The 57671-nt window shown below is 55.9% G+C and carries 54 protein-coding genes (2 of these 54 running past the window's edge); 33 read left to right on the top strand and 21 right to left on the bottom strand.

Translation table 11 applies throughout. The features are described from left to right. From cmk to PspR84_RS20635, 13 genes are all read left to right on the top strand, one after another. Positions 1-205: the 3' end of a (d)CMP kinase gene (gene cmk / locus PspR84_RS20695; protein ID WP_015093983.1), read on the top strand. The gene continues 485 nt to the left of window position 1, outside the view; the window shows 205 of its 690 coding nt (coding positions 486-690); the start codon falls outside the window, past its left edge; its stop codon occupies positions 203-205. 119 nt (positions 206-324) lie between these two features. After that, a complete protein-coding gene (gene rpsA, locus PspR84_RS20690; RefSeq protein ID WP_007908431.1) occupies positions 325-2007 on the top strand; it encodes a 30S ribosomal protein S1 in 1683 nt (560 codons plus the stop codon). Positions 2008-2221: 214 nt separating this feature from the next. Next, a complete protein-coding gene (locus PspR84_RS20685; protein ID WP_160058954.1) occupies positions 2222-2500 on the top strand; it encodes a hypothetical protein in 279 nt (92 codons plus the stop codon). Positions 2501-2652: 152 nt separating this feature from the next. After that, positions 2653-2949 (top strand): integration host factor subunit beta, encoded by a 297-nt coding sequence (gene ihfB / locus PspR84_RS20680; RefSeq protein ID WP_003189779.1) that lies wholly within the window; start codon positions 2653-2655, stop codon positions 2947-2949. Positions 2950-2976: 27 nt separating this feature from the next. After that, on the top strand, positions 2977-3216 hold the full coding sequence (locus PspR84_RS20675; RefSeq protein WP_160058953.1) for a lipopolysaccharide assembly protein LapA domain-containing protein: 240 nt from the start codon (positions 2977-2979) through the stop codon (positions 3214-3216). 221 nt (positions 3217-3437) lie between these two features. Continuing rightward, on the top strand, positions 3438-4514 hold the full coding sequence (gene rfbB / locus PspR84_RS20670; RefSeq protein WP_160058952.1) for a dTDP-glucose 4,6-dehydratase: 1077 nt from the start codon (positions 3438-3440) through the stop codon (positions 4512-4514). Beyond that, positions 4511-5404 (top strand): dTDP-4-dehydrorhamnose reductase, encoded by an 894-nt coding sequence (rfbD, locus tag PspR84_RS20665; protein WP_160058951.1) that lies wholly within the window; start codon positions 4511-4513, stop codon positions 5402-5404. The genes rfbB and rfbD overlap by 4 nt, the downstream gene beginning before the upstream one ends. Further along, a complete protein-coding gene (gene rfbA / locus PspR84_RS20660; RefSeq protein ID WP_160058950.1) occupies positions 5401-6291 on the top strand; it encodes a glucose-1-phosphate thymidylyltransferase RfbA in 891 nt (296 codons plus the stop codon). Before rfbD ends, rfbA begins: the two co-directional genes overlap by 4 nt. A gap of 55 nt (positions 6292-6346) precedes the next feature. Continuing rightward, complete coding sequence (locus PspR84_RS20655) at positions 6347-7270, top strand: glycosyltransferase (protein ID WP_160058949.1); 924 nt, start codon at positions 6347-6349, stop codon at positions 7268-7270. After that, entirely contained in the window at positions 7267-8226 is a 960-nt protein-coding gene (locus PspR84_RS20650) for an SDR family oxidoreductase (protein WP_160058948.1), read from the top strand. Before PspR84_RS20655 ends, PspR84_RS20650 begins: the two co-directional genes overlap by 4 nt. Continuing rightward, on the top strand, positions 8223-9227 hold the full coding sequence (locus PspR84_RS20645) for a glycosyltransferase family 4 protein (protein ID WP_160058947.1): 1005 nt from the start codon (positions 8223-8225) through the stop codon (positions 9225-9227). The genes PspR84_RS20650 and PspR84_RS20645 overlap by 4 nt, the downstream gene beginning before the upstream one ends. A 120-nt stretch (positions 9228-9347) precedes the next feature. Next, positions 9348-9941, top strand: coding sequence for an adenylyl-sulfate kinase (gene cysC / locus PspR84_RS20640; protein ID WP_160058946.1), 594 nt, complete (start codon positions 9348-9350; stop codon positions 9939-9941). Then, positions 9938-11320 (top strand): FAD/NAD(P)-binding protein, encoded by a 1383-nt coding sequence (locus PspR84_RS20635; RefSeq protein WP_160058945.1) that lies wholly within the window; start codon positions 9938-9940, stop codon positions 11318-11320. Before cysC ends, PspR84_RS20635 begins: the two co-directional genes overlap by 4 nt. Positions 11321-11563: 243 nt before the next feature. Here the strand turns inward: PspR84_RS20635 and PspR84_RS20630 are convergent, their stop codons facing one another. From PspR84_RS20630 to PspR84_RS20585, 10 genes are all read right to left on the bottom strand, one after another. Next, positions 11564-13090, bottom strand: coding sequence for a hypothetical protein (locus PspR84_RS20630; protein ID WP_160058944.1), 1527 nt, complete (start codon positions 13088-13090; stop codon positions 11564-11566). Between the two features lie 10 nt (positions 13091-13100). Continuing rightward, positions 13101-14600, bottom strand: a complete 1500-nt coding sequence (locus PspR84_RS20625) for an MBOAT family protein (protein ID WP_160058943.1) — start codon at positions 14598-14600, stop codon at positions 13101-13103. A 165-nt stretch (positions 14601-14765) separates the two neighbouring features. Continuing rightward, a complete protein-coding gene (locus tag PspR84_RS20620; RefSeq protein ID WP_160058942.1) occupies positions 14766-17681 on the bottom strand; it encodes a glycosyltransferase in 2916 nt (971 codons plus the stop codon). Positions 17682-17776: 95 nt separating this feature from the next. Further along, a complete protein-coding gene (locus PspR84_RS20615; protein ID WP_202982143.1) occupies positions 17777-18712 on the bottom strand; it encodes a sulfotransferase in 936 nt (311 codons plus the stop codon). Next, the gene (locus PspR84_RS20610) at positions 18705-19391 is read right to left on the bottom strand and encodes a WbqC family protein (RefSeq protein WP_174244472.1); all 687 of its coding nucleotides are present in this window, start codon (positions 19389-19391) and stop codon (positions 18705-18707) included. The genes PspR84_RS20615 and PspR84_RS20610 overlap by 8 nt, the downstream gene beginning before the upstream one ends. Before the next feature lie 10 nt (positions 19392-19401). Further along, complete coding sequence (locus PspR84_RS20605; protein ID WP_160058941.1) at positions 19402-20490, bottom strand: DegT/DnrJ/EryC1/StrS family aminotransferase; 1089 nt, start codon at positions 20488-20490, stop codon at positions 19402-19404. Further along, positions 20487-21263 carry a class I SAM-dependent methyltransferase gene (locus tag PspR84_RS20600; RefSeq protein WP_160058940.1) on the bottom strand — a complete coding sequence of 259 codons (777 nt, stop codon included), beginning with the start codon at positions 21261-21263 and terminating at the stop codon, positions 20487-20489. The genes PspR84_RS20605 and PspR84_RS20600 overlap by 4 nt, the downstream gene beginning before the upstream one ends. Continuing rightward, complete coding sequence (locus PspR84_RS20595; protein WP_160058939.1) at positions 21260-22603, bottom strand: ABC transporter ATP-binding protein; 1344 nt, start codon at positions 22601-22603, stop codon at positions 21260-21262. The genes PspR84_RS20600 and PspR84_RS20595 overlap by 4 nt, the downstream gene beginning before the upstream one ends. Then, entirely contained in the window at positions 22593-23414 is an 822-nt protein-coding gene (locus tag PspR84_RS20590; RefSeq protein ID WP_160058938.1) for an ABC transporter permease, read from the bottom strand. Before PspR84_RS20590 ends, PspR84_RS20595 begins: the two co-directional genes overlap by 11 nt. 673 nt (positions 23415-24087) lie before the next feature. Next, positions 24088-24999, bottom strand: coding sequence for a glycosyltransferase family 2 protein (locus PspR84_RS20585; protein WP_238785153.1), 912 nt, complete (start codon positions 24997-24999; stop codon positions 24088-24090). A gap of 476 nt (positions 25000-25475) precedes the next feature. Here PspR84_RS20585 and PspR84_RS20580 point away from each other — a divergent pair, with 476 nt between their 5' ends. From PspR84_RS20580 to fabF, 4 genes are all read left to right on the top strand, one after another. After that, positions 25476-27470, top strand: coding sequence for a nucleoside-diphosphate sugar epimerase/dehydratase (locus PspR84_RS20580; protein ID WP_160060120.1), 1995 nt, complete (start codon positions 25476-25478; stop codon positions 27468-27470). A 110-nt stretch (positions 27471-27580) separates the two neighbouring features. After that, positions 27581-27916 (top strand): helix-hairpin-helix domain-containing protein, encoded by a 336-nt coding sequence (locus PspR84_RS20575; protein ID WP_160058937.1) that lies wholly within the window; start codon positions 27581-27583, stop codon positions 27914-27916. Positions 27917-28132: 216 nt separating this feature from the next. Continuing rightward, the gene (locus PspR84_RS20570; RefSeq protein WP_160058936.1) at positions 28133-28936 is read left to right on the top strand and encodes an SDR family oxidoreductase; all 804 of its coding nucleotides are present in this window, start codon (positions 28133-28135) and stop codon (positions 28934-28936) included. A gap of 22 nt (positions 28937-28958) precedes the next feature. Beyond that, on the top strand, positions 28959-30233 hold the full coding sequence (gene fabF, locus PspR84_RS20565) for a beta-ketoacyl-ACP synthase II (RefSeq protein ID WP_160058935.1): 1275 nt from the start codon (positions 28959-28961) through the stop codon (positions 30231-30233). On the opposite strand, the gene PspR84_RS20560 is transcribed toward fabF, so the two are convergent. The 3 genes from PspR84_RS20560 to eat form a co-directional block, all read right to left on the bottom strand. Next, positions 30230-30784: a TetR/AcrR family transcriptional regulator gene (locus tag PspR84_RS20560; RefSeq protein WP_160058934.1), complete on the bottom strand. Its 555-nt coding sequence runs from the start codon at positions 30782-30784 to the stop codon at positions 30230-30232. The genes fabF and PspR84_RS20560 overlap by 4 nt on opposite strands. A 137-nt stretch (positions 30785-30921) precedes the next feature. Next, the gene (locus tag PspR84_RS20555) at positions 30922-31089 is read right to left on the bottom strand and encodes a DUF2897 family protein (protein ID WP_007908505.1); all 168 of its coding nucleotides are present in this window, start codon (positions 31087-31089) and stop codon (positions 30922-30924) included. A gap of 129 nt (positions 31090-31218) precedes the next feature. Further along, positions 31219-32583 carry an ethanolamine permease gene (eat, locus tag PspR84_RS20550; protein ID WP_160058933.1) on the bottom strand — a complete coding sequence of 455 codons (1365 nt, stop codon included), beginning with the start codon at positions 32581-32583 and terminating at the stop codon, positions 31219-31221. 399 nt (positions 32584-32982) lie between these two features. Between eat and kdpF the strand changes: the two genes are divergently transcribed. From kdpF to PspR84_RS20520, 6 genes are all read left to right on the top strand, one after another. Next, positions 32983-33072: a K(+)-transporting ATPase subunit F gene (kdpF, locus tag PspR84_RS20545; protein WP_007963673.1), complete on the top strand. Its 90-nt coding sequence runs from the start codon at positions 32983-32985 to the stop codon at positions 33070-33072. Positions 33073-33080: 8 nt separating this feature from the next. Beyond that, complete coding sequence (gene kdpA, locus PspR84_RS20540) at positions 33081-34775, top strand: potassium-transporting ATPase subunit KdpA (RefSeq protein ID WP_160058932.1); 1695 nt, start codon at positions 33081-33083, stop codon at positions 34773-34775. Positions 34776-34785: 10 nt separating this feature from the next. Then, the gene (kdpB, locus tag PspR84_RS20535; RefSeq protein WP_160058931.1) at positions 34786-36849 is read left to right on the top strand and encodes a potassium-transporting ATPase subunit KdpB; all 2064 of its coding nucleotides are present in this window, start codon (positions 34786-34788) and stop codon (positions 36847-36849) included. Positions 36850-37305: 456 nt separating this feature from the next. Then, positions 37306-37851, top strand: a complete 546-nt coding sequence (gene kdpC / locus PspR84_RS20530; RefSeq protein WP_160058930.1) for a potassium-transporting ATPase subunit KdpC — start codon at positions 37306-37308, stop codon at positions 37849-37851. Positions 37852-37981: 130 nt separating this feature from the next. Further along, positions 37982-40633 (top strand): sensor histidine kinase KdpD, encoded by a 2652-nt coding sequence (locus PspR84_RS20525; RefSeq protein ID WP_160058929.1) that lies wholly within the window; start codon positions 37982-37984, stop codon positions 40631-40633. Between the two features lie 48 nt (positions 40634-40681). Further along, positions 40682-41377 (top strand): response regulator, encoded by a 696-nt coding sequence (locus PspR84_RS20520; protein ID WP_122597145.1) that lies wholly within the window; start codon positions 40682-40684, stop codon positions 41375-41377. Between the two features lie 83 nt (positions 41378-41460). Here PspR84_RS20520 and PspR84_RS20515 read toward each other — a convergent pair whose 3' ends face one another. Beyond that, on the bottom strand, positions 41461-42501 hold the full coding sequence (locus PspR84_RS20515; RefSeq protein ID WP_122597144.1) for a patatin-like phospholipase family protein: 1041 nt from the start codon (positions 42499-42501) through the stop codon (positions 41461-41463). A gap of 216 nt (positions 42502-42717) precedes the next feature. Between PspR84_RS20515 and PspR84_RS20510 the strand changes: the two genes are divergently transcribed. The 3 genes from PspR84_RS20510 to PspR84_RS20500 all read left to right on the top strand — a co-directional run bounded on the left by PspR84_RS20510 (position 42718) and on the right by PspR84_RS20500 (position 44877). Further along, positions 42718-42996, top strand: coding sequence for a hypothetical protein (locus PspR84_RS20510; protein WP_016770894.1), 279 nt, complete (start codon positions 42718-42720; stop codon positions 42994-42996). A 79-nt stretch (positions 42997-43075) separates the two neighbouring features. Beyond that, on the top strand, positions 43076-43840 hold the full coding sequence (locus tag PspR84_RS20505) for a CHAD domain-containing protein (protein WP_007908544.1): 765 nt from the start codon (positions 43076-43078) through the stop codon (positions 43838-43840). A 242-nt stretch (positions 43841-44082) separates the two neighbouring features. Next, complete coding sequence (locus tag PspR84_RS20500) at positions 44083-44877, top strand: acyl-CoA thioesterase domain-containing protein (protein ID WP_160058928.1); 795 nt, start codon at positions 44083-44085, stop codon at positions 44875-44877. Position 44878: 1 nt separating this feature from the next. Here the strand turns inward: PspR84_RS20500 and PspR84_RS20495 are convergent, their stop codons facing one another. The 3 genes from PspR84_RS20495 to PspR84_RS20485 all read right to left on the bottom strand — a co-directional run bounded on the left by PspR84_RS20495 (position 44879) and on the right by PspR84_RS20485 (position 47822). Further along, on the bottom strand, positions 44879-45244 hold the full coding sequence (locus PspR84_RS20495) for an Mpo1-like protein (protein WP_160058927.1): 366 nt from the start codon (positions 45242-45244) through the stop codon (positions 44879-44881). 114 nt (positions 45245-45358) lie between these two features. Continuing rightward, positions 45359-46840 carry a methyl-accepting chemotaxis protein gene (locus tag PspR84_RS20490; protein ID WP_160058926.1) on the bottom strand — a complete coding sequence of 494 codons (1482 nt, stop codon included), beginning with the start codon at positions 46838-46840 and terminating at the stop codon, positions 45359-45361. Between the two features lie 175 nt (positions 46841-47015). Further along, the gene (locus PspR84_RS20485) at positions 47016-47822 is read right to left on the bottom strand and encodes a TatD family hydrolase (RefSeq protein WP_160058925.1); all 807 of its coding nucleotides are present in this window, start codon (positions 47820-47822) and stop codon (positions 47016-47018) included. 235 nt (positions 47823-48057) lie between these two features. On the opposite strand from PspR84_RS20485, the gene PspR84_RS20480 reads away from it, so the two are divergent. The 3 genes from PspR84_RS20480 to PspR84_RS20470 all read left to right on the top strand — a co-directional run bounded on the left by PspR84_RS20480 (position 48058) and on the right by PspR84_RS20470 (position 50584). Continuing rightward, on the top strand, positions 48058-49479 hold the full coding sequence (locus PspR84_RS20480) for a transglycosylase SLT domain-containing protein (protein ID WP_160058924.1): 1422 nt from the start codon (positions 48058-48060) through the stop codon (positions 49477-49479). Positions 49480-49591: 112 nt separating this feature from the next. Then, a complete protein-coding gene (locus PspR84_RS20475) occupies positions 49592-50026 on the top strand; it encodes a DoxX family protein (protein ID WP_007908568.1) in 435 nt (144 codons plus the stop codon). Between the two features lie 249 nt (positions 50027-50275). Next, on the top strand, positions 50276-50584 hold the full coding sequence (locus PspR84_RS20470) for a hypothetical protein (RefSeq protein ID WP_077573983.1): 309 nt from the start codon (positions 50276-50278) through the stop codon (positions 50582-50584). 6 nt (positions 50585-50590) lie between these two features. Here the strand turns inward: PspR84_RS20470 and greB are convergent, their stop codons facing one another. Genes greB through PspR84_RS20455 form a run of 3 tightly spaced genes read right to left on the bottom strand, consistent with a single transcriptional unit; the run spans position 50591 to position 54310 of the window. Next, on the bottom strand, positions 50591-51088 hold the full coding sequence (gene greB / locus PspR84_RS20465; RefSeq protein WP_003226818.1) for a transcription elongation factor GreB: 498 nt from the start codon (positions 51086-51088) through the stop codon (positions 50591-50593). 34 nt (positions 51089-51122) lie between these two features. Then, positions 51123-53627, bottom strand: a complete 2505-nt coding sequence (locus PspR84_RS20460) for an ABC transporter permease (RefSeq protein ID WP_160058923.1) — start codon at positions 53625-53627, stop codon at positions 51123-51125. Then, on the bottom strand, positions 53627-54310 hold the full coding sequence (locus PspR84_RS20455) for an ABC transporter ATP-binding protein (RefSeq protein WP_160058922.1): 684 nt from the start codon (positions 54308-54310) through the stop codon (positions 53627-53629). Before PspR84_RS20455 ends, PspR84_RS20460 begins: the two co-directional genes overlap by 1 nt. 10 nt (positions 54311-54320) lie before the next feature. Here PspR84_RS20455 and PspR84_RS20450 point away from each other — a divergent pair, with 10 nt between their 5' ends. The 3 genes from PspR84_RS20450 to PspR84_RS20440 all read left to right on the top strand — a co-directional run bounded on the left by PspR84_RS20450 (position 54321) and on the right by PspR84_RS20440 (position 56429). After that, entirely contained in the window at positions 54321-54926 is a 606-nt protein-coding gene (locus PspR84_RS20450) for an arylesterase (protein WP_160058921.1), read from the top strand. A 57-nt stretch (positions 54927-54983) separates the two neighbouring features. Then, on the top strand, positions 54984-55277 hold the full coding sequence (locus PspR84_RS20445) for a hypothetical protein (protein WP_007908575.1): 294 nt from the start codon (positions 54984-54986) through the stop codon (positions 55275-55277). Between the two features lie 180 nt (positions 55278-55457). Next, positions 55458-56429, top strand: coding sequence for a L,D-transpeptidase family protein (locus tag PspR84_RS20440; protein ID WP_127929247.1), 972 nt, complete (start codon positions 55458-55460; stop codon positions 56427-56429). Between the two features lie 126 nt (positions 56430-56555). Here the strand turns inward: PspR84_RS20440 and oprI are convergent, their stop codons facing one another. Then, entirely contained in the window at positions 56556-56807 is a 252-nt protein-coding gene (gene oprI / locus PspR84_RS20435; protein WP_003199355.1) for an outer membrane lipoprotei OprI, read from the bottom strand. 639 nt (positions 56808-57446) lie between these two features. On the opposite strand from oprI, the gene PspR84_RS20430 reads away from it, so the two are divergent. Further along, positions 57447-57671: the 5' portion of a GNAT family N-acetyltransferase gene (locus PspR84_RS20430; protein WP_003226804.1), read on the top strand. The gene runs 57 nt beyond the window's last position; the window shows 225 of its 282 coding nt (coding positions 1-225); its start codon is at positions 57447-57449; the stop codon falls past the right edge of the window.

Below are 57671 nucleotides of genomic sequence, written 5' to 3'. Positions count from 1 at the left end.
GCAGTTGAAGGGCAAAGTCGAGGGTGTTAGTCTGTCGAGTCTGCTAGATGAGATCCGTGCACGCGACGAGCGTGATACCCAGCGAGCGGTAGCCCCGCTTAAGCCGGCGGCTGACGCCATACAACTGGATTCCACGGAGTTGTCCATCGATCAGGTGCTTGAACGCATCATGAGCGAGATCGCCATTCGCGATATCGCCGGGTGACCAAGAAGGCCGCAGGGGACCAGTCATAGTCCTGCGACGCTTCTTCTATATGAAACTAACCCACACCGTCTGGGGTGTGGAGATGGGCGTATCCTTCGCCCTCATTTACAGGAATTAAAATGAGCGAAAGCTTTGCGGAACTCTTTGAAGAAAGCCTAAAAACCCTGAACCTTCAGGCAGGCTCCATCATCACCGGTGTTATCGTTGATATCGATTACCAAGCTCGCTGGGTAACCGTTCACGCTGGCCTGAAGTCTGAAGCACTCATCCCGCTTGAGCAGTTCTACAACGACGCTGGCGATCTGACTATCAATGTCGGTGACGAAGTTCACGTTGCTCTGGATTCGGTTGAAGACGGCTTCGGTGAAACCAAGCTGTCCCGTGAAAAAGCCAAGCGCGCTGAGTGCTGGATCGTTCTGGAAGCAGCCTTCGCAGCTGAGGAAGTGGTCAAGGGCGTTATCAACGGTAAGGTTAAAGGCGGCTTCACTGTCGACGTTAACGGCATCCGTGCGTTCCTGCCAGGTTCCCTGGTTGACGTCCGTCCAGTGCGCGACACCACGCACCTGGAAGGCAAAGAGCTGGAATTCAAGGTCATCAAGCTGGACCAGAAGCGCAACAACGTTGTCGTTTCCCGTCGCAGCGTCCTGGAAGCCGAGAACTCCGCCGAGCGTGAAGCTCTGCTGGAATCCCTGCAGGAAGGCCAGCAAGTCAAAGGTATCGTCAAAAACCTCACCGATTACGGCGCATTCGTCGATCTGGGTGGCGTGGACGGCCTGCTGCACATCACCGACATGGCTTGGAAGCGCATCAAGCATCCTTCCGAGATCGTCAACGTTGGTGACGAAATCGACGTTAAGGTTCTGAAATACGATCGCGAACGCAACCGTGTTTCCCTGGGCCTGAAGCAACTGGGCGAAGATCCATGGGTTGCTATCAAAGCTCGTTACCCAGAAAGCACTCGCGTTACCGCTCGTGTAACCAACCTGACCGACTACGGCTGCTTCGCTGAGCTGGAAGAAGGCGTTGAAGGTCTGGTACACGTTTCGGAAATGGACTGGACCAACAAGAACATCCACCCTTCGAAAGTCGTACAAGTCGGCGACGAAGTGGAAGTTATGGTTCTGGACATCGACGAAGAGCGTCGTCGTATCTCCCTGGGCATCAAGCAGTGCAAATCTAACCCATGGGAAGATTTCTCTGGCCAGTTCAACAAGGGCGATAAAATCTCCGGCACCATCAAGTCGATCACCGATTTCGGTATCTTCATTGGTTTGGACGGCGGCATCGACGGTCTGGTTCACCTGTCCGACATCTCCTGGAACGAAGTGGGCGAAGAAGCCGTACGTCGTTTCAAGAAGGGCGACGAGCTGGACACCGTTATCCTGTCGGTTGACCCAGAGCGTGAGCGTATCTCCCTGGGTATCAAGCAACTGGAAAGCGATCCGTTCTCCGAGTACGTTCAAGAGAACGACAAAGGCGCAATCGTTAAAGGTACTGTGAAAGAAGTTGACGCCAAAGGCGCCATCATCGTTCTGGCCGACGATATCGAAGCGACTTTGAAAGCCTCCGAAATCAGCCGTGACCGCGTTGAAGACGCGCGCAACGTTCTGAAAGAAGGCCAGGAAGTAGAAGCCAAGATCATCAGCGTTGATCGCAAGAGCCGCGTAATCCAGCTCTCCATCAAGTCGAAAGACGATGCTGAAGAGAAAGAAGCTATCCAAAGCCTGAAGGCTGAAGAAGCTCCTGCTGGCGACACCACCATGGCGGCACTGCTGCGCCAGGCAATGGCCAAACAGAACTAAGTTCTGCTTGATCATTAAAAAGGGCGACTTCGGTCGCCCTTTTTTGTGCCTGTGATTTATAGAAATGCGGGTTCGCTTCTGTGAATCGGTTGCTGCGTGAAACCAAACCATTTCCGGGGTGGTCTGTTTCTTTAATCGGATCAATCGCCTATTCACGACTAAGCTTGGTCTTAAGCGTGTAGTCGTCGGGCAGCTGCCTGGCATAAGGAAGTGGATGAACAAGTTTATTGTCCTCATCGCTGTATTGCTTTTGGCGGGTTGTACCACCAGTGCCAAGACTCATGCCGTGCGCGGCGTCAGTGGTATAGAGGTCGACTGCTCTGGGTTGGGCTCTGGTTGGGAGAAGTGTCAAAAGCGCGCAGCTAAAGAGTGCAAGGGGGCAGGGTACAAAGTGATCACGCGATCAGATGATGCCAAGGATGAAGATGAGTTTCCTTTTGGCTTCAACCCGGCAGGCTATGTGACGCGAACCATGTTGGTGATATGTCGTTGAGCACGCGATGATCTGTCTGTTGGTTTTATGCCCTGAAAATGGGCGTTTCGATGCGGCGGAAGATATGTCAATCCCTGGGCTGTTCAAAATCTTCCGGGCGTGCTAAAACCTTTCAAGCGCTGATCTAGCTGCTTGAAAAAGAAGGGAAAAATATGACGAAGTCGGAGTTGATCGAACGAATTGTCACCCATCAAGGGCTGCTCTCATCCAAGGATGTGGAGCTGGCCATCAAGACCATGCTTGAGCAAATGTCCCAATGCCTTGCCACCGGTGATCGCATTGAGATCCGTGGGTTTGGCAGCTTCTCCCTGCATTACCGCGCGCCGCGCGTTGGTCGTAACCCGAAGACCGGTCAATCCGTCAGTCTTGACGGTAAATTCGTTCCGCATTTCAAGCCGGGCAAAGAGCTGCGTGATCGGGTGAATGAGGAAGAGGAGGAAGGGGTTTGACAGCTGCTATTTCTCAAGGGGTTACTCATGCGTAACCTTAAGCGCATATTTCTTGGTGTATTTATTTTTCTCCTGGTGTTGGCGATTCTGGCGTTTGTGCTAGAGAACCAGCAATCGGTGTCGTTATTGTTTTTAGGTTTGTCTGGGCCGCAGTTGCCGGTTTCGCTGGTCGTTGTATTGGCGTTGCTCATTGGCATGTTAATTGGTCCAGTGTTGGGCTGGTTCCTGGGACGCTCGTCCAGAGCCGCTCGCAAGCGACTGGTCTGAAGCAGCAGGGGCAGGGCGTCTGTCGAAATTGCGCCTCTGCCTGTCTTTATCCATTAGTAAAACCATCATTAAGCTGTAAAATGCGTCCCTTGTTTGATCGTGCCTTATTGCATGTCAATTCAGACTGACTCTGACGGATGCCAACTGCGAGTGGCTTCTGCATTCATGGATTAGACAGCGCTCATGGCAGCGCTGTCCGCAGCTCAAGGGTATCGTTTCGCGTGAAAATTCTAGTTACCGGCGGCGCCGGCTTTATTGGTTCGGCAGTCATCCGTCACATCATCTCCAACACGTCCGATGCTGTCGTTAACGTCGATAAGCTGACTTACGCCGGCAATCTGGAGTCCCTGGCAGAAGTCAGCCAGAATTCGCGCTACGTATTTGAACGAGTCGATATCTGTGATCGTGATCAGATCGACCGTGTCCTGCGTGAGCACCAGCCTGATGCAATCATGCATCTGGCCGCAGAATCCCACGTTGATCGCTCGATCTCCGGTCCTTCCGAGTTCATCCAGACCAATATCATCGGTACGTACACGCTGCTTGAAGCTGCCCGCCACTACTGGGCCGCTCTGGATGATGCGCGTAAAGCCAGTTTCCGCTTTCACCATATTTCGACTGACGAAGTTTACGGAGACCTCGAAGGTCCGGAAGACCTCTTCACCGAAACCACGCCTTACCAGCCAAGTTCGCCTTACTCGGCCAGCAAGGCCAGCTCCGATCACCTGGTTCGTGCCTGGGCCCGCACTTACGGCCTGCCTACCTTGGTGACTAACTGCTCGAACAACTACGGCCCATGCCATTTCCCTGAGAAACTGATCCCGCTGATCATTCTCAATGCGCTGGAAGGCAAGCCTCTGCCGGTTTATGGCAAAGGCAACCAGGTACGTGACTGGCTGTATGTCGAAGATCACGCGCGCGCGTTGTACAAAGTCGTCACCGAAGGCGTGATCGGTGAGACTTACAACATCGGCGGTCATAACGAAAAACAAAACATCGAAGTGGTGCACACCCTCTGTGCGTTGCTCGATGAGTTGCGTCCTGATTCAGCTCACCGCCCGCATGCCAGCCTGATTACTTATGTACAGGATCGTCCTGGTCACGACGTTCGCTATGCAATCGACGCTAGCAAGATTCAGCGAGAACTGGGCTGGACTCCGGAAGAGACTTTCGAGACTGGTATTCGCAAGACTGTTGAGTGGTATCTGAATAACACTGAATGGGTTGAGCACGTGAAGAGCGGTAGCTACCAGCAGTGGATTGATCAGAACTACGCGGATCGTTCGAGCAAAGCATGAAGATCCTCCTTTTAGGAAAGAACGGTCAGGTGGGCTGGGAGCTGCAACGCTCACTGGCGCCGCTTGGAGAACTGGTCGCTCTTGATCGGCATTCCGTTGATGGTCTGAGCGGTGATCTATCTAATCTTGAATCCTTGGGCGCAACGATTCGTCAGGTAAAGCCCGACGTGATCGTTAATGCTGCCGCCTATACGGCGGTTGACAAAGCTGAGTCGGATACTGAATTGGCAGATCGCGTAAACGGCCTCGCGAGTAGTGTTATGGCCAAAGAAGCCGCAGCATTGGGTGCCTGGCTGGTTCACTACTCAACGGATTACGTCTTCAGTGGCCAGGGCGTGACGCCATGGCAGGAGACGGATGCTGTTGCGCCGGTGAATCATTATGGCTCCAGCAAGTTAGCCGGCGAACAGGCAATTATCGCGTCGGGTTGCAAGTATCTGATCTTCCGCACTAGCTGGGTTTACGGTACGCGCGGCAACAACTTCGCAAAGACAATGCTACGGCTGGCGAAGGACCGCGAAACATTGAGCGTGATTGCGGATCAGATCGGTGCTCCTACAGGTGCGGATCTGATCGCTGACGTTACGGCGTTGGCTATTCAGCAAATCATCAAGCGTCCAGAACTGGCTGGCCTCTATCATTTGGCCTCAGCTGGTGAAGTGTCTTGGCATGGATATGCCACTCACGTAATTGACTTCGCAAAACTCCAAGGCGAGGAGTTGGCTGTGGCGACGGTTAACGCCATCGAAACAACCGCTTATCCGACACCTGCGCGCCGCCCTCTGAATTCTCGATTGAATACTCAGAAGCTGCGTGACAATTTTTCTCTACACTTGCCGGATTGGCAAAGTGGTGTAACCCGAATGCTTAGGGAAGTTCTGAACAAATGACCACGACAAATCGTAAAGGCATCATTCTCGCTGGCGGTTCGGGCACTCGTCTTCACCCGCTTACGCTTGGTGTTTCCAAGCAAATGCTGCCGATCTATGACAAACCGATGATCTTTTATCCACTGTCGGTATTGATGCTGGCGGGGATGCGCGAAATTCTGATCATTTCCACACCTGAGGACTTGCCGCTGTTTCGCAAGTTATTGGGCGATGGCAGTCTGTATGGCATCCAGTTGACCTATGCAGAACAACCTACTCCGGATGGACTGGCTCAGGCTTTTATTATTGGAGAAGAGTTCATTGGTCAGGATCCTTGCTGCCTGATCCTCGGCGACAATATTTTCTATGGCCAACATTTCTCGGACAATTTGCGTTCGGCTACAGAACAGAAGAGCGGCGCGACCGTGTTTGGTTATCACGTTTCTGATCCCGAGCGTTTTGGTGTAGTCGAGTTCGACGCTTCAGGCCGAGCGCTCAGCATTGAAGAGAAGCCGCTGAAACCCAAATCCAACTACGCAGTAACGGGTCTTTATTTCTATGACAACGACGTTGTGGAAATAGCCAAGAACATCAAGCCTTCCGAGCGTGGTGAGCTGGAAATTACTGACGTGAATCGTGTTTATCTTGAGCGCAAGTCTCTCAGTGTCGAGATGCTTGGCCGTGGTTTCGCTTGGCTCGACACGGGCACTCACGATTCTTTGCTCGAGGCCAGTCACTTTGTGCACACCATCGAACAGCGTCAAGGTCTGAAAGTAGCTTGCCTGGAAGAGATCGCTTTCCACAACGGTTGGATTTCTGCCGAGCAGTTGGGTGAGCAAGCCGATGCGCTGAAGAAGACTGGCTACGGTCAGTATCTTCAGAAACTGCTGGACTCACCTTCTCACTGATTCGAACGCCAGATCCCGTCGAACATCAGCGTTTTTCAGTGCGAGCAGGAATGGCATGCCAGTAAAACATCCCAAGGTTGCAGTTTTGCTGGCTGCTTATAATGGCATGCAGTGGATCGAGGAGCAGTTGGCCTCGATTCTTCGCCAGTCAGCTGTTGATGTAACCGTTTATATAAGTATCGACCCCTCCACCGACGGTACAGAAGCGTGGTGTGCGGTTTACGCTTCCAGGCACCCTCAAGTTCGGATCTTGCCGCCAGCGGGTAGTTTTGGTGGAGCATCTCGTAATTTTTTCCGACTCATCCGCGATGTCGAGTTTGAAACATTCGATTTCGTAGCCTTTGCCGATCAGGATGATATTTGGCACGTAGACAAGCTTCAGCGTGCGACTCATGCCATCCATAGTCGTCAAGTCGACGCCTATTCCAGTAATGTCACGGCTTTTTGGCCAGATGGAAGAACCCATTTGCTGAATAAAGCGCAGCTTCAGGTTGAGTGGGACTTTCTGTTTGAGGCGGCGGGGCCTGGTTGTACTTACGTAATGAGCAAAAAGCTCGCGGATTCATTGAAGGTGTCAATGATACGTAATTGGCGTCTATTACAAGATGTCAGTCTGCACGATTGGTATTGCTATTCCTTCGCCCGTAGCCATGGTTTTCTCTGGTACATAGACCCTGAGCCTACGATGGACTATCGCCAGCATGAACGTAATCAGGTAGGCGCGAATAAGGGGCTGGCACCATTGATTGCCCGTTACAAAACTATTCATGACGGCTGGTGGTTCAATCAGGTGCAATTAATTGTGCAACTGATTGAGCAGGATAAAAACCCGTTTGTAATGACGTGGCTCAAACTGCGGCGCAGGCAGTTAATTAAACTTTCATTCAGTGCCTGGCGGTGTCGGCGTCGGGTTAGGGACAAGTTTTTTTTCTTTTGTATTTGTTGGGTTACTGCGTTGATTGGGAATAAGGTGCGATGAGTGCCCTGAAGGTATTGGTGACAGGGGCCAGCGGTTTTGTCGGAGAAGCTGTGGTTTTCAGGCTGCTGGTGGACAAGAAATTTTGTCCGATCGCAGCATCGCGTGGAGCCACACGGTTAAATGGATTGTGCTCCGTCCAGCCCTTCGATATGAATGCGGATTTTTTGCCTGCACTGGATGATGTTCACGTGGTCATTCATGCTGCAGCTCGAGTGCATGTCATGAATGAAACCGCAGAAGATGCTTTGACGGAATTCCGTAAGGTTAACGTTGAAGGAACCTTGAGGCTCGCGCGGCGGGCTGCGGAATCGGGAGTCAAACGCTTTATTTTTGTCAGTTCAATCAAAGTCAACGGTGAAGGCTCATTTGCTCCCAGCGTCTATGAAGCAGACAACCAGCCGCATCCCGTGGATCCTTACGGTATCTCCAAGTACGAAGCTGAAAAAGCGTTGCAGAAACTGCACTCCGAAACCGGGATGGAGGTTGTCATTATTCGGCCTCCCCTGGTTTATGGCCCTGGCGTGAAGGCCAACTTTCAGAACATGATGATGTGGCTTGATAAGGGCATTCCTCTGCCACTTGGATTGATCCGAAATCGGCGAAGTTTTGTAGCAATTGGCAATCTCGTGAATTTGATCATCGTATGCATTGATCACCCCCTCGCGGCCAATCAGACATTTTTAGTCAGTGATGGCGAAGACTTGTCGACAACGCAATTGCTCCGACGCCTTTCCCGCGCAATGGGTAGATCCGCACGACTTGTGCCCGTGCCGGCGTGGCTGTTGAAGCTGGCGGCGATGACATTAGGTAAGCAAGCTTTCGCCCAACGACTTTGCGGATCGCTGCAAATTGACATTGGTAAAAATCGAGAATTGCTGGGTTGGACGCCGCCCGTCAGTGTTGACGACGCTATGCGTCAGACTGCTGACCATTATCGGGAAAACGTAAAGAGATGAATGTTTGGTGGCTGTTAATTGCCGTATTCGTATTGTCTTGGATTTTGACATTGGTGCTGCGCCGATATGCTTTGGCGAAAAGCTTGATGGATATACCCAATGAACGCAGCTCCCACTCTGCGCCAACACCAAGAGGCGGGGGCGTTGCCATTGTTGCCGCCTTTCTACTTGCTGTACCAATCCTTGCCCACTTGAATTTGCTCAGTCCAGACGCACTCTGGGGGTTATCGGGTTCAGGCTTGCTGATCGCCATTCTCGGATTCGTTGATGACCACGGGCACGTGGCTGCCAGATGGCGGTTGATTGGCCATTTCGTCGCCGCGGCCTGGGCTTTGTACTGGCTGAATGGACTGCCTGCGATCCCACTCTGGGGCATAAGCATTGAACCCGGATGGGTCGGGTGCTTTCTCGCGCTGATTTACATGGTCTGGATGCTCAACCTCTATAACTTCATGGACGGCATAGATGGTCTGGCAAGTGCCGAAGCGATCAGCGCTTGCTTGGGGATGTGTCTGGTTTATTACGTCCTTGGGAGCGTTGAACTGATCTGGGCGCCACTGATGCTGGCGGCAGCGGTTGCAGGTTTTTTATGGTGGAATTTCCCCCCGGCGAAAATTTTCATGGGCGATGCGGGGAGTGGCTTTCTCGGTATCGTCCTCGCTGTATTGTCTCTTCAAGCAGCGTGGAGCAAGCCTGAGCTACTGTTCAGCTGGATTATCCTGTTGGGTGTTTTTATTGTGGACGCGACATGGACACTGGTGCGGCGCCTGCTTAAAGGTGACAAGGTTTATCAGGCACACAGTTCGCACGCATATCAGCATGCTGCTCGACGGTTAGGTCACATGAAAGTTACGCTCACAATTGTGATGATAAACGTGCTGTTCCTGCTACCTGTATCGATGCTCGTCGCGTTGGGCATGTTGAGCGTAATAAGCGCTCTGCTTATTGCATTTGCTCCGCTGATCTATATTGCCTACCGCTTGGGTGCAGGCGAGACCTGAATCGCAAGGTATCTGCATCAAGCGGAGCGTTTTACAATCTCGAAGCAGGCGACCCGGGCATCCCTTAGCGGGTCAGGTGCTGCACTCGAAAATGGTCAGACTTCAATATGACGAGAAATTATGCAAAATAATCTCACTTGCCAGCCTATTTCGACGACCAGTCGGGTGCGTGGCGAGCAAAAAAATCAGCGCCCCGTGGTGATCTGGCTGACCGGTCTTAGTGGTTCGGGTAAGTCTTCGCTGGCCGATGCGCTTGAACAAAAACTCATAGCGAATGGCTTCCATACTTATTTGCTTGATGGCGATAACGTACGAATGGGTCTGTGCAAAGACCTTGGATTCGGTGATCAGGATCGAACGGAAAATATCAGGCGAGTGGCGGAAGTAGCCAACCTGTTCCTGGATGCCGGGCTCATTGTCATCACGTCCTTCATCTCTCCATTCCATCGTGATCGTGCACTTGCCCGCAGTGTGATTGGTGACGAGTCTTTCATCGAAGTCTATCTTGATACGCCGCTGAGCGAATGCGAGCGACGAGATCCCAAGGGCCTCTACAGTAAAGCCCGACAGGGGCTGATCAAGAACTTCACTGGCATCGACTCGCCCTACGAAGTGCCGGATTCCCCGCAGGTTAAAATCGATACCCTGACTCATTCAATAGATGAGGGGGTGGATACCATCATGGCTTACTTGAAACAATGGAATGCCAAGTGAAGCGATTAGTCATCATCGGTGCGGGTTTCAGCGGCGCAGTAACGGCTATTGAGTTTCTCAAGCATGCGCCCAAGGGATCCCAACTCACCATTATCAATCGTTCAGGCAAAATGGCGCGTGGGTTAGCCTATGGAACCAGCAGCCCTGATCACTTGCTGAATGTTCCCGCAGGCAATATGTCTGCACTGGTTGATGATCCCGATTCGTTCCTCGAGTTTTTTCGAAAGTTTGATCCAGAGGCGCATTCCGGAAGTTTTGTTTCGCGAAAAATGTACGGGGCATATCTGAGTGATTTACTCGCTCAAGCCGAAAAAGAGTCTGACGTCCAGTGTTCGCGTTTGACAGGTGAGGTGCTATCGATAGAACCCTCGGGCACCGGAGCCGTTTTAGAACTTCAGACGGGGGAGCGGATTGCTGCGGATCATGTCGTCTTGGCCTTTGGGAATTTTTCACCCGCCAAGCCTCAGGGTTTGCAAAAACTTGACGGCTGCGCAGCCTATGTCGGAGATCCCTGGTCTGCAGTCGCTGCTGATGTGAACCACGAGGCGCCCCGGGTTCTGCTGATCGGAAGTGGTTTGACCGCAGTCGATACGTTGATCTCTCTACGCAGGACGCATCCGGCAGCCAAAATCACCATGGTTTCGCGTCGTGGGTTACTGCCGACCGCACATAGAGAGCGGTTACCTGCGCAAGGATTCGCGACAACGATTTGTGATGATTTGCTTGGCGCTGCTCCCGCTGTTTCCGAATACACTCGGCTGATTCGGCGGGAAGTTGCCCGCTCCCCCGAACACTGGCGCGAAGTTGTCGCCGCGCTGAGGCCGATCACTTCCACTTTGTGGGAACGCCTGCCGACTAACGAGCGAAAACGCTTTTTACGCCACTTGCAACCGCATTGGGATGTCTACCGCCACCGAGTCGCCCCGCAGACTTTCGGCATCTTTCAGGAAGCGCTTGCGGCGTCCACTGCAAGCTTGATCGCCGGACGAATTGTCGCGATTGACCTCGAAGGAGAGAGCGTCTCGGTACATATCAAGCTAAGAGGCACTAATCAGATTGTCGAGCGTCGGTTCGATCAGGTCATTAACTGCACAGGGCCGTGCACGGACATCGGTAAAATTACCGATCCTTTCATTTCTTACTTGTTGAATGAGTCCGTGATCTGCGCTGACGATTTGCACCTCGGCATTAAGGTCGCTAGCAACTACGCGGTGATTGATCGGTCCGGGGAAAGTCTGGAGTGGTTAAGTTATGTCGGTCCCATGCTAAAGGCTCGTTTGTGGGAAGCCACGGCAGTTCCAGAGCTTCGTCAGCATGCCCGGGCTCTGGCAAGTAAAATCGCCAAAAGCTTTTTGACCAATGGAACCGAGGCTTCTTAATAAATTCCCTCTTTACACGTCTAAAGCCCCCAACCCTTGCACTGTTGGGGGCTTTTACATTGTGTAGGCTCCGTTTTCGAGTTTCCCAGGTTAAAAAAAAGCCAACAGCATTGTAGGCCATTGGCTTTTTTCAACATTGGCGGAGGCAGCTATGAGCGTGCGCCTTCAACTCAATGATTCAAGCAGGGGAGGGCCGGCAACCGCTTCACCGTGCTGCCATGCACCTCCTCTGTTCTCAGAGGGTCATTCCTGCACACCGAAACTTGGATTGCCGAGCGTGAAGCGAGTGCAATTTTTAAGCGCCTCAACATCCACACGAACACGCTTGATGTCATCTCCTTGCGGCCATTTTGGAATGGTTTTCAGATTAATCAACGACTGTCCGGTTCGTAGCAGAATACGAGTGCTATGCGCCTCATCGTAGTAGGCTTGCCCATTTTCCATCCAGAACAACTGCACCGGAACGGTCGGAGAGCCGTCAGTACACGTCAGATCGATGTTGAGGTACTGGGCGCTAATACGTGCATCCTTACTTGAAAATGAGAAGTCGACGTAGGCGTCGTCTCCTTTCATTTCAAATTCATTGGCTGAAGGGCCGGTTGTCAGCTGATTTATCTTGCTGGGCTTACCAATGCTGCCAATCTGGAAGTTTTCGTTTTTGGGGATAACGCTAATGACAGGCAGGTCGCTTTCCCAAAGCGTTTGCGCTTCACGCTCCACTACCGTGAAAAAAACATAATCCGGTTTCCATTCCTCGACCAGTTGGGCGAAATCTCCACCGGGCTCTGTAGCGACACTCCAGTGAAGTTGAAGAACGTCACTAAATGTGGCTGCCATCAACGGCGCCAAACTGGTTCCGAATGAGTCGCGGAGCCATAAAACCCTTTTGTTATTAAGTGCTCCTTCGGATTTTACAATAATCGGCTTTTTAGGCGCGTTAACTTCCGGGTTTCCGCCCTCGAACAGAATTTGATGAGTCGTGTAATCAATCCTTGTTGTTTTTATTGGAAGGTTGCCTGCATTGAGGAGCGGCTCTTTATCGGGAAGGCTAGTAGAGAGTCTTAGAAACTTCGCCAGATCTCCACCATTTATTTGTTTGATTCGAGCGATTCCGTAGGCTTCTTCCGATGGCCATTTCAATTCGGGGGCCGCTTTGCCAACCTCGTGGGCAAAAGCCTTAAATGCTATTCCAGCACCGAATGCGTTCCAGTGTGTATCTGTTTTAAAGTAAAGGTCTTCAGCGTGATTTTTCTTTCCAGCCAGCAAGGCTGGTCTTAGGTCAATGAAACGCTGCGGCTCGACTTCAGCGAGAAGGGCGTCTGTCGGGTTGAACGGTACTGGCTTGGCCCAGGAAGGTAATTGTTCTGGGTAAATGCTCCCCTTATCCGGCCCGATCATGATGCGGAATATCTTTACGCCTTTATCTTCAAGGAAGGTGTTCCAGTTCTTTGTGGAAGTTGCGATTTGCTTGCCAATAGCAACGTCCGCATCTGTTGCAGGGCGTCTGCCATTCGAAATGGTTTTGCGATATTGGTCACCAAGGAAAAGCCAATCATTTTTGCCAATAATAACCTGCTTTGAATCTATGCTGATGCCCAATGGGTAAAGTAACTTTGAAGTCCAGCTGGCCACAAAGTCCATATTGTAAAGGAAGGACTTTTGCGTGAGTTTTATTGCACTTTTGTCGGGTGCGGAAATGATGTTTATTGCTGGGATACAGAATAGTACCAGCAATATTGACAGCAAGAAGACGATTACACTACGTTTCATGTTGGCGCCATCAAAAATTAAAGTAAAGGAAGACGGAGCTGGTGGCTGCAAGCATGAAGCACATGGCGACCGAAAATAGGACTGCACCATAAGCCAGTCTCCATTTACCGATGATTCCGTTTGCCATTTCCAGCGAGTTTTTTTGCGCAACGATTATAAATGCAACAATAATTGCGAGGAAAATCGGCAGTTGACCAACAAGCGTTGCGGGCATGATGCTTAGTGCAACATCGGACAGCCGGCCTCCCCAAGCCAAATCGGATACCGGCACCGTAGCTGCGGTATTTCCAAATGCCGAACCCACATCTACCATTCCACTCAGTACGCGCATGGCGTCATCCATCGTCTTGGCGCGGAAAAATACCCACGTGACGTTTACGAACATAAAGGTCAGAAACCAGCCAAGTATCGGCGACATGGGGCGGCGTAATTGTGACCATAGACGATGAATGACCAAAGCAGCGCCATGCAGCGCTCCCCAGATTACAAACATCCATGTCGCACCGTGCCAGAGACCGCCGAGCAGGAATGTGGCAAAGAGATTGATGTAGGTACGAAACTCGCCAGAGCGATTACCTCCGAAGGGGATATAAAGATAATCACGCAGAAAGTGACTGAGCGTAATGTGCCAGCGCCGCCAGAAGTCCTGAATGCTCAGGGCCTTGTAAGGCGAGTTGAAGTTGATTGGCAACCAGATGTTGAAGAGTAGCGATGCCCCAATGGCCATGTCGCAATAGCCGCTGAAGTCAAAATATAGTTGGAACGTGTAGGCCAGGCTGGTTGCCCATGCTTCGAAGAATCCCAGGCTATGGTCGCCATCGAATCCAGCAGTGGCCCAGACGGCAAAACTGTCTGCGATAACGACCTTTTTGAATAGCCCGATCGCAAATATAAACAAACCCTTGAGGATGTTTGGGTACCTGCGCACCAAGGTCCAGCGTGAAGCAAACTGCGGCATGATCTGGCGGTGATGTACGATCGGGCCGGCAATCAGGTGTGGAAAGAATGTAACGAATAGCGAGTAATTGAGCAGGTCGTACTCTGCGGTTTCACCCCGATAGCTGTCCACCAGGTAAACGATCTGGGTAAAGGTAAAGAAGCTGATCGCCAACGGCAGCAGAATGTGCTGAATAGCGTAGTGAGTGCCGAAAACGGCATTGACGTTGTCGATAAGGAAATCGGTGTATTTGAAGTACCCCAAAAGCACGAGGTTAGCCACGATCCCTGTTGTAAGAACAACCTTTCGGTTAATCGCGTGATGGGATTTCTTGATGTCGTCAAGGGAGGCTTTATGTGCCTGGGCGAGGCCGGTACCTATCGCGAAGTTGAGGAAAATCGAACCCAATATGAGTGGGAGGTAATGAACATCCCAGTAAGCATAGAAAAACAGGCTGACGGCAACCAGCCAGACCTTTCCTGCCACGATTAAACGTCGGTCGTTTAACCAGAAATAGACGAAAAATGAAATGGGCAGAAAAAGCAGAATGAACTGCCACGAGCTGAAAATCATGTCGGTGTATGCCTAATGGAATGATAGGAAAGGTCCGGAAAAGGTTTTGTGGACCCCCGGACCTTTAAAAACAAGCCAATCGCGGTACCCGGATCATCTCTTTCATCGTAGTGAATAATGCCTCCACTGACGTCAGATGAAAGTCTGAACCAGGTACCGTGGTGCTCAAGCCCGCAAGATCTTGGAGATCTTCTCGATGACTTGCGGATTAAAAGAGTCTTCCCAGTCCCGAACCCAGTCGAACGATGTCCCTTTGATACGAGCTTCGCTATCACCAACACGTGCCACTGCGGTTTCCAAGGCCTCAGCAACGGAGAATGGATCCGCTTCACACGGTTCTATGTTGGAGGATATCGCTCGCAACACTTCAGCTGTACGAGATTCATAGGTGTTGGTCACAACCACCTGGCCAGCAGAGGCCATTTCGAACGGCAGAATACTCGGATGCGGTGCCAGCATCAGACTCAAGCCAATATCAAACTCACCCAGCGCTTTACCATAATCGCTTTGTGGCAGCGTGCCGCTCAGCTTCATCACGCGGCCGTGACCCAGATCAACTTCGTAGTCCGGACCCAGCGTACCAACACCGTGAAACTCCCAATCGCTATCAAACGCGCCATTAGCAATGGCAGCCTTGAGACCGAGGATGCCAATCTCGAAGATGTTGCGACGAGCGTGCCCTTCTGGGCGTCCGTAGAACAACAGGCGCTTGGTTTCGCGTTTGGCCAATTGCTCGATCGATGGTGGCGTGGTCGGTGTCAGCGCGTGCTGGAAAGCGACATAACGATTTTCCAGTTCTTCACCTTGGTGGCGAGAGAACACCCCTAGTTGTTTGCTTCGGAAGTAGTCGGCCAGCAGATCAGTGTTGAAGATGACCTTGTGCGGCAAGCGGTACACATAGCTGCCAATCGCATAAAGAGAGTCGTGCGAGTGGAAAATCGGTTCAAACTCCTGCAGAAAGAAAATGAATTCCTTGTCGATGGCTTTTGCCAGATGATGCGCTTTGATACAGGTCCAGAACGAATAGCCCACGAATGCGTCATTGGGCGAGATTACTGTCGGGTGTATCCCCTGAGTGATGTCTTCAACCTCTGCGTCAGCAACGGCCCGCTGCAATGCCGGGTTTGAGGCGAGCTTTGCGTTTACCCCCTCACGGTCGAAGCGATCGGATTCCGTAAGCAGAATTCTGACCTTGAAACCTTCAGCCTGGATTTTGCAGATGAACTGTAAGCAGGCAATGTAGCCGCCGAACATGATCAACGGATCCAGTTGAGGCAGCAACACGTTCACTCGTGCGGGGGCCAACGGATCGATTTGATAAGGGGGCGCGGAAATCTTCTCTTCCAGCAACGGGATGTTCCCCAGGCCAACAGGTGCCGTGATTCCCGGGTAGCATTTTTCCAGTGCTTGCGCTTTGAGCAGGCCAGGATGAGATGTTTCATCTGCATGCTGGACGCGAGACAGCACTTTGTCTTGCTCAATCTTTTCTTTCGCTACGTTGATAACGGTATCCACGTTATGTCGTGGTACCGCCGCCATGAGTCGACGGACATTTGCCCAACTAAGATTTTTGATTACAAATGCCGGATTTGTAATGCTTAGTTTGATTAGTCTATATAGCAGACTAAGTTTGGCATTTTGATTCATTTCAATATTCCCGCTTTCATGCTTTTTTCGTCTTATCAAAAGAGTGCTGAGCCCGCGTAACGGCTTGGTAACGGACCAGCTTGTAGAGGCATAGATAGCTGCTATCTGCACGTTTTGATAGTTTATGGTGGATTCGCGATCGGCTATTTGTGTGTCACGTTCGGTGATCTGCGTATCACGTTCTATTAGCTGTGTATTTAGCTCTGCGACTTTCTCGTCCCGCTCAACGATCTGCCTGTCGCGCTCAGCCATCTGAGCGTTAAGTTCGTTTGCCTGTGCGTTAAGCGTTGTTATCTCAACAGAGTGATCGTGGATTTGTGCATCACGTTCCGACAGTTGTGCATCACGTTCCGACAGTTGTGCATCACGCTCAGACAGTTGTGCATCGCGTTTGGCCAGTTGCGTGTTAGTTTCAACTGCTGCTTGATTGAGCTTGTCAAAATAAACAACTTTCAATGGGTCCAGTTCGCTGGTCAGCTTTACGAATTGACTGGCATCGAACGATATGTGGTTTTTCTTGATCGGATCGTTCAGCAGTTCGAATATCAGGTTCAGCGCGAAGGGCACTACAAAATCGAACTTCCTGGTCTCGAGCATTGCCCGCGCCAATGCATAACGCACTGAATCATCGTGCTCACTAAAAAATATCTCAGCCTCAGGAAATACTTTGATGAGATCGTCTTTATCGTTGATCTCAAGGTAGTTAGGCAGGAGCATGCTGAATTCAAATAGAACACGGGCACGTGTTTCCGGGCGACTTCCGCTGGAGTTGGCTTCATTGTCTCTAACACGGAATTTTACGAGCTTTTCCCGCAAAACGTGAATTTCATGTTTCAGGCACAATCTGATCCACATGTCGAAATCGGCAATTTGCGCCAAACCAAACCGGTACAGTCCGCAGTCGCTGTAGCACTGGCGGCGAATGAGCACGCTCGGATGGCAAAGTACATTGCCAATCTCAAAAAACAAGCGTAACCATTGATGACGAGAGCGATTTTCTTGATCAAATATAGAGTAGTAGTAATGCGAGGTGTCAGAGTGAGGGGTGCCGATTTCATCAACCGCCTGTGCATTGGTGAACACCGCGCCGATGCTTTGGTGGGCATCTAGGAAGTCCACCTGCTTTTGCAGCTTGTCCGACGTCCATAGATCATCGGAGTGATGGATCGCAATATACTCACCCTTGGCAACTTCCGAAATTGCCTTGTTGATGCCGTAGACACCTCGTTTGGACTCACTGTTCTGAAATGCCCGGATGCGCTCGTCGGTGTAGCTGTTGATGATCTCCCACGAGTCATCCTGCGAGGCATCATCCCAAATGATAAGCTCGAAGTCTTTGAATGTTTGATTCAGGACGCTATCAATCGCTTCACGCAAATACTTTGAGTGATTGAAGGAGGTTAATATGACTGAGACTTTCGGCGCTTGTAGCATAATTTTTACCATCGTTGTCAGTGCGTTTGAGCGGGTCTGGGCGCTATTCGCCAGTCCTTAAAAACACAACAGAATTTTTATTGTGAATCTCTCACTCACCGCTTTCTTGTTACTTCAAATTTCTTGTCGCCGGTGTACTGTGCGCCTGTTATATTCAGTTTCGAAGTCAATTCTTCAAAATACTTTTCAGGTGCGTTGCAGAAGTCTTCGTACTGGACAACCATTTTTCTTGCGTCTGCAACATTTGACAGCCCAGCCTCAACGGCTTGATTGATTGCGCGAACTTGGCCCACCGCTTGTTCGAAAGGGCTCAGTTGCATCAGTTGTTCTTTTTCCGGAATATCAAACGAGTACCATTGGCGCTCATCTCCCAGTTGCCGCTTGCGCGCTTCCAGCACCGATTCCGCATTGGAAACTTCATTTCTGACGATATGCACAAACAGTACGTTCTTCAGTACTGAATCGAGGAAAGGGATGTTGTAGTTGAAAAGCATTCCCTTTGCTGCAAAGGGTTTCTGGAAAACTTCCGTCATTCCCGACAATTCGCTTAGCATGGTCTGCACGTCCATGCTCTGCCGCAATTCTTCATCACTCCAAATGTCACGACCCGGATCTGCAAGGAAGCGTCGCCAGAAATACCAGAATTCATTGGGGGCGAGGGCGCCCTTGGTCTTGCCGTTCTCGGAACGGTATTCAGCTTGCTGAGCGAACTCGGAGAGCTCACCGCGGAAGTCGAAACGCGGGTCAGTCAGCAATAGCTGAACTTTGGCACCAATAATAGGCGCTTGATAGAAGCGCGACAGGATATTGGTTGGATAGGCAACCAGACCGGTATTGGCGAGCCATTGAGTGAAGAGAGTGGTGCCGCTACGCAGAGGCCCCATTACCAGTATCAAAGGGTAAGGATTGCGATCAGGCGTTTGCTGCCTTACCAGTACCTTCTCGGATGGCTGCAGGTCTGTGTTCAATTCGCTGAGCAGGTTTTCCAGTAACTCGTTACGGCGAAACTTGCTCGTTCTATTGTCAACCAAGGTCATACTCCTGGAGCAATTTTGCGCATTGCTCTTTGTCATTGAACATCATCACGTCAATGATGGACAAATTTGGCAAAAAGCCGTTGCCGAACTGCTGGTAACTGACCGCTCGCGGCTCGATGAAGGAAAGCTTCAAGCCGTGTGAGGCAAAAGCTTGGGGGCCATAGAGTACCTTGCCTCCCGGCAGGTTGATATATTCTGTAGCTCCAAGCTGTTCGCAAATGGCAAGAACCTTGTCTTGCCCTCGTAGCTCACAGTTTTTCCCAAGTGCCGAAGAGGTGTGCCACTTCGGGCGTAGATCCAGTTGCGCACAAATGCTGCGTAGCTGGAAATCCAGGAAGTCAGCGAGATTGCGCGATTCGTACCTGAGGATGCTCTCAAGCAAGGGGTAAATGCTCTCGAAATGTGGCGCCTTACGGTAGTTTTGCTGGATGCTCTGCAAAATCTTGTGCTGGCTGCTGATCTCAATTTGATTGATCAGCTTGTTCGGGCTGGCCGCGAGCAATGGCAAGGTAATCAGTTGCCTGTTGCCATTGCAAAGGATGTTGTTCCGGTTGATCCAGCCACCCTTGATGAAGTTGACGTCGTCGTAAACTACGAACGAATCTACCGCGTGCATGAGCTGGAAATAGCCCAGGTATGGGAATAGATAAGGCTGCATGATCGCAAGTTTCAAACGGTCCACCTCAAGGCTCGAGCGTATGCTTGATACAGGCGCAGATAGTGTCTATTTCCTGCTCGGTCAACGTTGTATACAAGGGCAACGACAATACGCGTTGTGCAAGTGATTCGGATACAGGACAAGGCCGTTGCATGGACTCTTGCAGGAAAGGTAGCGTGTTGAGAGAGGGATGGAAGTAGCGGCGTGGAAAAATTTCCTGCTTCTGCAGGGCATCTCGCACTGCCATTGCCTCTTCATGGGTATCGAAAACTACCGGATAGTAGGCGTAATTGTATTCAAGCCCATCAACTACCTTGGGTCGTTGATGTCTGACGCCTGCAAGGCGCTCGTCGTACCAGGCCGAGCATTGCCGGCGAGCCTCGATAATGGCATCGACGTGCCCTAGCATGCTCAGGCCCATAGCCGCGTGCAGCTCGGACATTTTCGTATTGATGCCCAGACCGATATAGTCATCTTCGCCTAAATGACCAAACTTGCTCATAAGAAACGCGCGATGCGCCACGTCTGTGTCGCGAAAAACCACAGCTCCACCTTCCCCAGTATGGAAAAGCTTGGTGGCGTGAAAGCTCAGAGTACTGCAGTCACCGTGGTTCAATAGTGAGTCGTTGTTCAGGCGTACGCCATAGGCGTGCGCAGCGTCATAGATAACCTTCAGGTTATGACGGTCGGCAATTTGTTGAATGCGTACGACATCGCAAGGGTAACCATAAACGTGGGTTGCCAATATCGCCGTTGTGTCTTCCGTTATCGCGCTTTCGATCAAATCGGGATCAATGCAGAACGACTCGGCGTCAACGTCAACGAATACAGGTGTGCAACCTTCCCAGAGAATCGCATTCGTCGTGGCAACATAGCTGTAAGGCGTGGTGATGATTTCGCCTTGTAACGCAAGAGCCTTGATAGCCAACTGCAGCGCTAGTGTGCCGTTGGTGACGAGTTGCAGATTGGCAGCGCCCAGCGTATTGGACAGCTCGTCGCGCAACTGCCTAACCAACGGGCCGTTATTCGTTAGTTGTGCGGATTCCCAAATGCCTTGAAGGTATCCGGTATAGACATCCAGATCTGGAAGAAAAGTTCGGGTAACCGGGATCATGATTTTGATACAACATAAAGTATGCTGGAAGGTTTGAGGCCAAGCTTTTTAAAGAGCGAGGCTCCAAAGTAAGATTGATCATACTGCTGCAATTTGAAGCCGCTTTCTTTTATTCGTGAGACAAAGTCATTGTGCGAATAGAGGCGTACATGGTCATCTTGTCCAAATAAACGCCAGCGCTCACCTTCATCGGTAATGGACGGATCTTCAACTGTTGCGGGTAGCCCGACGATGATGGGAGCCATCAATATGCCGCAGCCAGTTTTCGTTAAGACTCTGAGAAGTTCGCGCATTGCAGCACGATCATCGTAGACATGTTCCAGGACATGGCTACAAATAAAGAAATCATACGTTTCTTCTGCAAACGGCAGGTGCAGTAGGTCAACCTTGTGGTCGACATGTTCCATCATCAAGTCTGCAGTTTGGTAGTCTGAGAAGACTCTGGATTCCTTCAGTCTGGCTGAAAGCACGGCTTCGGGAGCGAAGTGAATGGCCTTGCTCGCTAGATTTTTGCGTTGCTTCGAATAGTACTTCGCTACCCAGAATGCATATAGGCGCTCTCGGTCGGAGGCGCCACATTGGGTGCACGAATAGGTATCCAGCGCAGTCATTTCTCCCTTGCCGAAATGCACGTAGCCATACTGCTCTGCATGGGTGCGGTAGAAATCGGAAAGAGGATTGAAGCCGGCGTCTTTGGAGTCACACACCGGGCAGTATGTTTTGGTATTGAAGAGCTTTAGAGTCTCCAGAAACCTAGTCGCAGAAAAGCTCATAATTGTTGCACCTCGATAGTGTTTTCTACGTAGGCCTTCGTCCATATGCGCCCCGTGGACCGTCTTTGGACATTGAAAACGATAGCGTCATCGATCACATCCAGGAATTCTGCGCTCTGATCCAGTACCAAAGGTTTTGAGATCTGTATCTGGATACTATAATTGCCTTCCTGCAACGGCAGTAGAGTGCTATACGAAATCGCGTATCTTTCACCTGGTTTGCAGTGAAGCAGGGGTTTGCCGATTGTTCTGAATGCAGCACCCAGAATCAATATTTTTTTGTCATCTTGTATGTAGTAATTAACCGAGCAGTCCGTCTGCTCCTGAGCTTCAATATAAATTTTTATTGTAACTTTTTGATTGAACTCTGCTGTCACTACCGGCTGATCCGATGAATCTACCAGTTCGGCGTATGCGATTTTTACACCTCCGACACCATAACGGAATTCAGCGGCGCGGCGATCGAATTCAAGCGACTCCTTAAAACCCAGTGCTGCTGGTGAAGAAGATGAGTTTTCTGGCGCATTGAGCGCGGGAGGCTTGATCTCCGGGAGGTACTTGAGTACCTCGCTATTAAGCTCCTCGCGTGTAACCCGGATGTAATCTTCTGTAAGTGTGCTGGCTTTACCAAATCCCTTCAGGATGCCTTTTTCAAGATACGCGGCCTGAGAGCAAAGGCTCCTGATGCTGCCAATGTCATGACTGACAAAAAGGACTGTCGCCCCGTTGTCCTGAATACGGCGCAATGCAGTCATGCACTTTGCCTGGAAACTCATATCACCAACGGCCAGTGCTTCATCTACGATCATGATGTCTGGTTGGGAGACAATATTCACGGCGAAAGCGAGTCGCACGAACATGCCGCTGGAGTACGTCTTGACGGGTTGCTCGATAAAACTGCCGATATCTGCAAAACTTGCAACATCGTCAAACCGGGCGTCGGTTTCTTCTTTAGTAAGTCCTAGCAGGGCACAGCTCAGATATACGTTCTCACGACCAGTGAACTCGGGATTGAAGCCTGAGCCAAGTTCAAGTAGCGCGGCGATACGCCCATTGGTCTGAATTGTTCCACTGGTGGGGTTGAGCGTCCCACAGATAAGTTGCAGCAGTGTTGACTTGCCGCCCCCGTTCCGACCGATTACACCTACCGTTTCCCCTTTTTTGACTTCGAAAGATATATCTCTCAATGCCCAAAACTCTCGGTAGTACTGTTGGGGCTGCAATCCTGTGGCTCGCTGCAAGCTGGGCAGGATAAATTGCTTGAGGCGATCTCGCGGAGTGTTATAAATTTGGTAACACTTGCTTAGATTCTCTATTTTGATTGCAATATCAGAGGACATCTGCGAACCCCTTTCTAGTCTTCTGAAACCAAGCAAATCCTAACCAGGCTATCGTGGCGGCCGCTATCCAGTAAGTTGCCAGACTCGCAAGATCGGGAGTCTTGCCCCAATAGAGTACATCTCGAATCATTTCGATAATCGGTACCAGAGGATTGAAGTACAGCACATGCTGATATTCCTCGGGTAGAGCACTGGCCGGATAAAAAATCGGACTCAGAAACATCAGTACCGATGTCAGTACGGAGATCAACTGAGAGACATCGCGCAGGAATACACCCAACGAAGCGAGTGTCCAGCAGAGTCCCATGATAAATAACGCAAACGGTATCAGAATCAAGGGTACGTAAAGAGTTGTCAGTTGAGGTGTGCCGATGAGCAGGGTGTAGGCAACCAGCCACACTACCAGGCTGATAGCCGCATGGTAGAAAGCAGCAAGCAGACCTACGAAAGGTAATATTTCCAGTGGGAATATTACTTTTTTAACATAGTTTGCATTGGACAGGATCAGTCCTGGAGCCCGATTGACGCACTCGGCAAACAAGTTGAATACAATCAAACCGGCAAATAACACTAGAGCGAATTCTATTTTGGAGTCGCCACCTCCGCTGCCCCAGCGAGCTTTGAATACCACGCTAAAGACGAAGGTATAAACCACAAGCATGAACAGTGGGTTGAAGAATGACCACAGCAAGCCGAGCATGGAGCCGCGATAGCGACCCAATACCTCACGTTTTGCTGACGCGTGAATAAGTGCGCGATGGCGCCACAGACTTGCAACCATCTCAAGTGGCGTTGCGGGAAAAGTACGCATTAAGCGAAGACCTCGACATCAGGATATGCTCTGCCCGAAGCGTCGGTGCCAGAGTGGATGCAAAGTTTCTTTTTCAGACCGGGGTTGCGCGTTGACGAAAGAAGCAGGGACGCGGGATCAGATCTGGAGTCAAGGCTGGCAGCGAATGTGGCCGCTCGGTGGGTGACAGAAATGCGATTTTTGAATGGGTTCATCAATATACCTAATGCTTGGGAGCGCTACCCTGACGAGTAAGAACCGGCCGCCACCTACTGATCTTGGTTGAATCTGATTTTATTGGGAAAAATCCCTAGGGTATAGCTTAATAAGGGTAACAGGACATGGTGATTTAGAGCTATCAATCAATCAATCTGCAAGTGAGTTTTCACTGATTCCGGATGTAAAAACGCTTATTGCTGGTGATGGCTGAGTCGGCGCTCAAATGTTGCTTTTTTCGGGTCTGCCGCCGTCGCGCGGGGTAGCCCTCGGCCCACCTCGATTTCGGGATTGCGAAGACCTCGTTGTCAGGCGGATGGGCAGCTTCAGTGCTATCAGTGGCGTCCCCTTGATGGACGTAATGCGCAGCACTCAACGACATGACGGGGCCGTAAATCTGGCGGCTGCACAATCGGTAATGATTAGAAACGGAATGACTGGATACTGTCGTCCTTAATTGCTCGCATCAGCGGCTTACTCAGATTCGTCTAAGAAGCACAGCCAATGCCAGGCCCAAATTACCCATTAAAGTCTGTCGATAAAAACGCCCGGAGATCATCAATCCGACTCTCTTGCCAAGCGAGACTCTACGAGCACTTTCGAAGCGCTCCAGTTTTTTCAGGTTGCGCGGGGTCAAATGCGCGGCGAGAAGTGTAAGTGCCGCTATGTTTTTCGTGTTCCATTCCTTCAAAGACCCCTGAAACATACGCTTCAGACGGTACAGGCGGTTTTTCATTGAAGTGTTGGCGCCTATCACATTGTGTGCGTGTTGACGGTAATCCAGGCTGGGGGTTGGATCGTAATAAACATGTCCGCCGCAACCGGTAATCAGCAGATACGCCCACCAGTCATGACATACCAACGGTGTATTGGCTGGAGTCACGTCAATTAAGGAACAGGCGCTCTGGTTAATGACCATGGTGTTACCACCGGCCAGACTCTGCATCAATGCGTTTTCGAAGCTTGGACGTTTGCTGAACAAGGGTGAAAGGCCAACGCAATTCCCGTTTTCATCAACAATTCGAGTGCGTGTGCAATACAGCGCAGGCACGGCGGCAGGCTGGTGATCCAGCCAGTCCAATGCTCGTTGCAGCTTTGTCGGATGCCAGTAGTCGTCTTGATCACAGAAGGCGTAATATCCGAAATGCCCAGACGCTTGGCCCAAAACAGACAGGAAATTGTTCGTAAAACCGCGCTGCGGCCCTTGGCTGATCAGCAGTCGATCGTGACCCCAAACTTCACGATAGTGTCGCAGGATTTCAAGCGTTTCATCCGTTGAGCCATCGTCCGATGCGCAGACAACCCATCGCTGGTGGCTCTGAGCGGCTATCGAGTCCAGTTGCTGTTTGAGAAAGCTCCCGCCATTGTAAGTGCAAAGCAAAATTGCCACGCACTTGGAGTCAGCCGCTGATTCGCTCATGGGCACGGAGTGGGAGGGGAGAGGATTGGGCACAGGTTTTTTACGCTCTTTCCATGGTGGCGAATTCGGCTATGAGATCACGGCTAAGCGAGTCAGTTTAACGGGTTTATCAGTGTTTTACACGGCGCAGTACACCGTAGCTGGCCTGGGTGTTGATCACTGTGACCGGAGGCCGACGGTGTGATTGTCGCTGTATCTCCCCCTGCTGGGATTTTTTCTACTAACGGAAGGTCGTTAATTACGTGCGCAGGAATGATCTCGCTTGGCACTCGCTCCCTATTCCACTCATTTTCCAGTGAATCGGCGATGTGGGCTGGAGTACGTTCTCCCGGCGAATGGAAAAGCAGGATTGGATCATTCAGTTTTTTCAGGTCAATGCGTTATGCTTTGCAGTTCACCACGGTGATTTGGGGTTTAAGGGAGAGCTTGAGGTGAGTGAAGTATTTATGGATAGAATCAGAACCTATCTGGTGGGGTTGCCTCGGCGGCGAAAGCGCTTGATTCAGGTCGCCACGGACATCGTTCTGGTATGGGTCGCGTTGTGGCTTGCATTCATCGTTCGTCTGGGCATAGACGACATGTACAACCCGTTGAAGATCCATTTCTGGCTTTTTGCTTGCGCGCCACTCATCGCAATTCCCCTGTTCATCCGCTTTGGCATGTACCGCGCTGTAATGCGTTATTTTGGCAATGACGCGCTCATTGCAATTATTAAAGCCGTTAGTCTGTCTTCACTGATTCTCGCTCTGGTTGTTTATTGGTATAGCAATCATGAAGCAGTAGTACCGCGGTCCATTATCTTCAATTACTGGTGGCTTAGCCTGGTCATAATTGGTGGCCTGCGTCTTTGCATGCGGCAATATTTTATGGGGGACTGGTTCACTGCAGCCCAGCATGTACCGTTTACCAACCGCGATGATGGAATGACCAGAGTTGCCATCTACGGCGCAGGCGTCGCGGGTAACCAATTGGTCGCTGCGCTGCGGATGGGTCGGGTTATGCGGCCGGTGGCGTTTATCGATGACGATGCCAGTATCGCTGATCGATCCATTTCTGGTCTTCAGGTGTATAAACCCAAGCATATTCAACAGATGATTGATGTCACGGGCGCGCAGGAGATACTCCTGGCACTGCCCTCATCGACTCGAGCGCGACGCAGGGAAATCCTGAATTTTCTTGAAGGGTATCCGCTTCATATACGCAGTGTTCCCAATTTCGCTGATCTGGCGAGCGGCAGGGTAAAGGTCGAAGACATTCAAGAAGTTGATATCGCTGATTTGCTGGGACGCGATGCTGTCCCGGCTCAGCCGGACCTGCTGGAGCGCTGTATCAAGGGCAAGACAGTCATGGTTACTGGCGCTGGGGGTTCTATTGGATCAGAGTTGTGCCGGCAGATTTTTTCGCTGGGGCCGACTGCGCTGTTACTCTTCGAACACAGCGAATTCAATCTATACAGCATTCTCTCGGAGCTGGAACAGAGAGGGGCACGGGAGTCGGCTCCGGTTCGTCTTCTGCCGATTCTCGGTTCAATCCGGCATCAGGAAAAGTTGCTGGATGTAATGAACACCTGGAAGGTGGACACCGTTTACCATGCAGCCGCTTATAAGCATGTACCGATGGTCGAGCATAATATCGCCGAAGGTGTTCTGAATAACGCGATTGGAACGCTCAATACGGCTCAAGCTGCCTTGCAGTCTGGTGTATCGAACTTTGTTCTGATTTCAACTGACAAGGCGGTTCGTCCGACCAACGTGATGGGTAGCACCAAGCGTCTGGCAGAGATGACTCTCCAGGCGCTGAGTCGTGAAGTTGCCCCGGTGTTGTTTGGCGACAAAGCCAATGTTTCTCGGGTCAACAAGACTCGCTTCACTATGGTGCGCTTTGGCAACGTTTTGGGCTCGTCTGGCTCGGTTATCCCGCTATTCCACAGTCAGATCAAATCCGGCGGCCCATTGACGGTCACCCACCCGAAAATTACGCGCTATTTCATGACGATCCCGGAGGCCGCACAATTGGTCATCCAGGCTGGATCAATGGGGCAGGGTGGCGATGTGTTCGTATTGGACATGGGCGAGCCGGTCAAAATCGTTGAACTCGCAGAAAAAATGATTCATCTGTCTGGACTGAGCATTCGATCAGATCGTAATCCTCAGGGTGACATTTCCATTGAGTTCACCGGTCTGCGCCCCGGTGAAAAGCTGTACGAGGAGCTGCTGATTGGCGATAACGTGGCCGCCACGCCACACCCCATGATCATGACGGCCAATGAAGATCACTTGCCTTGGGATGTATTGAAGGGCAAGTTGAGCGAACTGCTGCACGCGGTAGAAAAAGATGACTATTCCCGAGTACGTCAGCTCCTGCGCGAAACCGTCTCGGGCTACACACCTGACGGCGAGATCGTCGACTGGATCTACCAGCAGCGTCGTCTCGAACCCTGATTGTTTCACATCCTGTAACGCACGCATTTTTGACATCGCTCCAGCATGACCTAAGTTTGGAGAGCAGCTTCGGAAAAGCTGCTTTCTCAAACGATGATGGAGCGTCACTAATGCGTACCGGTTACTTCTATTCTCTGATCTTTGCTTTCCTCACCAGCGCCTCGATCGCCGCTATTGCCGCGCCTGTTGCGCCAGCGGAGGCGCCAAAGGCGCCTTTGGTGATGGATACTGCGGCACCGTCCCAAAGTGCAAAAGTCGATCTCAATGATGCCGACGCGGCGACGCTGCAAAAGGAACTGGCTGGAGTCGGTGAGGCTAAGGCCAAAGCAATTGTTACGTATCGTGAAACAAACGGGCCTTTTGCATCGGTGGAAGAATTGCTGGAAGTGAAGGGGATTGGCAAGGCGATCCTGGATCGCAACCGCGACAAGCTGGAAGTCAACTAAGCTGAGTGTTCTATGCCAAGAGGCCGGTCATTGACCGGCCTTTTTATTTTGTCCAGTGCATGGCAAGCGGATAGCAGTGGAGAGGGCGCTCGTCGGACAATATAAAATTACGTCTATCATATTGCGTTTGAATTATGGCTATAATAATTTGCCGATCCGTCGAGCCAACACGTCTCATCGGCAACTACTTTCATCAAGCATTCCAGGAGCACTCTCATGAATTCCGCACAATCCCAAGGTACTGCTCTGGTTACTGGCGCATCGTCCGGTATTGGTGCGATTTACGCTCAGCGCCTCGCGGCGCGTGGCTTTGATCTGCTACTGGTTGCCCGTGACAAGGACCGTCTGGAAAGTGCTGCGACCCAGTTGCGTGATGCCCATGGCGTTCAGGTTGAAGTTCTCAAGGCAGATCTGACGCAGAAGGATGACGTGCTCAAACTCGAACAACGTCTGCGCAGCGATTCGAGCATTAGCCTGCTGGTCAATAACGCCGGTGTAGCGGCGGACGGATTACTGGCCAACGCCGATATGGACCAGTTGGAGCGGTTGATCCAGTTGAACATCACCGCCGTCACCCGCCTGGCATCGGCGGCTGCTGCCAGTTTCGCCAAGGCCGGTCGTGGCACGATCATCAATATCGCCTCGGTGGTGGCGCTGTTTCCGGAACGCTTCAACGCTACCTATAGCGCCAGCAAAGCTTATGTACTGAGCCTGACCCAGTCGTTGAACACTGAGCTCGAAGGCACCGGCGTGCAGATCCAGGCCGTGCTGCCGGGTGTGACCCGCACCGAAATCTGGGAGCGTTCCGGTATCGATGCCAGTGGCATTCCGGCAGAAATGGTCATGGAGGCGGGCGAGATGGTCGACGCGGCGCTGGCCGGCCTGGATCAGGGCGAGTTGATCACCATTCCTTCGCTGCCAGACGCAAGCGAATGGCACGCCTTTGTTGCTGCTCGCCATGTCATGGCGCCGAACCTTTCCCGCAGTGCTGCAGCGCAACGCTATAAGTCCGGTAATTGAATTGATCAGAGGTCACCACAGTATGGATTCGCGTCGAATAGTCGTCACGGGCATGGGCCTGGTTTCACCCTTGGGCAGCGATCTCGAAGTCGTATGGCAGCGTTTGCTGGCCGGGCGTTCTGGTTTGCGTAACTTGCCTGAAGCAGTGGTTGCTGATTTGCCCACGCGAGTCGGCGGCGCGGTGCCGACGCTGGAAGAGGACGCCGAAGCCGGTTTCGATCCGGATCGCGCCACGCCACCCAAAGAACAGAAGAAAATGGACCGTTTCATTCTGTTCGCCATGGAGGCTGCGCGGCAGGCCCTGGAGCAGGCTGGCTGGCATCCCTCAGAGAGCAAAAGCCAGGAGCGTACCGCAACGATCATCGGCTCCGGTGTCGGCGGTTTCGGTGCGATTGCCGACGCCGTGCGCACCACCGACAGTCGCGGTCCTCGACGTTTGTCACCGTTCACCATTCCCTCCTTTCTGGTCAATCTCGCGGCAGGGCACGTGTCCATTCAACACAGCCTCAAGGGACCTTTGGGCGCACCCGTGACGGCGTGCGCTGCGGGCGTTCAGGCGATCGGCGATGCGGCGCGCTTGATCCGCGCCGGCGAAGCGGATATTGCCGTCTGTGGCGGTGCGGAAGCTTGCATCGACCGCGTCAGTCTGGCCGGTTTCGCGGCAGCGCGGGCACTGTCGAGCGGTTACAACGACACCCCGCAGCGCGCCTCGCGGCCGTTCGACAGCGGGCGCGACGGCTTCGTGATGGGCGAGGGCGCGGGCCTGTTGGTGATTGAATCCCTCGAGCATGCCTTGGCTCGTGGCGCGACACCGCTGGCGGAACTGGTCGGATATGGCACGAGTGCCGACGCCTATCACCTGACCGCCGGGCCTGAAGATGGTAGTGGAGCGCGGCGGGCGATGACGCTGGCACTGGCGCAGGCAGGTATCGAGCCGGATCAGGTGCAGCACCTCAATGCCCACGCGACGTCGACCCCGGTGGGCGACCTCGGTGAACTGGCGGCGATCAAAGCGTTGTTCGGCACGCAAAATAAAATCGCCGTGACCTCGACCAAGTCCGCCACGGGGCATTTGCTCGGCGCTGCCGGTGGGCTTGAAGCGATCTTCACCCTGCTGGCAATTCGTGATCAGGTGGTGCCGCCGACGCTGAATTTCGACAACCCCGATCCAGCGAGCGCAGGGGTGGACATCGTCCATGGCCAAGCGCGACCAATGTCGATCGAATATGCGCTGTCCAATGGTTTCGGGTTTGGCGGGGTCAATGCCAGCGTGCTGTTCAAGCGCTGGCAGGTTTAGTCGCGATTCTTGAGGTGGTCGCGGGTGACATCGAGGATGCGTTGCGCAAACCCGGCATCCGCGACACTGCGTGACAGTAGCAGCGCGCCGACCAGTGTCGACATGATGACAATGGCGCGATCGGCGCTGTTCTCGCCTTCGAGGCTGCTCTCGATCTGCTCCAACCGAGCATTGAGGACCACGTCGCTGGTGGGGCTGGGTTGGCCACGCAGACCCAGCTCGGAAGAGATCGTCAGTAACGGGCAGCCTTCATGCGGCGACGTTTGATGCCATTCGGACAGGTACGTCTCGATAAAGGCATCAAGCGGATTATCCTGCGAAAAAATCTCTGCACATAACCCGTCAACCTGGTTGCCGGCCTCTTGCAAGGCTTTCTCGACCAACTCGTCCTTGGACTTGAAATGTGAGTAGAAACCGCCATGGGTCAGACCCAGCGCTTTCATCAGGGGTTGCAGACCCGTAGCGCCGATTCCGTCCTTGCGAAAGCGTGCCGAAGCCTCCTTGATAATGCGCTGATGGGTTTGGGCTTTATGGTCCTGCGAGTAACGCATCTGGAACTCTCCGCAACAATGTCCCCATCTTAACCAAGGAAAATTAAATGGTGACTGTACTTCTACTTCTTAAAAGCGTGCAGATAGGTCCAAAAGCTATAGAAAGCACAAACCCCGCCGATCAGGCGGGGTTGTGTTCAGCGATCTTGTGCGTCCTTGGCGTCGGCTTCAGCATTGCGCTGAGCAACGCGTCGGCGTTCTTCATCGGTCAGATCGACCTTGTTGGCGGTGTCGCGCAACATCATTAATCCGCCGACGATCGAGCCGATTGCAACCACCAGAATCAACCAGGCATACCAGGGCATAACGGCTCTCCTTAAGGGCAGGTCGACGGGCGAGGATTTCGCCGTGCGACGCTGCATACCACATTTGAGCGAAGTGACTTCGCAGTGGTTCCATTCTAGGCCGCTTGCACCCGGTTCACCCGAAATCCCTCAATTGCCCGTCAGCATCGCATCGGCCGGTGCGTTGGCCCGCAGTTGCCCGGTGAGCAGGAAGTAGCCGAAACCGACTGCCATGAAACCGAGGAAGATCAACCCGATCAGCGCGTTGAACCACGCCATCGCCACCAGACACACCACCGCCAGCACCAATGCAATCATTGGAATCAATGGATAGCACGGCGCGCGGAAAGTGCGTTCCAGATTCGGTTCCGATTTACGCAGTTTGAACAGACTGAGCATGCTCATGATGTACATCACGATGGCGCCGAATACGGCCATGGTGATCATCGCGGCGGTGAGGGTCATGCCACCGAGGTTGATCAGGCCATCGCTGTAAATCGCCGCGATGCCGATGATGCCGCCGACAATGATTGCGCGATGCGGTGTCTGGAAACGCGAGAGTTTCGCCAGCGAAGCAGGCAGATAACCGGCGCGGGCCAGAGCGAAGAACTGACGCGAGTAGCCGAGGATGATCCCGTGGAAACTGGCGACCAGACCGAACAGGCCGATCCACACCAGCATGTGCAGCCAGCCCGAGTTATCACCGACCACGGTTTTCATCGCTTGCGGCAACGGGTCGTTGATGTTGGCCAGGGTGCGCCAGTCGCCGACACCGCCGGCAAAGAACATCACACCCATCGCCAGCAACACCAGGGTCAGAATACCGCTGATGTAGGCCTTGGGAATCGTGCGTTTCGGATCCTTGGCCTCTTCGGCAGCCATCGCCGCGCCCTCGATGGCGAGGAAGAACCAGATGGCAAACGGAATGGCCGCGAACATCCCGGCAATCGCTGGTGCACCAAACACATCCGACCCCGCCCAGCCATTGAGGGCGAAGTTGCTGAAACTGAAGGCGGGCGCGACCACCCCCATGAACACCAGCAACTCGGCGACGGCCAGCACGCAAACAATCAGCTCGAACGTGGCCGCCAGTTTCACGCCAAGAATGTTCAGGCCCATGAACACGATGTAGGCGCCGACCGCCGCGTGTTTCGGATCGAGTGCCGGAAACTGCACATTAAGGTAGGCGCCAATCGCCAGGGCAATGGCCGGTGGGGCGAAGACGAATTCGATCAGCGTCGCCAGGCCTGCAATCAATCCACCTTTTTCACCGAAGGCGCGACGGCTGTAGGCAAACGGCCCGCCGGCATGGGGAATCGCGGTGGTGAGTTCGGTGAAGCTGAAAATGAAGCAGGTGTACATGGTCGCGACCATAAACGAGGTCACCAGGAACCCCAGTGTTCCGGCCACGCCCCAGCCATAACTCCAGCCGAAATACTCCCCGGAAATCACCAGCCCTACGGCGATGCCCCACAGGTGCAAGGTGCCCAGTGTGGGTTTGAGTTGTGTGTTCATGCGTTTGCTCCCTGAACGGTTTGGAAAGCTCGGGGCAGGGCGTTTGCAGTGGGCGTGCCAGTACGCTGAAACAAGTCGTAATGAGTTGAAAGCTGTCGTATCGGGGATGTTCGCAGTGGGGTAGCTGCTTTTTGTGCGCCAGTTGGGTGCGATGTTGTCGGTGATGCTGTCTTCGCGAGCAGGCTCGCTCCCACAGGGGAATGCATTTCAAAATGTGGGAGCGAGCCTGCTCGCGAAGAGGCCCGCCCATACAGCGCAAAACCCACCTGTAACGCCAGCATAAACCCACTCTTTACGCTTTCTTTATGCCCCGCAGCACCCCTCGCTCTCGTTCCTTTACAGCCTCCTTTCCGACAATGCCTGCACACACGGCAATACGCCGTAACTCGGAGATCTTCCATGAGCGTTCTGGACGGGGTGTCACTGCTATTGGCAGCGGGGCTGTTCATTTATCTGTTGGTTGCGCTGTTGCGCGCGGATCGGAACTAGGAGCGGCTATGCACAGTTATGACTATTGGCTGATCCTCGCTTTTTTTGCGCTGGTCTTGCTGCCGGCGCCGCTGCTCGGGCGCTTTTACTACAAGGTGATGGAAGGTCAGCGCACTTGGCTGACGCCGGTTCTCGGCCCGGTCGAGCGCGGTTGCTATCGCATCGCCGGGGTCGATCCGCAAGCTGAACAGAGCTGGCAGAAATACACGCTGGCGCTGCTCGCGTTCAACCTCGCCGGTTTTCTGCTGCTGTTCGCGATCCTGTTGTTTCAGGATCACTTGCCGCTGAACCCGCAGAACCTGCCGGGCCAGGAATGGACGCAAGCGTTCAACACCGCGGTCAGTTTCATGACCAACACCAACTGGCAGTCCTACAGCGGTGAAGCGACCCTCAGCTACCTGAGCCAGATGGTCGGCCTCACCGTGCAGAATTTCGTCAGCGCCGCCACCGGCCTCGCCGTGCTGGTTGCGCTGTGCCGTGGCATCGGCCGCAAATCGACGAAAACCCTCGGCAACTTCTGGGTCGACATGACCCGCGCCACCCTCTACGGCTTGCTGCCACTGTGCCTGTTGCTGGCGCTGTATCTGGTCTGGCAGGGCGTGCCGCAAACCTTCGCGCAATATGTGAATGCGGTGACGATGCAAGGCGTCGATCAAGTGATCCCGCTCGGCCCGGCCGCCAGTCAGATTGCGATCAAGCAATTGGGCACCAATGGTGGCGGCTTCTTCGGCGTCAACTCGGCGCATCCGTTCGAGAACCCGACGGCGTGGAGCAACCTGTTCGAAGTCGCTTCGATCATTCTGATTCCGGTGGCGCTGGTGTTCACTTTCGGCCACTACGTCAAGGACCTGCGTCAGAGCCGCGCGATCATCGCCTGCATGCTGGCGCTGTTCCTGATCGGCGGGACGACTTCGCTGTGGGCTGAGTATCAGCCAAACCCGACGCTGAACAACGCTGCGGTTGAACAGACCGCGCCGCTGGAAGGTAAGGAAGCACGCTTCGGCACCACCGCCACCGTGCTCTGGTCGGTGACCACCACGGCCGCCTCGAACGGCTCGGTCAATGGCATGCACGACAGCCTCAACCCGCTTAGCGGCATGGTCGCGCTGGTCAACATGATGGTTGGCGAAGTGATCTTCGGCGGCGTCGGCGCGGGGCTCTACGGCATGTTGCTCAACGTGCTGATCGCGGTGTTCCTCGCCGGTCTGATGATCGGGCGTACGCCGGAATACCTCGGCAAGAAACTGCAGGCGCGTGAGGTGCAATTGCTGGTGGTGACTTTGCTGGTCATGCCGGTTGGTGTGTTGGTGCTCGGTGCGATTGCCGCCGCGGTTCCCAGTGCTGCGGCGACCATCAGCAACCCTGGCCCGCACGGTTTCAGCCAGTTGCTTTACGCCTACACCTCGGCCAGTGCCAACAACGGCTCGGCGTTCGGTGGCCTGAGCGCGAACACGCCGTTCCACAACCTGATGCTCGGTCTGGGCATGTTGATCGGCCGCTTTGGTTACATCCTCCCGGTACTGGCGCTGGCCGGCAGCCTGGCGATGAAGAAAACCGCACCGATCGGCCAGAACAGCTTCCCGACCCACGGCCCGCTGTTCGTGACCCTGTTGACCGTGACCATTTTGCTGGTGGGCGGCCTGACCTTTCTGCCGACTCTGGCGCTTGGCCCGATTGCCGAACATTTAAGTATGGGCTTCTAAGGAATCCATCATGAATATGCACGTTCCTGCAAAACCTGCAGAGCCGATCAAGTCGGCAGAAGCACCGAAAACCGCGATCTCGGCCCTGTGGCGGCCGGCGCTGCTGCAAGCTTTCGTCAAGCTCGACCCTCGGCAGCTGAAGCGTTCGCCGGTGATGCTGGTGGTCGAACTGACCGCGATTTTTACCACTGTGCTGTGCTTCATTCCCGACGCCGACGTGCCGACCTTCGTCGCTGCGCAAATCGCCCTGTGGCTATGGTTCACTGTGCTGTTCGCCAACTTCGCCGAAGCCTTGGCCGAAGGTCGTGGCAAGGCCCGCGCCGACAGCCTCAAGGCTGGCAGCGAAGGCCTCAGCGCCCGGCGCAAACTGGCCAACGGCAGCTTTCAAGTGGTGCCGGCAGCGAGTCTGCGCAAGGGCGATGTGGTGCGCGTCGAAGCCGGGGAGATGATCCCCGGTGACGGCGAAGTCATCGAAGGCATCGCGGCGGTCAACGAAGCGGCGATCACCGGTGAATCGGCGCCGGTGATTCGTGAGTCCGGCGGCGATCGTTCGGCCGTTACCGGCAACACACGACTGGTGTCTGACTGGTTGCTGGTGCAGATCACCGCCAACCCCGGTGAGTCCACTCTCGATCGCATGATCGCGCTGGTCGAAGGCGCCAAACGCCAGAAGACCCCGAACGAAGTGGCGCTGGATATCCTGCTGATCGGCCTGACCCTGATCTTCTTGCTCGTGGTCGTGACCCTGCAGCCGTTCGCCCATTTCGCCAACGGCAGCCTGCCGCTGGTGTTTCTGGTAGCGCTGCTGGTTACGCTGATCCCGACCACCATTGGCGGTCTGTTGTCGGCAATCGGTATCGCCGGGATGGATCGTCTGGTGCGCCTCAATGTGATCGCCAAATCCGGTCGTGCGGTGGAAGCAGCGGGCGACGTGCATGTGCTGCTGCTGGACAAGACCGGCACCATCACCTTCGGTAACCGTCGTTGCAGCGCGGTGTATGCCGCGCCTGGTGTGAATGGTCGTGAGCTGGCTGAAGGTGCGTTGTTTGCCTCGCTGGCCGATGAAACCGCTGAAGGCAAGTCCATCGTTGAATACCTGCGCGGTCTGCATCCGCAACCTGAGCCGGCGCTGGAAACCCTGACCGCTGTGCCGTTCAGCGCTGAAACCCGTTTGTCCGGTGTCGACTATCAGGGTCGCGTCTACCGCAAAGGCGCGGTGGACTCGCTGCTGAGTTTCCTCGGCCAAAAACGTTCGGACCTGGCCCCGGCGCTGTCGCGGGAAATCGACAAGATCGCGCAGAGCGGCGGCACGCCATTGCTGGTCTGCGCCGACGGCAAATTGCTCGGCGCGATCCACCTCAAGGACGTGGTCAAACCAGGCATCCGCGAGCGTTTCGCCGAACTGCGCAAACTGGGGATTCGTACCGTGATGGTCACCGGTGATAACCCACTGACCGCCGCTGCCATCGCCGCTGAAGCGGGCGTCGATGATGTTCTTGCCGAAGCCACACCGGAGAAAAAACTCGCACGCATTCGTCACGAACAAAACGACGGTCGCCTGGTCGCGATGTGCGGCGATGGCGCCAACGACGCGCCGGCGCTGGCTCAGGCTGACGTCGGCATGGCGATGAACGACGGCACGCAAGCAGCACGCGAAGCGGCGAACATGGTCGACCTCGACAGCGACCCGACCAAGCTGCTCGACGTGGTGCAGATCGGCAAGGAATTGCTGGTGACCCGTGGCGCGCTGACGACCTTTTCCATCGCCAACGACGTGGCCAAATACTTCGCGATTCTGCCGGCGCTGTTCGCCTCGATTTATCCGCAACTGGGCGTGCTCAACATCATGCAGTTGACCAGTCCGCAGAGTGCGATTCTCTCGGCCATCGTCTTCAACGCCTTGATTATCGTCGTGCTGATTCCGCTGGCACTGCGCGGGGTTCGCGTGCAGGCGGCGAGTGCGGCGGCGTTGTTGCGTCGCAACCTGTTGATCTATGGATTGGGCGGGATCCTGGTGCCGTTTGTGGGGATCAAGGCGATCGACATGCTGCTCACGGCGCTGCATCTGGTGTGAGTCTCAGAAGAGCCCCTCACCCTAACCCTCTCCCGGGGGGAGAGGGGACTGACCGAGGTGTTTACGAGAGCTACACCGACCTGAAATACCGAGCCGAACTCAGGTTTGAATTGCACAAAGATCGGCTCCCTTTCCTCTTGTCACCTTCGTGGGAGAGGGGACTGACCGAGGTGATTGGGAGAGGTACATCGACCTGAAATACCGAGCCGAACTCAGGTTTTGAACAGCACAAAAACCGGCTCCCTTACCCCTTGGCGACTTTGGGGGAGAGGGACTGACCGAGTGGTTAATCAAAGGTACATCGACCCGAAATACCGAGCCGAACGCAAGTTTTGAAAAGTACAGAGATCGGCTCCCTTTCCCCCTCGCCCCCTTGGGGGAGAGGGCTGGGGTGAGGGGGAAAAGATCTCCCTGACACTCCACCAAAGTTTGCCCAACGAATTCGAGGATTTTGAAATGTCCACAATGATACGTCCGGCCCTGAGCCTGCTGGTGCTGATGACCCTGGTCACCGGCGTCGCCTATCCACTGGTGGTAACCGGCATTGCGCAAGTCGCCTTCCCCGCGCAAGCCAACGGCAGCCTGGTGCACGACGCCGACGGCAAGGTCCGTGGTTCGTCACTGATCGCCCAGGATTTTGTCGGCGATGCCTGGTTCCATCCACGTCCCTCCGCCGGTGCGTTTGCGACGGTGTCCAGCAGCGCCAGCAACCTGGCACCGAGCAATCCGGCACTCGCCACGCGGGTGATCGATGAGGCCAACAAACTGCAGGTTCCGGGTCAAGGTCCGGTGCCATTGGCCTTGCTGACCACTTCCGGCAGCGGCCTCGATCCACACTTGCCACCGGCAGCAATTGCCTATCAACTGGCGCGTGTCGCAGCGGCGCGAAATCTGCCGGTATCGACTGTGCAGCAACTGCTCGATGCGCACATCGAACAGCCGCTGGTGGGGCCGCCGGTGGTGAATGTGCTGGCGCTGAACATGGCACTGGAAAAATTGTAGATCGGTGGCGCGGCCATTCGCGAGCAGGCTCGCTCCCACAGGGATACGCGTTCCAAATGTGGGAGCGAGCCTGCTCGCGAAGAGGGCCGAAAGAACACTGCATAACTATCATGAAGAGAGAGCATCAAGCATGAGCGACTCCGGCCGCGCCGACGCACTGTTAGCAGACTTGCCCCGTGACGGCCGTGGCCGGTTGAAAGTATTCCTCGGCGCCGCCCCCGGTGTCGGCAAGACCTACGCCATGCTCCAGGCCGCCCACACGCAACTTCGTCAGGGCGTGAAAGTCCTCGCCGGCGTGGTCGAAACCCACGGCCGGGCGGAAACCGAAGCGCTGCTCGGCGGCTTGCCGCAGCAGCCGCTGGTGCGCTCGGAATACCGTGGCGTGATGCTCGAAGAAATGGACCTCGACGGCATTCTCGCGGCCAGGCCCAAGCTTGTGCTGGTGGATGAGCTGGCCCACAGCAACGCGCCCGGTAGCCGTCACGCCAAGCGCTGGCAAGACATTCAGGAACTGCTCGCCGCCGGCATCGACGTGTTCACCACGGTCAACGTCCAGCACCTCGAAAGCCTCAACGATCAGGTGCGCGGCATCACCGGTGTGCAAGTGCGCGAAACCCTGCCGGACTGGGTGCTGCAAGAAGCCTACGAACTGCTGCTGATCGACCTGCCACCGCGTGAATTGCTTGAGCGCTTGCGCGAAGGCAAGGTCTACGTGCCGGAGCAGGCGCGCGCGGCGATCGATGCGTTTTTCACCCAGACCAACCTCACCGCATTGCGCGAACTGGCGATGCAAACCGCCGCCGCTCAAGTCGACAATGATCTCGCCCAAGGCTATCGCCAGCTCGGTCAGGCGGCCCCGGCGGTACGTGGGCGATTGCTGGTCGGCGTCGATGGCGACCAACAGGCCGAACGCCTTGTGCGCCATGCCAGTCGCGTTGCCCAGCGCCGGCATTTGCCGTGGAGTCTGGTGCACGTCGACAACGGCACGGTGCGCGACGAGCAATCGCGTCTACGCCTGCAAAGCGCTCAGCAACTGGCCGAGCGTCTTGGCGGCGAGGTGGTTTTACTGCGCGCCGGTGAGGTCGCCAAAACCCTGATCCAGCATGCCGCCGAACGCCGCGCGAGCTTGGTCCTGGTCGGGCAGTCCCGGCCACGTCTGCGCCGTCGTTTGTTCGGCGGCGGACTCGCGGCGCGTTTGTTACGTCAGGCCCACGGACTGGAAATCAACGTCCTCGACAGCGATCAGCAACAGCATCAACCGCGCCCGCGCAATGCGCTGACACTGGTGTGGTTCGACTATGCGCTGGCGCTGGTCGCCACGGTGTTGGCCAGTGCGCTGGCGTGGGCGGTGTCGAGCGTATTGCCGCTGCCGAACATCTCACTGGTGTTTCTCGCGGCGGTGTTGCTGGTGGCGGTGCGCAGCAGTCTCGGCCCGGCGCTGGCCTGTGCGGCGCTGTCGTTTCTGACCTACGATTTTCTGTTCATTCCGCCGAATTTTTCCTTCAGCATTCAGCGCGAAGAAGACGTGCTGACGTTGCTGTTTTTCCTGTTGATGGCGGCACTGACGGGCAATCTTGCGGCGCGTCAGCGTCGGCAGTTGCAGGCCTTGCGCGACACCCAGGAAGAGACCACCGAACTGCTCGACCTGTCGCGCAAACTCACTGCCGCGACCGACCGCCAGGCCGTCGTCAGCGCCGCCGCGCAACACCTCAATGGCTGGAGCGATCTGCAACTGTGCCTGCTTAATCGCGACGGTCAGGGCAGCTGGAAAGTCGAAACCGGCGGCCCGCTGCAATTCACCGAGGCCGAACGCGCCGCCGCCGATTGGGCCTGGCAACACGATCAACCGGCGGGCATGGGCACCGGCACGTTGCCGTTCGGGCGTTGGTGGTGGTGGCCGCTGTCGGTCGAGGACGGGCCGCTGGCGTTGCTCGGCGTGTGTGCCAAGGAAGGCCAGACTCTGAGCGGCCAGCGTCGGCGCTTGCTCACCGCGTTGAGCCAGCCGCTCGCCCAGGCGCTGGCGCGCGCGCAGTTGGCTGATGACCTGGAAGCCGCGCGCCTGCATGGTGAAACCGAACAACTGCGCAGTGCCTTGCTGGCCTCCGTGTCCCACGATTTGCGCACGCCGCTGACCGCCATGCGCGGCAGCATCGACAGCCTGTTGGCCCTCGGCGAAGCGATCCCGCTGGAGGATCGACATGAACTGCTCGAAGGCACTCGCGATGAAGCCGAGCGCCTTGATCGCTACATCCAGAATCTGCTCGACATGACCCGCCTCGGCCACGGTGCGCTTAAGCTGGCGCGGGACTGGGTGTCGCCGGCTGATATCATCGGCAGTTCGCTCAACCGCCTGCGCGCGGTACTCGCGCCGTTGCAGGTCAGCACCGATGTGCCGAGCGAGTTGCCGCTGTTGTTCGTGCATGCCGCGTTGATCGAACAGGCATTGGTCAATGTGATGGAAAACGCAGCGCGGTTCTCACCCGTTCACGGTCGTTTGCAACTCAGCGCGGGAGCGAATGACCAAGAGATTTTCTTCTCGGTCAGCGACGAGGGGCCGGGGATTCCCGAGGATGAACGGGCGAAGATTTTCGACATGTTCTACACCGCTGCCCGGGGTGATCGCGGGGGGCAAGGCACCGGCCTCGGGCTGGCGATCTGTCAGGGCATGGTCGGTGCGCACGGTGGGCGGATCAGTGTCGCCGACGGCATCGACGGGCGCGGCACCTGCATTACCTTGCACTTGCCGTTGCAGACGCAACCGGGGATGGACGATGAAGCCTGATTGCGACTGCGCTACTCTCTTGCCACTCTTTTGTGTTGATGTGAATTCATGAGCCAGACCGCGACCATTTTGGTCATCGACGACGAACCGCAGATTCGCAAGTTCCTGCGCATCAGCCTCGCTTCCCAAGGCTACAAAGTGCTCGAGGCTGGCACGGGGGCCGAGGGGCTGGCGCAGGCAGCCTTGAACAAGCCGGACTTGCTGGTGCTCGACCTCGGCTTGCCGGACATGGACGGCCAGCAAGTGCTGCGCGAGTTTCGCGAGTGGGCAACGACGCCGGTGCTGGTGCTGTCGGTACGCGCCAGCGAAGGGCAGAAAGTCCAGGCGCTGGACGGCGGCGCCAATGACTACGTGACCAAGCCGTTCGGCATTCAGGAGTTTCTCGCCCGGGTGCGTGCGTTGTTGCGTCAGGCACCGGCGGGGGAGGCCCAGCAAGCTGCGCTGAGCTTTGGCCCGTTGACGGTCGATCTGGCCTATCGGCGCGTGTTGCTCGATGGCGTCGAAGTGGCGCTGACTCGTAAGGAATACGCAGTGCTGGCGCAACTGGCGCGGCATCCGGGGCGAGTGATTACCCAGCAGCAATTGCTCAAGGATATCTGGGGGCCGACCCACACCGAGGACAGCCATTATCTGCGGATTGTGGTGGGGCATTTGCGCCAGAAGCTGGCGGATGATCCGACGCGGCCGCGGTTTATCGTGACAGAGGCAGGGGTAGGGTATCGGCTGTTGGAATCTGCGGGATAGCTAAAAGATCGCAGCCTTCGGCAGCTCCTACATAGGAATGCGTTCCCCTGTAGGAGCTGCCGAAGGCTGCGATCTTTTGATCTTTATTGCTGCTGCTCACTCTCATACCGATCCAGCGTATCCCGCGCAATCTCCCGCCCCAACGCGATCAGCTCTGGCGCCTTGTAAAACTCGAAAAACCGGCACACCCGCTTCGGCACGTTGATCAGGATATCCGGCGGATAACCGGCAATCTTGTACTGCGCCAGCGAGGTCTGCATCACCTCGAAACTCTGGTTGATCAAATCCAGCAACGACGCCGGCCCGACGTTATCGATGATGAACGAACCGGTCGCCGATTTTGGCGCGCCTTCACGCTCGGGCGCGGCTGCGGGTTGCTGGCTTTCCGGCTCGGCGCCTTCAAGCCAAGGATTGATGTCTGCCGCTTCGGCGCGCAGCGCTTCCTGTTCGAGCCGTAACAATTGCTCGGCCTGTGTTCGGCGGAACGGCATCTTCGACCCCAGCGATCTGATCAGGTTGTCGAAGCGTGAGCGGAACGCGGCGGGGCGCTGGATCACCGGCAGTTTGTAGTGACGCTGGTTGGTCGAGTTGAGATTGACCGCAATGATCAGATCACAGTGGCTCGACACCACCGGCACGATCGGCAACGGGTTGAGAATGCCGCCGTCGACCAGCATGCGATTGCCTTGCATCACTGGCGTGAACAGGCTGGGAATCGCCGCCGAGGCGCGCATCGCCTGATGCAGGCAGCCTTCCTGAAACCAGATCTCTTGCTGATTGGTGAGGTCGGCGGCAACGGCGGTGTAGGGGATGCGCAAGTCTTCGATGTTGATTTCGCCGACGATCTTGCGGATCTGCCCGAAGACCTTCTCGCCGCGAATCGCGCCGAGGCGGAAACTCACGTCCACCAGCCGCAGCACATCCAGATAGTCGAGACTTTCGATCCAGTTTTTGTAAACGTCGAGTTTGCCGGCGGCGTAGATCCCGCCGACTACCGCGCCCATCGAACACCCGGCAATGCAGGCGATGTCGTAACCGCGTCGTTCGATCTCTTCAATGACTCCGATATGGGCATAACCCCGGGCGCCACCGGAGCCCAGCACCAGTGCGACACGCTTTTTCATCAAACTTCCTCCCGACAAGGTTGCACAATGCACCCATCGCCGGGTCGGCTCAATCGCCGAAGTCGTTCAGTGCGCCAGTGACGTCGTTTTTTCGATACTGGATGACCCTTCGGCTATATCCTTCTCAGTTGCGCGGTTTCACCCGCCGGCGAGGCACTTTTTCGCAGCCAAGCCGTCTTACCTGCACGACTGTTGACCTATTTTGAGGTGTGAGTGATGAAAGCCTGGATCTGTGTGCCGTTGATGGCTTTGGTATTGGCCGGTTGCGCCGGTAAAACCGCTTACCGCGACAGCTGCGGCAGCCAGCTCGACGCGGCCTGGCATGAACTGGATCTGGCCAAGGCCGAAGGCTTTGCCGGCACCGTCAGCTATTCCAAAGCGTTGTCGCTGCTGACCGCCGCCAAGACCCAGCAACAATTCGAGGGCTTTGAAGGTTGCAGCAAGAAGGCCGAGAAGGCGCGTTTCTACATTCGCGAATCCCGCGCCGGCCGCTAAGCTGCTGACGTGAAGCAAGGAGGCTGCATTCGCTAGGCAGCAGAATGATCGTCAGAGCCATTTGAATCAGGAGCAAGTGATGTCTGCGTTGGTTGATCGGTTGGTGGCTCATGTCCTGAGTCTGGAGGTGCGGCTGCTGGCCTGTCAGGCGCGATTGACTGCACGTACCGACCCCGAGGCGCTGCATGATCTGCGCACCACGGTGCGGCGCTTGCGCAGCCTGTTGCGGCCATTGCGCGGTTTGCCCGGTGTCGAGCAACTGGAAGACGCCGCTTCGGCAGTCGGCCAATTGACCACGCCATGGCGTGATCGCGAGGTACTGGCGGCTTATCTGCTCGCGCATGATCAACCCGAAGCTGCGCAACGGCGCATGGCGCAGATGGCCGAGGCTTATCCGGCGCTGGCGGCGAGTGCCGAAGTGGCCTCGCTGCTGATGATTCTCGACGCGTTCCCGCGATTCCTGCGCGCCTCCCAGCGTCAGGGCTTGCTCAAAGGCTTGGACAAACGCATCGAAAAACGCCTCGGCAAGCAATGGCAGAAACTCGACGAGGCGCTGCACGATCCGGCCCACGACCGCCATCGCCTGCGCTTGCTGATCAAGCGCGTGCGCTACGGCATCGAAGCCTATCCCGAACTGGATCGCTTGCCCGAAGCGGCGCTGGCGCGATTGAAGTCAGCCCAAGGCGCTTTGGGTGACTGGCACGATTGCTGGCAGTGGCTGGCGAAAGCCGAGCTGGAGGCGGATCTGCAGCCCTGTGTCGCGACATGGCAGGCGACCATGATCAAAGCCGAAAGCAAGGCTGATCGCGTGCTGGAAAAACTCAGTTCAGCCTGCTTCAAATAATCCTGAATCACCACAACCCCCTGTAGGAGTGAGCCTGCTCGCGATAGCGGTCTGACATTCAACAACTGTGTTGGCTGTCAGACCGCTATCGCGAGCAGGCTCACTCCTACAAGGGATCTTCAATGTGGCTGATATGGGTGTAAGGCCTTTCTGTCAGCCCATTTGACCGGAATAGACGCTGCGGCGCTCGGCAGGTCTGGTTAAGATCCCTGCATTCCTTTCTCGTTTTCTGAGGTTGCCCCATGCGCTTTAGCGATTTGCTCGATGCGGTCCGCCGCCAACCGGAACTGACGATTCCTGCCGAATGGGGTCAGGGCCGTGCCAGTTTCGGTGGTCTGGTTGCCGCGCTGCAATACGAAGCCATGCGCGCGAAAGTCCCGGCGGATCGCCCGGTGCGTTCGCTGGCGATCACCTTTGTCGGACCGGTCGAGCCTGAAGTCCCGGTGAGCTTCGAAGTGGAGGTGCTGCGCGAAGGCAAAGCCGTCAGCCAGGTCATGGGCCGGGCGATGCAGAATGGTCAGGTGGTAACAATCGTTCAAGGCAGCTTCGGTGCTTCACGGCCCTCGGAAGTCGCCGTGGAAGCGTATCCGGCGCCGGCAATGAAACACTGGGACGAATGCCAGGAGCTGCCTTACATCAAAGGCGTGACCCCGGAATTCATGCGTCATCTGGCGATGCGCTGGAGCGTCGGCGGCATGCCGTTCACCGGTAATCAATCGCGTTTGATGGGAGGCTGGGTGCGGTTACGCGGCGATGTCAAAGAAGAGCCGGTCAAAGAGGCGCATCTGCTGGCCCTGGTGGATGCATGGCCGCCCGCACTGCTGCCGTATCTGAAGAAGCCGGCACCGGGCAGCACCTTGACCTGGACCATCGAATTCGTTCAGCCGTTACACGACTTGAGCACGCTGGACTGGTGCCAATACCTGGCCGACATCGAGTACGCCGCCGACGGCTACGGCCATGTCGCCGCCAAGCTGTGGAGCGCGGAAGGTGAGCTGATTGCGATGAGTCGTCAGACGGTTACGATCTTCGCCTGACTCAATGCCGACGGTGGCGCTCACGCCAGGCGCGCCACCAGCCGCCACTGAGAAAGAAGCGCGGAAAAGTCAGAAACTGCTCGACCAGTAACCGCGACATCGCATCTTTACGATCACTGAACGGCTCGGAGGCTTGCGTCTCCAGGCTGTGGCCGTGACGCTGCAAACCCAGCGCCGCGACGATTCCGATCACGCCGATGGCGACGCTGGCCAGGCTCAGGCTGAACACCCCGGAGACAATCAGCAGAAACGCGACGATGAACAACGGCACGGCAATCAGGTGTAACACCAGATTGGTCGGGTGCTGATGATTGCCCGGGTACGCGCGCCATTGCCACGCGGGAAGGTTGGGGTGACGTTTGCCCATGTTTTCTACTCCTCGATCCATGTTGACTCATGGTTGAAGAATAGGCCCGGGCGTGGAGGGCGGCGAATCAAGGTTGGCTATTGGCATCATAGGGATGATGGACAAAAAAGATCTTCAGAGTTTCAACTGACCTATGGCCTTGCTCAGTTCCCCGGCCAACGTCGCCAATTCATTACTGGTCGTCGCCGAATCCACCGTTTGCTGCACGGTATTCTCGGTCACATCACGAATACTCACCACCGCCCGGTTCATCTCTTCGGCGACCTGGCTTTGCTGCTCCGCCGCCACGGCAATCTGCGTGTTGCTCTCACGCATCTGCGCCACCGCGCCGGTGATTTCCGCCAGCGCCGCCCCGGCCTCTTGCGCTTGCTGCACGCAATCGTCGGCCTTGTACGAACTTTCCTGCATGAAATCCACCGCGTCGCGGGTGCCAGCCTGCAACGCCGAGACCATCGTAGTTATCTCGTCGGTCGAGGTCTGCACCCGCTTCGCCAGATTGCGCACCTCATCGGCGACCACGGCAAACCCTCGGCCCATTTCACCGGCGCGAGCGGCCTCGATGGCGGCGTTCAGGGCGAGCAGATTGGTCTGCTCGGCAATGCTGTGAATCACGCTGACCACGCCGTTGATCTTCTGGCTGTCCTCGGCCAGTCGTTGAATCATCTCGGCAGTCTGCTGCACGCCGCTGGACAGCCCGGCAATCGAGTGCTGCACCCGCGCGACCACTTGCTGACCGCTGCCGGCGAGGCCATCGGCGGTCTGCGACAGGTCGCGGGTGGCGCCGGCGTGTTGGGCGATGTGATAAACGGTGGCGGTCATTTCATTGATCGCCGTGGCCGCCTGATCGGTTTCGCTCTGCTGGCCGAGCATGCCGTGGCGCACTTCGTTCATGCTCGATGCCAGTCGCGCCGCGCCGACATCCAGTTGCCGCGCGGTGTTGGCGACGGTCGTCACAACGCGCTGGTAACCTGCCTGCATCGCGTTGAACGCGTTGGCCATCTGCCCGACTTCGTCTTTCCCGGCCAGCGGCACACGGGCCGAGAGATCGCCGCTTTTCTCAACGTGAAGCATTACGTCTTTCAACGTGTTGAGCTGGCTGAGCAGGAAGCGGATCAACAGTTGCGAGGCACAGAGCATGGCGAACATCAGGATGAACACCGCCACCGCGTAATTGGCGAAACGCTCGCTGAACACCTGACTCAGGCTCGGGCCATAGGCAATCACCGCGACCTGTTGACCGTCGGCGCGGCTGAACACTTCGGCGCCCATCAACGGATTGTCGCCGAACAGCGGCAGCTGATTGATCTCGTTCCAGCCGTTGCTTTCAGTGATTTCCAGCAAGGGTTGATCATTCAGGCGCGGCGCTTCGCCGCGTTTGAAGGTCAGCACCTGATCGGCTTTGGGCAATGGCTGCCCGGCCGGCCAGGCCTTAAGCAATTGCGCCTGGGCTTGCGCCGAGGCCTGAGACGCGTGACTGCGCGCCTGTTGTTCGAGCTGCACGGCGTACAGCACCAGCAACAGGGTGGTGACGAAGGCGACCGCATTGACCGCCCAGAATTTGTATTTCAGCGAGATATTGCTAAGCCAGGCACCCATGGAGGTCTTCTCTGATAGCGGAAACAGTTTTGGCAAGGTGCCAGCATTGTGCTGCTATGCAGAGGACTCGAATTGATGTGGGTCAAGAGATCAAAAGATCGCAGCCTTCGGCAGCTCCTACATTGGGATGGCGTATGCCCTGTAGGAGCTGCCGAAGGCTGCGATCTTTTGCGGCTTACGCCAATGCGGGAAGGTTGTAGAACGCGCGGGCACACGCGGTGGTGTGCGCCGCCAGATCTTCCTCGGTTTCACCGCGATGCAGCGCCACTTCGCGCAGCACTTCAGTCAGATACGCCGGCTCATTGCGGCCGTTCTTCGGTTTCGGACGTAGCGTGCGCGGCAGCAAATAAGGTGCATCGCTTTCCAGCATCAGGCGCCCGCGTTTGATCTCTTTGACCAGTGGATGCAAATGCGTGCCCCGGCGCTCATCGCAGATCCAGCCGGTGATGCCGATGTGCAAGTCCAGATCGAGGTAACTGAACAACGCCTTTTGCTCGCCGGTGAAGCAATGCACCACAGCGGCGGGCAGTTGATCGCGGAAGCCTTTGAGGATTTCCAGCAGGCGCTGGCTGGCATCGCGCTCGTGCAGGAACACCGGCAGTTGCAGCTCGACGGCCATGGCCAGGTGTTCTTCGAGGACTTTTTCCTGCTGTGGGCGCGGCGAGAAATCACGGTTGAAATCCAGTCCGCATTCACCCACGGCGACTACATTTTTTTCTTGAAATAGGCTACGCAAACGACGGGCGCTGTCAGCGTTCCAGTCACTGGCCGAATGCGGGTGAATACCGGCGGTGGCGAACAGCCGTTGACCGCTCTCATCCAGTTGCTGGCACAGCTCCAGAGCCTGTTCGCTGCCCTCGACGCTGGTGCCGGTCAGCACCAATTGGCAGACCCCGGCGGCATAGGCGCGATCAAGCACGGCCTGATGTTTGTCGGCGAAACTGGGGTTGGTCAGGTTGACGCCGATATCGATGAGTTGCATGGTTGCTACCTCGGGCCGAAGGCCGGAAAGCATACCAGAGCTGTAGATTCATAAGAAAAGCCAAGAACTACAACGAGTTATGGCTGTCTGTTGATGCCGCGACGCAGACCGGTTTGGTAGAAGTGCCATTACTGTGCCAGTCTCTCGCACGTTGCCAGCGCTCATGGCGCTCTGTTTTCGACGGTGATTTCGATCTTTAACGATGAAGTCGCCCCGTATTCTTTCCGGAGAGTGGATGGTTCGTCCCTCGGTTTTGCTCTTGTTGTGTGGATCGCTGCTGCTGCCGATGACGGCGGTTGCGCGCCTGCCCGGGCCACTGCAAGCTGTACCAGCCGCCAAGGTGCGGGACTTGTCGGAGATTCGCAGCAGTCGTGTGTTGCGCGTGCTGGTCAACCAGAGCCGCAACAGCTCCGGCGAAGTCCAGGGCCAAGCCATCGGCGTCGAATACCATCGCCTGCGCGCCTTCGAGCAATACCTCAATGGCCATGCTCGCGATGGCCAGGAAATCACCCTCAAGATCATTCCCAAAGCCAAGGATCAATTGCTCGGCGCCTTGCAGCGCGGCGAAGGTGATCTGGTCGCACCGGGTGAATTGCTTGATTTGCAATCTGGCTATGCCGTGGCCAGTAGCGAACCGGTCGCCAGCAACGTGCCGCTGGTGTTGGTCGGTATCAAGGGCGAGCGGCGCTACACCAAGGTCGAGCAGCTCTCCGGCAAAACACTGGCGCTGCCCACCGGCAGTGCGGCGGGGGAGGCGGTCAGTCAGCTCAATCAGAAACTGGCGTTGCACAAACTGGCGCCGATCAAGATCGAATGGGTCGATCCGACCCTGGCGGTCGAAGATGTGCTGGAAATGGTTCAGGGCGGGATTTTTCACCTGACCATCGTCGAGCAACCCATAGCCGAGCGTTGGGGCAAGATCCTGCCGAAGCTGCGTTTTGACCGGCAACTGATCATCAGCGAGCCGGGCGAGGAGTACTGGTTCGTGCGCCGCGACGCCGCAATGTTGCGTGCAAGCATTGACCGCTTCCTCGGCGGTTACAAGAAACCCTCGAACGAAGATGCTGCGTTTTTGCGCATCTATCGACGGCTGTACCAAGTCCACAATCCGTTGGCTAAGGCCGATCGCCAGCGTCTCGAAAAACTGCGCCCGACTCTGCAAAAGCACGCTGCCGCGCAGAACATGGACTGGCTGAATCTGGCCGCGCTGGCGTTCAAGGAATCACGCCTGCAACCCAACGCCCGCAGCGGCAGTGGCCCGACCGGGCTGATGCAGATCACTCCGTCCGCTGCACAGCGCGTCGGCGTGAACAATATTCAGAATCTCGATGCGAATGTGCAGGCCGGAGCCAAGTACCTGGCGATGATTCGCCGCAAGTTTTTCAACAGCCCCAAACTCAATGAGCGCGAGCGCATGGCCTTCACGCTGGCGGCCTACAACATTGGCCCCGAGCGCGTGCAGGGCATGCGCGCCGAGGCCCGGCGGCGCGGGCTGAACCCTAATCAGTGGTTCTTTCAGGTCGAGCGCATCGCCATGGAGCAGGTAGGAATGGGGCCGGTCAGCTATGTTAATAGCGTGAACAAGTATTACTTGGCGTTCGACCGGGAGCGGGAGTCGTTGGAGCCCGGGGCGCAAAAAGTCGTCTCACGGAAATGATCTAATAAGTTGATTGTTATGGCGGAATATTTGCGCTTTTAACATGAAATTTATTGATTAATATAGCGGCCAACCAACACACACAACTTCTCGCAAAAACAAGGAATGCCCCATGAGCTCTCTGATCAACAAAGTACTGTTCACTCGCGCCGGCTACGGTCTGACCATTCTGCGCATTGCGGTCGGCGTGATCTTCGCCGCTCACGGCTCGCAAAAACTCTTCGGTCTGTTCGGTGGGTATGGTCTGGCGGGCACGGCTCAGTACATGGACAGCATTGGCCTGCACCCGGGCTACCTGATGGCGACCCTGGCGGGCGGTACTGAGTTCTTCGCTGGCCTGGCTTTGATCATCGGCCTGCTGGTACGTCCGGCAGCATTGGGTCTGACCTTCCTGTCGCTGGTGGCGATCTTCACCGTACACATCAGCAACGGTCTGTTTATGGCTAACAACGGTTACGAGTTCGCTCTGGCCCTGCTCGGTGGCAGTCTCGCCGTGCTGATCGAAGGCGCCGGCAAGCTCTCGGTGGATCGCGCCATCGCCGGTTGAGCGCTCTGGCTCAAGGAAATAGGCCCGCATCGTGCGGGCCTTTTTTGTTGCGGCTGATTCTTGACACTGATCGGTCACGTTCTCTAGGATGTTGCCCATGCGCCGATTTAAACAGCTACTTGCGGGGCGCCAGGTGACTTCAACAGTTGCCGTCAGAAGCCGAAACAGGGCTTCGAAATACCGCTAAAGCGCTGGTTCGGTGTTGCCTCTCACCTGCCATGCAGACTTTTGAGGCAGAGACACGACACGATGAATGCACTACGCCCTCCAGCACGTCCCGCGCCGATCACGGCACATATCACCCAGCGCAACCCGAAAATTCTCCTTGGCGGCAAACATCAGCCGACGCTGTTGCGTTATCTCGATGGCTGGCCACGTCGCAGCGGCGGTCCTGCCGCGTTCCTCATCCAGTTTGTCGAAGACGGCGAGTCGCTGGCACGTTTTGCCACTGACAGTTTTGATCTTGCGGTGATTCAGGCCCCGACTGCCGAAGATGCGCCAGAGATGATCAAGCAACTGGTCCGCGTTGCGCGGCAGGGCCTGATCACTCGCCGCTAATACGCTTTACGGATAGTCGATAGCGACGATGTAAACGAACTGCTCACCGGTTGGCGTCTGCACCCTGACTTCCGCATCCAGCGCCTTGCCGATCAAGGCGCGGGCCAGTGGTGAGTCGATGCTGATCAGGCCCAGTTTCAGATCCAGTTCATCCGGACCGACGATGCGGTAGCGCGATTGCTTGCCGTCTTCGTCTTCGATGGTCACCCACGCGCCGAAGTAGACCTTGTTCGGATCACTGGGTTTTTCACTGACGACTTTCAACGCTTCCAGACGTTTGGTCAGAAAGCGCACGCGACTGTCGATCTCGCGCAGCATTTTCTTGCCGTAGGTGTATTCGGCGTTTTCCGAGCGATCACCCTGAGCCGCTGCCTCGCTGACCGATTGCGTCACCTGCGGGCGGCGCACATGCCACAGCTCATGAAATTCGGCACGCATCCGCGCTTCACCTTCAGGGGTGATCAGCGCGGTGCCGGCGGTGCGGGGAGGGCGATAACGGCTCATGGCAACTTCTTGTGATTAAGACCGCCTGAGTCTATCAACCCTCACGCAACACTGTCAGTGGACTTGCGTTGAGCGCCCGACGCGTACCGAACACGCCGGCACCACCAATCAGCGCCGCGCCAATCAACGGCAGCACCAGCAACCACGGATGAGGGTGCCACGGTAGATCGAACGCGTAGCGATACAACACCAGACTCACCACTTCCGAACCGATCGCTGCAAGCAGGCCGCTGACCGCACCGAGCAAACCGAACTCGATGCGCCGTGCCTTGATCAGCAACTGCCGCTCTGCACCCAAGGCACGCAACAGCGCGCCTTGGCGGATACGTTCATCGAGCGTCGACTGCAAACCGGAGAACAGTACGGCCATGCCCGCCGCCAACACAAACAACAACACATATTCGACCGCCAGGGTGACTTGGGCGAGGATGCTGCGCAGTTGTTCGAGCAGCGCTTCGACCTGAAGAATGGTCACTGCCGGGAACGTGCGTGACAGTTCGACGATCTGCTGGTCATGACCTGGCGCCAGATAGAAGCTGGTCAGGTAAGTCGCCGGCAGATCCTTCAACGTACCGGGCTGGAAGATCATGAAGAAGTTCGGCTGGAAGTTGTCCCAGTTGATTTCGCGCAGGCTGGTGACCTTCGCTTCACGATTGACCCCGCCGACGTTGAACACCATCTGATCGCCGAGTTTGAGCTTGAGGCTTTCGGCGACTTTGCCTTCCACCGAGACACCGGGAACACCGTCGGTTGGCTGTTCCTTCCACCATTCACCCGCCGTGAGCTTGTTGCCCGCCGGTAAGTCAGCAGCCCAGGTCAGACTCAAATCTCTTTGAACCGCACGGTCGCCGGCCGAATCCTTGCTGACGATTTGCTGCACCGCTTCTCCGTTGATGCTGATCAATCGCCCCGGCACCACCGGATACAGTGGCGCAGCTTGTGCGGAGACCTTGATCAGGTGATCGGTGAAGGCTTGTTTGTCTGCCGGCAAAATGTTCAACGCGAAGTAGTTAGGCGCGTTTTTCGGTAGCTGGTTTTGCCAGGTGTCGAGCAGTTCACCGCGCAGCAACGCGATCAGGGCCATCGACAGCAGAATCAGACCGAACGCCAACGACTGGCCGGCCGCTGCCAGCGGATGGCGCAGCAACTGGCCCAGGCCCAGGCGCCATGGCAGCGAAGCGCGGGCGAGCATCCGCCGCAGGCTTTGCAACAGCAACAACAGCAAGCCGCCCAGTACCAGTGCGGCGACTACGCCACCGCCGAGCAGGGCGAATGTCAGCAGCAGATCAAGGCTCAGGCGCCACATGATCAGGCCGAGCGCACCCAGTGCGGCGCCGTAAACCATCCACGTACTCGACGGAATCGGCAGCATGTCCCGGCGCAGCACACGCAGCGGCGGCACGCGACCCAATGCGGCCAGCGGCGGCAAGGCGAAACCGGCCAATGCGACCAGCCCGGTGCCGATCCCGGCGATGGCTGGAAACAGACCGCCCGGTGGCACATCACTTGGCAGCAAATCATGCAGCAGCGCGAACAGGCCCAGTTGCGCCAGCCAGCCGAGCAATGCACCACTCAGTGCGGCGAGCAGGCCGAGCACGGTCAATTGCAAACTGAACAGCACCATGGTTTCCCGGCGCGATAGGCCGAGGCAGCGTAGCAAGGCGCTGGCATCGAAGCGGCGACTGGCGAAACGGTTGGCCGACAAGGCCACCGCCACGCCGGCCAACAACACCGCTACCAGACTGGCCATGTTCAGGTAACGTTCGGCCTTGCCCAGCGCACCGCCAATCTGCCGGTTGCCATCGCGGGCATCCTGTATCCGCTGGTTGGCGGCGAGCCCGGGTTTGATCAGTTGCCGATAGGTTTCCAGCGCCTGCGGTTCACCGCGCCACAGTTCGCGGTAACTCACGCGGCTGCCGGGTTGCACGACACCGGTGGCGGCGAGGTCATCGAGGTTGATCAGCACCCGGGGCGTCAGGCTGTAGAAGTTGCCGGCGCGATCCGGTTCGTAGGTCAGCACACGGGTCATTTTCAATGTCTTCATGCCGACATCAATGCTGTCGCCGATCTTCAGATCCAGTGCGGTCAGCAGGCGTGCCTCGACCCAGGCTTCGCCCGGTTGCGGTTCGCCGCCGGTTTCTTCGGTGGCGAAAGGCGCTGGCGCACTCTTCAGTTCGCCGCGCAACGGATAGGCGCGGTCGACGGCTTTGATGCTCGACAGCTGAATGCCGTTGTCGGTGGCGATGACACTGGAGAACTCCACCACTTGTGCGTGATTCAGGCGCAGCTCGGTACCACTCCTGATCTGTTCTTCACGGGCCGGGGAACTGCCTTCGAGAACCAGATCGGCGCCGAGAAACTCAGTCGCGCGCAGCATCATCGCGCCGTTCAGGCGGGCGCCGAAATAGCCGATGGCGGTACTCGCCGCTACTGCAACGACCAACGCGAAGAACAACACGCGCAATTCGCCGGCGCGGGCATCGCGCAGGAGCTGGCGTATAGCGAGACTGAACAGACGCAACAGCGGCAAACGTGCCATCAAGGCTCCAGAGGGGCGATCAGCAGCCCGGCTTCAAGACGGATCAGGCGCCGGCAACGATGGGCCAGACGTTCGTCGTGGGTGACCAGCACCAGGGTGGTGCCGCGCTCCTTGTTCAATTCGAAGAGCAAATCGCTGATGCGCTCACCGGTATGGCTGTCGAGGTTGCCGGTGGGTTCATCGGCAAACAGCACGTCAGGCTCGGCAGCAAACGCTCGGGCAATCGCCACGCGCTGCTGTTCGCCACCCGAGAGCTGGCGCGGCGAATGGGTCAGGCGCTGGCCGAGGCCGACGCGCTGGAGCAGTTCGGTCGCACGCTCACGCGCATCTTTGCGGCCGTCGAGCTCCAGCGGCAGCATGACGTTTTCCAGCGCATTGAGACTGTCGAGCAGTTGGAAGGACTGGAAGACGAAACCGACATGTTCGGCACGAATGCGTGCGCGCTGGTCTTCGTCGAGATTGCTCAGGCCTTGGCCGGCGAGAATGACTTCGCCACTGCTCGGCAGGTCGAGACCGGCGAGCAGGCCGAGGAGGGTGGATTTGCCCGAACCGGACGCGCCGACGATGGCGAGGCTGTCGCCCTTGTTCAGTTCCAGGCTGAGTTCGTGCAGGATAGTCAGTTCACCTTCCGCGCTGGGAACCACTTTGCTGAGGTTCTTCGCGGTGAGAATGCTTGCGCCCATGGAGAATCCGATGCGTGTGTGGTTTTTGAGTGCTGGCCTGGCCTTGATGTGCATGGCCCAGAACGCAGCGGCGGGTACTGTCCTGATCGTTGGCGATAGTATCAGCGCTGGTTTCGGACTGGATACCCGCTTGGGGTGGGTCTCGTTGCTTGAGCAACGGCTCAAACAGGAGGGTTTCGACGATAAAGTGGTCAATGCCTCGATCAGCGGCGACACCAGTGCCGGAGGCCAGGCGCGGCTGCCCGCGCTGCTTGCAGAGCATAAGCCGGAACTGGTGATCCTCGAACTGGGCGGCAACGATGGCTTGCGCGGAATGCCGCCAACTCAATTGCAACAAAATCTTGCCTCGATGATCGACAGTTCGCGTCAGAGCGGGGCCAAGGTGCTGTTGCTCGGCATGCAACTGCCGCCCAATTATGGCAAGCGTTACACCGATGCTTTTGCCGAGGTCTACGGCAAACTCGCCGACGACAAAAAGATCCCGCTGGTACCGTTTTTCCTCGACGGCGTCGGCGGTCATCCGGACTTGATGCAGGCCGATGGTCTGCACCCGGCAGTCGGGGCTCAGAGCAAGTTGCTGGAAAATGTCTGGCCGACGCTAAAACCGCTGTTATGAGGCTTTTCTAAGGGCAGGCTTTCGGCTAATGTGGCGCCCCCTTATTTGGAGCCCCCGATGTCGCGTTCTGCCTGGTCCCTGTTTGCCTACCAACTGATCGAGCCTGACGAGCAGCTGGATCTGTTCGCCTGCCAGGAAGTGCGGGTGCATCTGGTGACGCGGCAACTCGAACTCGGTGGCTCGGCCGATCGCACCCTGTGCGGCAGTCTGCTGCCGGCGCAGCCGCGCTGGTCGAGTGTGGATCGTCGGGTTTTTCAGGATCAGCGCCTGTGTTCGCTGTGCCGGGCTATTCTGGAGTCGCAAAAACGCGGCACCTCGCCGATCTGGCCGGAGCTGCGTTTCGAGCTTTAAGAGCAAAAGATCGCAGCCTACGGCAGCTCCTACATGGGTTCGCGTAATCCTGTAGGAGCTGCCGAAGGCTGCGATCTTTTCGCATTCAGCACGGTCCATCGGCGTGGCTCCCCGAATATTCAAAGTGCGGTGTACAATCGCGCTCTTATACCCTTGTTGATCATGCGAAGGATTTTCCGGATGTTGCCGCGCTTTCCTGCCGTCACCCGCTGCCTGTCACTTGCCGCCCTGTGTGTGGCCGGTCCCGTTGCTGCATTGGAGTTTCCCCTGCCACCACCCGGTGAAGACATCATCGGTCAGGTGCAGGTGATCAAAGCCAAGTACGAAGACACCTTCGCCGATCTCGGCACGAAGTACGATCTGGGTTACTCGGAGATGGTCGCGGCCAACCCGGGCGTCGATGCCTGGTTGCCGGGCGCCGGCACCGAAATCGTCTTGCCGACCCGTTTCATTCTGCCGCCGGGCCCGCGTGAAGGCATCGTCATCAACCTTGCCGAGTACCGCCTCTACTATTTCCCGAAAGGCCGCAACGTGGTGTACACGTTCCCGCTGGGTATTGGTCGTGAGGGTTGGGGTTCGCCGATCGCGCACACTTCGATCACCGCCAAAACGCCAAACCCGACCTGGACGCCTCCCGCATCGATCAAGGCGGAACACGCCGCTGATGGCGACCCGCTACCGAACGTAGTGCCGGCCGGTCCGGACAATCCGCTGGGCCCGTTCAAGTTCACTCTGGGCACGCCGGGTTATCTGATCCACGGTTCGAACAAGAAATTCGGTATCGGCATGCGCACCAGCCACGGCTGCTTCCGCATGTTCAACAACAACGTGCTGGAAATGGCCGGCATGGTCCCGGTCGGCACGTCGGTGCGCATCCTCAATGATGCCTACAAGTTCGGCAGCAGTGGCGGCAAGGTCTATCTGGAAGCGCACACGCCGATCGACGACAAGGGCAACCCTTCGGTGGTCGACAAGCACACCGCAGTGATCAACGCGATGCTCAAGCGTGAAGATGTCACCAGTAACCTGCGCGTGAACTGGGATGTGGTGCGGGATGTGGTCGCAGCCGAAGATGGCCTGCCAACGGAAATCGGTACACCGAATACTTCGGCACCGATTGTTGCCAATACACCGATCGACCTGCAGCAGTAAGTCGTACTCCGGAACCCGTCGATGCGTGAAGCGTCGGCGGGTTTTTTATTGCCTGAACAAAACGATGGGCAATAAAAAAGCCGACCCGATAAATCGGGTCGGCTCGATAACAATCCCGAGGGATTATTACTTGCGGCTAGCTTTGTCCAGCATGCGCAGAGCACGCTCGTTAGCTTCGTCAGCAGTCTGTTGTGCTTTTTGAGCAGCAGCCAGAGCTTCATCAGCTTTACGGTAAGCTTCGTCTGCACGAGCCTGGGAGCGAGCAGCTGCGTCTTCAGTAGCGGTCAGACGTGCTTCGGTTTCTTTCGATGCGCTGCTGCAACCGGTAGCCAGAACTGCGGCCAGAGCCAGAGCAGAGAATTTCAGAACGTTGTTCATCGTGTTCCCCTTCAAGGACTTTCAAATTAAGTGACTGTCTCCTCACGATTGAGGAAATAGCCGGCGTACATACTACCCATTACTTGTAGTAAGTAAACTGACGTAAGGCAAGAAGCAAAAAAAATTGTAGGCGTTGATTCTTTTTCGAGCAACTTTTAACTGCGCTGTTTAAAAAATACCCAGCCGCAAGCCCCGAGCTGAGCGAGTTAATGAGAAAAAGTTCCCGTAGCCACGTGCTGTTTTTGCAGTCTTGGCTAAAGTCTGTCTATATGAATTCGTCCACACTTTTGTTCCGATTTTGCGTGCTGCTTCGCTTATCTTTGTCCATGTTGAGGTGACTTTAAAAAAGGCTGCACGTCTTAAGTCTCAACATCCGGCAATGTTCAGGTGAGTGGCCCGGGAAGATCTTCTCCCCAATCACCTCTGCGTCCCTTGGAGCAAACCCCGTCAACCCGCTTGATGACGAGCGCACCTTGAGCATTTTTGCCAATGGTGCCTACTATTTATCAGGTGCCAGGTTGCGCGAGATCGGTGTGGCTCTTCTCGGTGTCCATCAGGCACGGGGTGGCGTAGATGTTCCTTCGCCGGAAAAACATCGGTAAGGTAGGGGTCAGAATTCAAGACCCGCGAGGAGTAGTGATGAGCGAGGCGTTGTCCATCCACCATGACCAGGCTGGTCATCAGTTCGAGACCAATGTGGACGGTCATCGTGCCTACCTGACGTATATGGATCTGGGGAAACAGACCCTGGATATCTATCGCACGTTTGTGCCCAATGCCCTGCGTGGCCGTGGCATTGCTGCAGCGCTGACCGAAAGCGCGTTGCAGTACGCCGAAGAAATGGGCTACACGGTGATCCCGTCC

Origin of the sequence: Pseudomonas sp. R84, assembly GCF_009834515.1 — a bacterium.
Classification (GTDB): domain Bacteria; phylum Pseudomonadota; class Gammaproteobacteria; order Pseudomonadales; family Pseudomonadaceae; genus Aquipseudomonas.
The sequence above is the reverse complement of the archived record's forward strand: the minus strand, read 5'-3'. Positions and strand labels throughout refer to the sequence as shown.

Bases quoted from the DNA above. Each gene is read 5' to 3' on its own strand.
- PspR84_RS20650 (WP_160058948.1), top strand. From the start codon at position 7,267: ATGAGTGCCCTGAAGGTATTGGTGACAGGGGCCAGCGGTTTTGTCGGA.
- rfbA (WP_160058950.1), top strand. From the start codon at position 5,401: ATGACCACGACAAATCGTAAAGGCATCATTCTCGCTGGCGGTTCGGGC.
- PspR84_RS20605 (WP_160058941.1), bottom strand. From the start codon at position 20,490: ATGATCCCGGTTACCCGAACTTTTCTTCCAGATCTGGATGTCTATACC.
- PspR84_RS20490 (WP_160058926.1), bottom strand. From the start codon at position 46,840: ATGGGTGCCTGGCTTAGCAATATCTCGCTGAAATACAAATTCTGGGCG.
- PspR84_RS20455 (WP_160058922.1), bottom strand. From the start codon at position 54,310: ATGGGCGCAAGCATTCTCACCGCGAAGAACCTCAGCAAAGTGGTTCCC.
- PspR84_RS20460 (WP_160058923.1), bottom strand. From the start codon at position 53,627: ATGGCACGTTTGCCGCTGTTGCGTCTGTTCAGTCTCGCTATACGCCAG.
- PspR84_RS20560 (WP_160058934.1), bottom strand. From the start codon at position 30,784: ATGCGTTACTCGCAGGACCATAAAGCCCAAACCCATCAGCGCATTATC.
- fabF (WP_160058935.1), top strand. From the start codon at position 28,959: ATGGATTCGCGTCGAATAGTCGTCACGGGCATGGGCCTGGTTTCACCC.
- PspR84_RS20440 (WP_127929247.1), top strand. From the start codon at position 55,458: ATGTTGCCGCGCTTTCCTGCCGTCACCCGCTGCCTGTCACTTGCCGCC.
- PspR84_RS20590 (WP_160058938.1), bottom strand. From the start codon at position 23,414: ATGCGTACTTTTCCCGCAACGCCACTTGAGATGGTTGCAAGTCTGTGG.
- greB (WP_003226818.1), bottom strand. From the start codon at position 51,088: ATGAGCCGTTATCGCCCTCCCCGCACCGCCGGCACCGCGCTGATCACC.
- kdpA (WP_160058932.1), top strand. From the start codon at position 33,081: ATGCACAGTTATGACTATTGGCTGATCCTCGCTTTTTTTGCGCTGGTC.
- PspR84_RS20525 (WP_160058929.1), top strand. From the start codon at position 37,982: ATGAGCGACTCCGGCCGCGCCGACGCACTGTTAGCAGACTTGCCCCGT.
- PspR84_RS20685 (WP_160058954.1), top strand. From the start codon at position 2,222: ATGAACAAGTTTATTGTCCTCATCGCTGTATTGCTTTTGGCGGGTTGT.
- cysC (WP_160058946.1), top strand. From the start codon at position 9,348: ATGCAAAATAATCTCACTTGCCAGCCTATTTCGACGACCAGTCGGGTG.
- PspR84_RS20480 (WP_160058924.1), top strand. From the start codon at position 48,058: ATGGTTCGTCCCTCGGTTTTGCTCTTGTTGTGTGGATCGCTGCTGCTG.
- eat (WP_160058933.1), bottom strand. From the start codon at position 32,583: ATGAACACACAACTCAAACCCACACTGGGCACCTTGCACCTGTGGGGC.
- oprI (WP_003199355.1), bottom strand. From the start codon at position 56,807: ATGAACAACGTTCTGAAATTCTCTGCTCTGGCTCTGGCCGCAGTTCTG.
- kdpC (WP_160058930.1), top strand. From the start codon at position 37,306: ATGTCCACAATGATACGTCCGGCCCTGAGCCTGCTGGTGCTGATGACC.
- PspR84_RS20475 (WP_007908568.1), top strand. From the start codon at position 49,592: ATGAGCTCTCTGATCAACAAAGTACTGTTCACTCGCGCCGGCTACGGT.
- PspR84_RS20630 (WP_160058944.1), bottom strand. From the start codon at position 13,090: ATGAAACGTAGTGTAATCGTCTTCTTGCTGTCAATATTGCTGGTACTA.
- PspR84_RS20450 (WP_160058921.1), top strand. From the start codon at position 54,321: ATGCGTGTGTGGTTTTTGAGTGCTGGCCTGGCCTTGATGTGCATGGCC.
- PspR84_RS20500 (WP_160058928.1), top strand. From the start codon at position 44,083: ATGCGCTTTAGCGATTTGCTCGATGCGGTCCGCCGCCAACCGGAACTG.
- PspR84_RS20645 (WP_160058947.1), top strand. From the start codon at position 8,223: ATGAATGTTTGGTGGCTGTTAATTGCCGTATTCGTATTGTCTTGGATT.
- PspR84_RS20580 (WP_160060120.1), top strand. From the start codon at position 25,476: ATGGATAGAATCAGAACCTATCTGGTGGGGTTGCCTCGGCGGCGAAAG.
- PspR84_RS20555 (WP_007908505.1), bottom strand. From the start codon at position 31,089: ATGCCCTGGTATGCCTGGTTGATTCTGGTGGTTGCAATCGGCTCGATC.
- PspR84_RS20515 (WP_122597144.1), bottom strand. From the start codon at position 42,501: ATGAAAAAGCGTGTCGCACTGGTGCTGGGCTCCGGTGGCGCCCGGGGT.
- PspR84_RS20445 (WP_007908575.1), top strand. From the start codon at position 54,984: ATGTCGCGTTCTGCCTGGTCCCTGTTTGCCTACCAACTGATCGAGCCT.
- PspR84_RS20595 (WP_160058939.1), bottom strand. From the start codon at position 22,603: ATGTCCTCTGATATTGCAATCAAAATAGAGAATCTAAGCAAGTGTTAC.
- kdpB (WP_160058931.1), top strand. From the start codon at position 34,786: ATGAATATGCACGTTCCTGCAAAACCTGCAGAGCCGATCAAGTCGGCA.
- rfbD (WP_160058951.1), top strand. From the start codon at position 4,511: ATGAAGATCCTCCTTTTAGGAAAGAACGGTCAGGTGGGCTGGGAGCTG.
- ihfB (WP_003189779.1), top strand. From the start codon at position 2,653: ATGACGAAGTCGGAGTTGATCGAACGAATTGTCACCCATCAAGGGCTG.
- PspR84_RS20570 (WP_160058936.1), top strand. From the start codon at position 28,133: ATGAATTCCGCACAATCCCAAGGTACTGCTCTGGTTACTGGCGCATCG.
- PspR84_RS20675 (WP_160058953.1), top strand. From the start codon at position 2,977: ATGCGTAACCTTAAGCGCATATTTCTTGGTGTATTTATTTTTCTCCTG.
- PspR84_RS20655 (WP_160058949.1), top strand. From the start codon at position 6,347: ATGCCAGTAAAACATCCCAAGGTTGCAGTTTTGCTGGCTGCTTATAAT.
- rpsA (WP_007908431.1), top strand. From the start codon at position 325: ATGAGCGAAAGCTTTGCGGAACTCTTTGAAGAAAGCCTAAAAACCCTG.
- PspR84_RS20495 (WP_160058927.1), bottom strand. From the start codon at position 45,244: ATGGGCAAACGTCACCCCAACCTTCCCGCGTGGCAATGGCGCGCGTAC.
- PspR84_RS20600 (WP_160058940.1), bottom strand. From the start codon at position 21,263: ATGAGCTTTTCTGCGACTAGGTTTCTGGAGACTCTAAAGCTCTTCAAT.
- PspR84_RS20470 (WP_077573983.1), top strand. From the start codon at position 50,276: ATGAATGCACTACGCCCTCCAGCACGTCCCGCGCCGATCACGGCACAT.
- PspR84_RS20520 (WP_122597145.1), top strand. From the start codon at position 40,682: ATGAGCCAGACCGCGACCATTTTGGTCATCGACGACGAACCGCAGATT.
- PspR84_RS20510 (WP_016770894.1), top strand. From the start codon at position 42,718: ATGAAAGCCTGGATCTGTGTGCCGTTGATGGCTTTGGTATTGGCCGGT.
- PspR84_RS20620 (WP_160058942.1), bottom strand. From the start codon at position 17,681: ATGCTACAAGCGCCGAAAGTCTCAGTCATATTAACCTCCTTCAATCAC.
- PspR84_RS20485 (WP_160058925.1), bottom strand. From the start codon at position 47,822: ATGCAACTCATCGATATCGGCGTCAACCTGACCAACCCCAGTTTCGCC.
- PspR84_RS20575 (WP_160058937.1), top strand. From the start codon at position 27,581: ATGCGTACCGGTTACTTCTATTCTCTGATCTTTGCTTTCCTCACCAGC.
- kdpF (WP_007963673.1), top strand. From the start codon at position 32,983: ATGAGCGTTCTGGACGGGGTGTCACTGCTATTGGCAGCGGGGCTGTTC.
- PspR84_RS20625 (WP_160058943.1), bottom strand. From the start codon at position 14,600: ATGATTTTCAGCTCGTGGCAGTTCATTCTGCTTTTTCTGCCCATTTCA.
- PspR84_RS20505 (WP_007908544.1), top strand. From the start codon at position 43,076: ATGTCTGCGTTGGTTGATCGGTTGGTGGCTCATGTCCTGAGTCTGGAG.